The organism is Rugamonas brunnea, from assembly GCF_014042345.1.
GTDB lineage: Bacteria > Pseudomonadota > Gammaproteobacteria > Burkholderiales > Burkholderiaceae_D > Rugamonas > Rugamonas brunnea.
Genome location: NZ_JACEZT010000014.1, coordinates 112,813 through 155,834, shown reverse-complemented (window position 1 = coordinate 155,834; position 43,022 = coordinate 112,813). Strand labels below are relative to the sequence as shown.

Genomic DNA, 43,022 nt, shown 5'->3' with positions numbered 1-43,022 from the left:
CGGGCACGCCGGCGCCGTTGACGGCCGCCGCCGCCGCCCACGCGCTGGCCGCGCTCTGCCCCGGCCCCGGGCCGGCCACGGCGGCGCCCACCACCTTGCCGTTGAGCGTCAGGTCGCCCGCGTGCAGGGCCGACGCCACCTGGCCGCTCAGGTTCACTTGCTGCTCCGGCACGTCCACCTGCACCGACCCGCCGGCATCGCTGCGGTACACGGCCGGAATCGCCACGTCGATGGTGGCGCCGGCCCGGTCGCCCACCTGCAACTGGGTGCGGTAAGAGCCGTCCAGCAGGTTCAGGTGGTTGTACTGGGCGCGGCTGGCGATGTCCACGTTGGCGCGCACCAGCGCGTCGGCCTCGTGCTGGATGGCGGCGCGGTCGGCCACGCTGTTGGTGTCGTTGGCCGCCTGCACGGCCAGTTCGCGGATGCGCTGGTAGTTGGCCATGATCTCGCCCATGGCGCCATCGGCCACCTGCAGCAGCGAGATGCCCTCACTGGCGTTCTGGGCTGCCCGCTGCAGGCCGCGCACGCCGGCCGTCAGGCGCGCGCCGATGGCCATGCCGGCCGCATCGTCGCTGGCCGAATTGACGCGCTGGCCGCTGGCCAGCCGCTGCATGGTGACGCCCAGCGCCGTGCCCGCCCGCGCATAGCTGCGCTGGGCGTTCAAGGCGGACAGATTGCTGTTGATCTGCATGGATGGGCGCTGGCCGACGGCGCGCGGGCGCGCCGCGAACCGTTCAAGGATTCGTGGTTGTCGCGCTATTAACGGCAGGAAATGCGGATCGCTTGAGGGCGATTTCTATCGGGTCTGACACGGGGGTCTGCCGCCGGGCTCTGTCCCTTGGGGGCGATTGCTGGTCAGCCGGGCAACATTTCCAGCTGTTCGCGGGCCTGGGCCAGGCCGGCCGGGTCGAGCCGGGCGGCGGCCAGTTGCCGGTATTTGGCGGCGGCCGGCGCGCCGGCCCGTTCCGCCATGGTCAGCCACATCCACGCCTGGCCCGCATCGGCGGGCGCGCCCTGGCCGGCCAGCAGCATCAGGCCCAGGTTGAGCTGGGCCCGCGCATGGCCCTGGCGGGCCGCCTGCAAGTACCAGTGCTGGGCCTGGGTGTAGTCGCGCACCAGGCCGTGGCCGGTGTCGTAGCGCAGCGCCAGCGTGAACTGGGCCAGCGTGTGGCCCTGTTCGGCCGCCTTGCGGTACCAGTCGCCGGCCTGCACGCAGTCCGGTGCGGGGCCGTCGTCGCTGTCATGCAGCCGGCCCAGCATGTACTGGGCGGCAGCGTAATCCTGTTCGGCCGCGCGCCGGTACCACGACAGCGCCTTGCGCAAGTCCTGCGGCACGCCCTGCCCGTTTTCGTAGCGCAGGCCGAGGTCGAACTGGGCCCGCAAATGGCCCTGGTCGGCCGCCTTGCGGTACCAGAACACGGCTTCCTGCGCATCCTGCGGCACGCCGTGGCCGCAGTCGTACAGCATGGCCAGGTGGTACTGGGCGGCGGGGAAGCCCTGCTCGGCCGCCTTGCGGTACCAGAAATGGGCTTGTTCGTAATCCTGGGCCACGCCCTGGCCGTGGTCGTAGCGCAGACCAAGGTTGTTCTGGGCCGCCGCGTGGCCCTGCTCGGCCGCCTTGCGGTACCAGTCCATCGCCTTCTGTTCGTCGCGCGGCACGCCCTGGCCATTGTCGAAGATCAGGCCGAGGTTGAACTGGGAACTGGCATGCTCCTGTTCGGCCGCGCGGCGATACCACTGGATGGCTTTCTGGCTGTCCTGGGGCACGCCGTCGCCCTTGTCGTAGCGCAGCGCCAGGTTGAACTGGGCCGGCGCGTAACCCTGGTCGGCCGCCTTGCGGAACCACGACATGGCCTGGCCCGCGTCCTTGGGCACGCCCTGGCCGTTGTCGTAGCGCAGGCCGAGGTTGAACTGGGCCCGCGCGTAGCCCTGCTCGGCCGCCTTGCGGTACCACTGGATGGCCTGGCGGAAGTCCTGCGGCACGCCCTTGCCGGTGTCGTACATCATGCCCAGGTTGTTCTGGGCGCCGGCGTCGCCCTGCTCGGCGGCCTTGCTGAACCAGTGCATGGCCTTGGCGCTGTCCTGCTCGATGCCCTGACCCTTGGCGTACAGCCAGCCCAGGTTGTACTGGGCCGCCGCGTAACCCTGCTCGGCCGCCAGCTGGTACCAGCGCGCCGCCTCCAGGTAATCCTGCTCCACGCCCTGGCCCTTCTGGTACATCACGCCCAGGTTGTACTGCGCATGTTCGAGGCCGGCGTTGGCGGCCTGGCGATACCAGGCCACGGCCTGCTCATAGCTTTGCTCCACACCCTGGCCGTTGAAGTACATGAAGCCCAGGCTGTGCTGGGCGTTGGCCACGCCGCGCTCGGCCAGCCCGCGCACGCGCAGGTATTCGGCGGTGTAGGTGCTGCCGGCTGAAGCGTCGGCCTCGGTCGGGTGGTATTTCTGCATCGGCGATCAGGCCTGGATGGCGATCATGGACGGCGCCTGCATCACGGGCGCGGCGCTGGCCGGCGCGCTCAGGCGGTTCTGCTCCTGCAGCACGTGGATGAAGTGCGACAGCGAGATCGGCCGGTGGTACAGATAGCCCTGCATGGTGGTGCAGCCGTTCGCCTCCAGGTAGCGCGCCTGCACGTCCGTCTCCACGCCCTCTGCCACCAGATGCAGGCCCAGCCCGCGCGCGATCGAGATGATGGCCAGGATCACCGGATAGTGGCCCTGCTCGTCGTGGATCTCCTTGACGAAGGACTGGTCGATCTTGATGGTGTGGATGGGGAAGCGGTGCAGGTACGACAGCGACGAGTAGCCGGTGCCGAAATCGTCGATCGCCACCGACACGCCCAGCTGGCACAGCTTGTTCAACTGCTCGATCGCGTACTGCGGATTGCGGATGCAGATGTTCTCGGTGATCTCCACCTCGATCTGGGCCGGCGAAATGCCGTAGCGGTTGAGCGCCCCGCGCATCTTCTCGAAGAAGTCGCCGCGGTCCAGGTATTGCGGCGACAGGTTCAGCGACAGGCGGATGGCGTCGCCGCCGGCCGCGTTCCACAGCAGCAGGTCGCGGCACAACGCACCCAGCATCCAGTCCGAGATCGGCAGCATCAGGCCATTGTCCTCGGCGAACGGCAGGAACTCGCCGGCCGACAGCAGGCCGCGCTGCGGGTGGTTCCAGCGCATCAGGCCTTCGGCGCCGATGATGCGGCCCGTGGCCACGTCCACCTGCGGCTGGTAGTACATCTCCAGCTCGTTCTGTTCGAGCGCCTTGCGCAGGCTTTGTTCGAGCGCGATCTTCTGGTGCGACACGTCCAGCATCGAGTTGTGATAGAAGCTGTGGCCATTCTTGCCCAGCGCCTTGACCTGGTACATGGCGATGTCGGCATGGCGCAGCAGTTCGTCGATGGTCTCGCCGTCGCTTGGGTAGACGGCGATGCCGATCGAGGCCGAGATATGCACTTCGTGGCCATCGAGGTCGAACGGCTTGTGCAGGCATTCGAGGAACTTGTCGGCGATGGCCTTGGCGTCCTGGCGGTCGCGCAGCTCGGGCAGCACGATGGTGAATTCGTCGCCGCCCTGGCGCGCCAGCGTGTCGCCGCGGCGCAGGCAATCCTTGAGGCGCAGCGCCACCTGCTGCAGCAGTTCGTCGCCCTTGACGTGGCCCAGCGTGTCGTTGACCAGCTTGAAGCGGTCCAGGTCGACGAACATCACGGCCAGTTCCGTCAGCTTGCGCTTGGCCTGGATCACGGCCAGGCCCAGGCGGTCCTTGAACAGCATGCGGTTGGGCAGGTCGGTCAGGATGTCGTGGTAGGCCTGGTAGGAGATCACTTCCTCGGCGCGCTTGCGGTCCGTGATGTCGCGCGCCACGCCATAGGTGCCGAAGAATTCGCGCTGCCTGATGTCATGGTCGGGCACGTGCATGCCGATCGCGTTGAGCGAGATCGTCATCAAGGTGTTGTTGAAGGTGCGCTCGACGCCATTGCCCGTGTTGCACTTGAGGCGCAGCTCGACGTTGCGCGAGGCCCGCTCGTCCACGCGGCGCTCGTTGAACACGTAGCGCGCCCGCTCCTGGTCCTCGTCGTGCACCAGGATGGAATAGTGTTTGCCGATCAGTTCTTCGCGCGTGAAGCCGAGCAATTGCTGGGCGCGGTCGTTAACGAAGGTGAACTTGCCCTCGTGGTTCAGGGTGTAGATGATGTCGGGCGAGCTGTCGACCAGGTAGCGGTACATCTTCTCCGAGTTTTCCAGCTTGGAGGCGATGCGCTCATTGTCCTGCGCCAGCTTGCGCTGGGCCAGCGCGTTCTCCACCGTCTTGAGCAATTCCTCGCGGCTGTAGGGCTTGCGCAGGTAATCGTAGGCGCCGCGCTTCAGGGCGCCGATGGCGGCCTCGATGCCCACGTCGCCGCTCATCACGATCACGTCCGCCGCGATGTCCTTGGCGTTGATGAAGTCCATGATCTCGTGGCCGCTCATGTCGGGCAGGCGCAAGTCGAGCAGCACCAGGTCGAACTTGAGTTTGTTGAGCTGGGCCAGCGCCTCGCTGCCGCAGGTGGCCGTGACCAGGTGGTAGTCGCGGTCGCGCAGCAGTTCGTACAGCGACGACAGCAGACGCGGTTCGTCGTCGACCAGCAGCAGGCGCGGCCAGTTATCGCCGGCCAGGGCCACGGCCATCTGGGCGGTGGCCGGGTTGGGATCGATGGCAGCGGCGGCGCTGTCTGGGGGCAGGTTCATCATGGCCTTAAACGGAATCCATCGCCCGCGCGTTCACGCCGGCGACTTGGCTGGTGCTGCCACGGGCGGGCAGCAGAATTTCAAATGCGGTGCCCGTGTTGCCCGAGCGGCAGGTGATCTGACCCTGCATCTTCTTGACCAGGCCGTGCACGATGGACAGGCCCAGGCCATGATTGGCGCCGTCCTTGCTGCTGCGGACCACGGAGAACAGGTTGGCCAGCACTTCCTGCGACAGGCCAGGGCCGCTGTCGGACACCACCAGCTCCAGGTACAGCCGGCGTTCGCGGTTCACGTAGCCACGGTTGGCGATCTCGATCCTGCCGCCGTTGGGCAGCGCCTCGACAGCGTTCTTGACCAGGTTGACGAGGATCTGCTTGAGCATGTCGGCGTCGCCGTCGATCTCGGCCGGCTGCTCCTGCATGCGCACCAGGATCTGCACCGAGGCCGGCACGAAGTCGGTGGCGCGGAACAGGCGCAGCACGTCGTCCACCACGCGCGCCACGTCGGTCACGCGCGAGGTTTCCGTCGGCTGCAGGTCGGCCAGGCCGTTGATCAACTGGCCCACGCGGTCGATCTCCTCGTTCAGGATCGACATCTCGCCGACCACGGGTTCGCGCCGGGCCAGCTTGCTGTCCAACACGGACAGGTAGTTCTTGATGATGGACAGCGGGTTGTTCACCTCGTGCACCACGCGGCGCGACGCTTCGCGGTATTCCTCGGCCACGTGGGCGATCTGGCGCTTGGCGTGGCCACGCTCGCTCATGGCCGTCTCCAGCGCGACGGCGGCCTGGGTGCCGAACGATTGCAGGAAGCGCTCGCGCTTCTGGAAGTGCGGCATCTGCCAGCTGGGCGCGCCGCCGATGATCACGCCCAGGCAGCGCTGGTTGGCCACCAGCGGCAGGCACACCAGGCTGTCCGTGCCGAGGATGCGGAACAACTGTTCCTCGGCCAGGCTCAGGCCCGCGTCGTTGCGGCCCAGGTAGGCCAGCTTGCGCTCGTTGGCCGACTGCGCCACCAGGCCCGGCTTGCCGAGCGGGATGGAGAATTCGGCCAGCCGCTGCTGCTGCTCGCCGCCGGCCGTGCCCACCAGCGCGTGGCCGGTGGGATTCTCCAGCAGCACCACGGTGGTGTCGAAATCGAACAGGATGCGGGCCGAGCGCGTGACCGATTCCAGCAAGCCCGTCTCGCCGTGCTGGCGTGCGAAGGTCTGGCCCATCTCGGACACCAGCATGATGTTGCGCACTTCCTCGGACAGGCGTTGCTGCACCGGGTCCACCGGCGGCGGCGGCGCGTAGGCGGGCGGGGTGGCGATGTCGTCGGCGCCGGCCAGGTCGATGCCCAGGTGGGCGGCGGACTTCTCCACCTGGCGCTCGGCGGTACGGGCCACCTGCTCCAGCGCGCCGCCATCGAGGCCGCACAACTGGGCCGCGTCGTCCAGCGCCTGCGCTTCCTCCTCGCCGTGGCAGCCCAGCAAATGGGCCAGCCGCACGATGCGGATCAGGGGATGGGCCGATTCGAGCCGTGCGATCGGTTCGTGGTGGTACAGCACGCTGTCGGCCAGGAAGGAATCGAGGTGCCAGCGTTCGATCAGCCAGGCGCCCGCTTCCGAGTGGGTGATCTGCAGCGTGCGCTGCTCCACCACACACAAGTCCTCATCGTCGCGCGCCATGAAATTGTAGGCGTATTCCTTGGGCGCCGTGGCCAGCAGGGCCAGCCGGCCCACGTTGTGCAGCAGGCCGGCCAGGTAGGCTTCCTCCACGTGCGGGTAGTCCATCTGGCGGGCGATGTCGCGCGCCAGCACGGCCGTCGTCAGCGAGTTCTTCCAGAAGCTGCGCAGGTCGGTGCTGCCGGAATGGGGGAAGCTGTTAAAGGTCTGGAATACGGATTCGCTGATCACCAGCGTCTTGATCATGTCCGTGCCCAGCGACACCAGCGACTGCTCCAGGTTCACGGCGCGGGTGTTGCGGTGGTAGGCCGAGCTGTTGGCGACGGTCAGGATCTTGCTCGTCATGCCGGCATCCTTGGCGATCAGCGCGGCCAGTTCCGGCATGCCGGCGTCGTCGGCCTGCAAGTGCTCGATCAACTTGATGAGTATCTGCGGCATGGCCGGCAGACGCGCAATCAGCAAGCGATTGCGTATGTCCTGGTCTGATTGATGCATCGTATCAAGCATTGCCGCCAATGGATGTCGAATGGGGACAGCGTTCCTGGGTACCACGCCGCCACGGTTATTGTTCTGCTGTTTGCGTCACCTGCGACCACCTTCGTGGGGCGGCCATCCATATTGCCGAAAGTTATATTAGCATAAAGTCCACAAAAAATAACTTATCGGCAATTAAAATTCCTGTTCAACCGCACTGGTTTCCCAGGGTAAATATTAATCGATCCGTTTGGCGTAGTAGCATGCGCCGCTAATAGCGAGACGTCAACCATAATGCCAGAGTAGCCATACTAATTCCCCTCTGTTCGGCCGATGGCGGCGACTTGCGATGTGATACGGATGTCAGCATTTCCCTTATAACAGCAGTGTCGCCGGGCGGACAAGCGAAAAATGGACGGCGCGGGCTGGCGCATGGGGTGCGCGCGCAAGATGTAGCGAAAAAACCATGCGCGGCGGGCGTGGCGGGACGGGGTGGTGTGCTACCGCATTGCAGCATAACCAGGCGATTGTGGGGCGATTGTTGCGATCCCGGCACAGGTAAGCGGCTGGCATTGCGCCAGCCGCAGGGAATGGCGGGGCCGGGCGCCCCGCCAGGGTCTTACTCCGCCTTGGGCTTGGCTTCCTCGCGGCGGTTGTAGCCGGCCACCATGTCGAAGCGGAACAAACGGCATTCGAGCGCGCCGTTGAAGAATGGCGTCTTGCGGGCCTCTTTCAGGCGCAGCATGCGCGGCAGCTTGAGGTCGGCCGTGAACAGGAACACGGTCCAGCCGGCGAAACGCTGCTTGAGCGTGGTGCCCAGCGCCGAATAGAAGCTGACGGCCAGTTCATCCTCGGCCAGCGAGCTGTCGCCGCGCACGCCGATCCGCTCGCCATACGGCGGGTTGGTCAGCAGGATGCCCGGTTGCTCGGTGGGCGCCTTCACTTCCTGCGCCTCGATCTGCTTGAGCGGCACCTCGAACAGGATGCCGGCGCAGCGCAGGTTGTGGCGCGCCATGGCCACCATGTCGCCCGAAATGTCGCTGCCGAAGATGGTCGGCGTGGCCGGCAGCGGATTGGGCTTGATGGCCGCCTTCATGGCTTGCCACGGGCCGGCATCGAAACCGTTGAACTTCTCGAACGCGAAACGGCGCCGCGCGCCCGGCGGGATGCCCTGCACCATCTGCGCCGCTTCGCACAGGATGGTGCCGGAGCCGCACATGGGGTCGAACAGCGGCACGCCCGGCTTCCAGCCCGACACGCGCAGCAGGCCGGCGGCCAGGTTCTCGCGCAGCGGCGCGTCGCCCGTCTCCTCGCGCCAGCCGCGCTTGAACAGGGCTTCGCCCGAGGTGTCGAGGTAGATGATGAACTGGCGCGCGTCGAGGAAGCCGACGATGCGCATGTCCGGCTCACGGGTGTTGACCGAGGGGCGCTTGTTGAACTGGTCGCGGAAACGGTCGCAGACGGCGTCCTTGATCTTGAGCGTGGTGAACTCCAGGCTTTTCAGCGGCGACTTGACGGCCGTGACGTCGACCCGGATCGTGTGGTTGTAGGTGAACCAGTCTTCCCAGGGCTGGGCCAGCACCAGGTCGTAGATGTCGTTCTCGTTCTGGTAGCCGGTGACGGCCATGCGCATCAGCACGCGCGAAGCGATGCGCGAGTGCAGGTTGATGCGGTAGGCGTCGAACAGGTCGCCCGAGCAGTGCACGCCGCCGGGCACCTGGTTGTGCACCTTCAGGGTCGGGCTTTGCTGGGCGATCTCGCCCAGTTCTTCGGCCAGCGCCGCTTCCATGCCGCGCGGGCATGGGCAAAAATAGGAAGTCATCAGGTGTACCTTTTATCCGTTAAAAAACCAGCATACCGTTTATACCGTATGCGCCTTGACTGCAAAAACGTCAGAACGGCTTGACCACCACCAGCATCACGATGGCCAGCAGCATCAGCACCGGCACCTCGTTGAAATAGCGGAACCACACGTGGCTGCGCTTGTTGGCGCCGTTCTCGAACTTCTTCAACAGCGAACCGCAGGCGTGGTGGTAGCCCAGCACCAGCGCCACCAGTCCCAGCTTGGCGTGCATCCAGCCCGGAATGGTGAAGCCATCGGGGCCGTTGTACTGCATGTACAGCAAAATCATGCCGAACACGATGGCCGGCACCATCAGCATGGTCATGAAGCGATACAGCTTGCGCGCCATCATCAGCATCCGTTCCGTGGCCACCGTCTCCGATTCCTGCGCCAGATTGACGAAGATGCGCGGCAGGTAAAAGATCCCGGCGAACCAGGAGATGATGAAGAAGATGTGCAGCGCTTTAATCCAGAGCATGGGACTCCTGTCGGTCGATGTTATTTACGCACTTCGCCGTGGCCGAACACCACGTACTTGAGCGAGGTCAGGCCCTCCAGGCCGACCGGGCCGCGCGCGTGCAGCTTGTCGTTGGAGATGCCGATTTCCGCGCCCAGGCCGTATTCGAAACCGTCCGCGAAGCGGGTCGACGCGTTCACCATCACGGAGGCCGAATCGACTTCGCGCAGGAAGCGCATGGCGTCCGTGTAATCCTCGGTGATGATGGCCTCGGTGTGCTTGGACGAGTAGCGGTTGATGTGGTCCATCGCCTCGTCGATGCCGTCCACCACCTTGACCGACAGGATGGCGGCCAGGTATTCGGTGGCCCAGTCCTCCTCGTTGGCGGCCACCAGGTGCGGGTAGCCGGCCAGGATGGCCATGGCTTCGGGATCGCAGCGCAGCTCGACCTGCTTGGTGGCGTACAGCTTAGCCAGCTCCGGCAGCACGCGCGGCGCGATGGCGCGCGCCACCAGCAGCGTTTCCATGGTGTTGCAGGTGCCGTAGCGGTGGCACTTGGCGTTGAAGCCGATGTCCAGCGCCTTCTGCAGGTCGGCTTTGGCGTCGATGTAGACGTGGCAGATGCCGTCCAGGTGCTTGATCATCGGGACCGTGGCCTCCTCCATCAGGCGCGCGATCAGACCCTTGCCGCCGCGCGGCACGATCACGTCCACGTACTGCGGCATGGTGATCATGGCGCCCACGGCGGCGCGGTCGGTGGTGTCGACCACCTGCACGCCGTTCTCCGGCAGGCCCGCGCCCAGCAAGCCTTCCTTGACCAGCTTGGCCAGCGCGCGGTTGCAGTGGATGGCCTCCGAGCCGCCGCGCAGGATGGTGGCGTTGCCGCTCTTGATGCACAGGCCGGCCGCGTCCACGGTCACGTTGGGACGGGCTTCGTAGATGATGCCGATCACGCCCAGCGGCACGCGCATCTGGCCCACCTGGATACCAGACGGGCGGAACTTCATGCCCGAGATTTCACCAATCGGGTCAGGCAGCGCGACGATCTGGCGCAGGCCTTCGACCATGGTGGCGATGGCCGCTTCGGACAGGGTCAGGCGGTCCACCATGGCCGGCGCCAGGCCGGCCGCGCGGGCCGCGTCCAGGTCCAGCTGGTTGGCAGCGCGCAGGGCCGGCGCTTCGCGCTCGATCGCCTCGGCGATCAGCAGCAACGCGCGGTTGCGGGTGGCGCTGTCGGCCTTGGCCATGGCGCGCGACGCGGCGCGTGCCTGCTGGCCCACTTGTTCCATGTACTGCTTGATATCCATAATCGTTCCAGTTAATTTGGCTTCAGCCGCGCGCCACTTTCAGCGCCAGCTGCAGCATGGCATCCCAGGCGTCGCCGGAGAACGCCTTGGCCCGCAGGCCCTTGATCATTTTGTCCACCTGCGCCGCATCCTTCATGGCCGCCTCCAGCGTGGGCAGCGAAATGCGCCGCAGGGCCGGGTCCATCATGCGCTCGCGCGGACCCCAGATGCGGTATTCCTTGAGCAGTGCGCCCAGGGGACGGCCCTGCGCCATCCCTGCTTTCAATTTTAACAGCGTCCTGATTTCCTCGGACACGGCCCACAACACCAGCGGCAGCGCCTCGCCTTCACCCTTCAAACCTTCCAGCATGCGCACCAGCCGGGCCGGATCGCCGGCCAGCATGGCTTCGCTCAGCTTGAACACGTCGTAGCGGGCCACATTGAGCACGGCGTCGTGCACCTGCTCATAGGTCAATCGTCCCGGCTCGTGCAGCAGGCCCAGTTTCTGGATCTCCTGGTGCGCCGCCAGCAGATTGCCCTCCACCCGGTCGGCGATGAACTCGATGCTCTGGCGGTCGGCGCTCTGGCCTTGCGCGGCCAGCCGCTGGCCGATCCAGTTGGGCAGCTGGTTGCGCTCCACCTGCGGAATGTCGATGTAGACGGCCGCCTGCTGCAGGCTGGCCACCCAGGCCGCCTTCTGCGTCTGCCAGTCCAGCTTGGGCAGGGTGATCAGCGTCAGGTTGTCCGGGCTCAGGTCCTTCACATAGCTTTGCAGCGCCGCGCCGCCATCCTTGCCCGGCTTGCCGCTGGGGATGCGCAGCTCGATCAGCTTCTTGTCCCCGAACAGCGACAAGGCCTGGTTGGCCGCCAGCAGCTCGCCCCACTTGAAGGTGCGCTCCACCGTCAGCACGTCGCGCTCGGAATAGCCTTGCGCGCGCGCGGCGCGGCGGATCTTGTCGGCCGCCTCCAGCGCCAGCAGGTGTTCGTCGCTGGTGACGACGTACAGCGGCGCCAGTTGCCTGGCCAGGTGGCCTTCCAGCGCGTCCAGTCGCAATTGCATGACTGTCCCCGCTTACTGCCGGCTCACCGGCGGCACCGACATCTGCACCGGTTTGATGGCGGCGATGCGGCGCATCATCTGCTGCACCAGGTCGGTCTGCATGTCCTTGTACAGCAACGCTTCCTCGCGCTCCTTGGCCAGCAACTGGGTTTCGTTGAAGGTGATGGGGCGGTTCAGCGAAATGGTGGTCGCGGGCAGCAGCTCGTTGCCCTGGCGGTCCAGCACACGGAACACGATGGTGTAGGCGAGCAGGTATTCGCGCACCCGACCATTGCTGTTCAGCGACAGGATCGACTTGCTGCGCGTCTTTTCAGGATCGCTGAGCACTTCGATCACGCCGTCGGCCTCCTTGGGATTGGCCGCCACGGCGGTGCCGCCGTTGGCGCGGATGTTGCGCTTGAGGTCAATCGCCAGCGGCGACGACTCCGGCAACCCCACGTACAACGACGGGAACGGCAAGGTGTAATGGCCACCCTCCCCGCGCAGGTGGAAGCCGCAGGCGGTCAGCGACAGCGACAAGGACGCGGACAACGCCAGCAGCGCGCCCCAGCGCCGCCATGACACGGTAGTGGTGACCGCCATCGCTTACACCACGATGTTGATCAACTTGCCGGGGACGACGATGACCTTCTTCGGCGTGCCTTCGATGAATTTCTGCACCGCCTCGTTGGCCAGCGCGGCGGCCTCGATGGCCGCCTTGTCGGCCGTCTTGGCCACGGTGACGCTGCCGCGCAGCTTGCCGTTCACCTGGATCATCATCTCGATCTCGGCCTGTTCCAGCGCGGCCGGGTCCACCTGTGGCCAGGCTGCGTTCAGCAGGTCGCCGAACACCTTGCCGTAGCCCAGTTCTTCCCACAGCACATGGGTGATGTGCGGCGCCACGGGGTTGAGCAGGCGCAGGAAGATCGAGAAGCCTTCCGCGACCAGGGCGTTCGATTCGGCGCTGTCATCGAGCTTGGCCGATTCCATCGTGTTCAGCATCTTCATGCAGGCCGATACCACGGTGTTGTACTGGATGCGCTTCAGGTCGTAGTCGGCCTGCTGCAGGATCTTGTGCAGTTCGCGGCGCAGCGTCTTCTGCGGCTCGGTGGCCACCGGCGCGGCCGGCGCGGCCAGCGCGGCACCGATGCGGGCCGCCTGTGCGTAGCCGTAGGCCCACACGCGGCGCAGGAAGCGGTTGGCGCCTTCCACGCCGCTGCCCGACCATTCCAGCGTCTGTTCCGGCGGCGAGGCGAACATGGTGAACAAACGGGCCGTGTCGGCGCCGTACTGCTCGATCTGGGCTTGCGGGTCGATGCCGTTGTTCTTCGACTTGGACATCTTCTCGGTGCCGCCGATGTGCACCGGCTGGCCGTCCGTCTTCAGGGTCGCGCCTTGCGGGCGGCCCTTGTCGTCCAGCGTCAGGTCCACGTCGGCCGGGTTGAACCAGGTCTTCTTGCCTGCTTCATCCTCGCGGTAGTAGGTCTCGTTGAGTACCATGCCCTGGGTCAGCAGGTTGACGAACGGCTCGTCGAACTTGACCAGGCCGAAGTCGCGCATCACCTTGGTCCAGAAGCGCGCGTACAGCAGGTGCATCACGGCGTGCTCGATACCGCCGATGTACTGGTCCATCGGCATCCAGTAGTCGTTGCGCGCGTCGACCATGGCCTCGTTCGAGCCGGGCGAGGTATAGCGCATGTAGTACCACGACGAGTCGACGAAGGTATCCATGGTGTCCGTCTCGCGGCGGGCTGGCTTGCCGCACTTGGGGCAGTCGCACTTGAGGAAGGCTTCGTGCTTGTTGAGCGGGTTGCCGCTACCGTCCGGCACGCAGTCTTCCGGCAGCACCACCGGCAGGTCCTTCTCCGGCACGGGCACGGAGCCGCAGTCGTCGCAGTGGATCATCGGGATCGGCGTGCCCCAGTAGCGCTGGCGCGATACGCCCCAGTCGCGCAGGCGGAACGTGACCTTCTTCTCGCCCAGGCCTTTTTCGGCCATGGCGGCGGCCACCGCTTCCACGGCGTCGGCATAGTTCAGGCCATCGAACTGGGCCGAGTTGCAGACGATGGAGATGTCCTTGTCGCCATACCATTCCTGCCACGCGTCGGTCGAGAATTCCTTGCCTTCGGCGCGGATCACCTGCTTGATCGGCAGATTGTATTTTTTGGCGAACGCGAAATCGCGCTCGTCGTGGGCCGGCACGCCCATCACGGCGCCGTCGCCGTAGGTCATCAGCACGTAGTTACCGACCCACACTTCGACTTGGGCGCCCGTCAGCGGATGGGTGACGAACAGGCCGGTCGGCATGCCCTTCTTCTCCATGGTGGCCATGTCGGCCTCGATCACGGAACCGAGCTTGCATTCGGCGTTGAAGGCGGCCAGCGCGGGATTGGTCTGCGCGGCGTGCACGGCCAGCGGGTGCTCGGCGGCCACGGCGCAGAAGGTCACGCCCATCACCGTGTCGGGACGGGTGGTGAACACGTACAGCTTGCCGTCGTTGATCAGGGCGCCGGCGGCATCCTTGATCTGGTGCGGGAAGGCGAAGCGCACGCCGGTCGACTTGCCGATCCAGTTGGTCTGCATGGTGCGCACGCGCTCGGGCCAGCCGGGCAGCTTGGTGTCCACGTATTCCAGCAGCTCATCGGCGTAGTCGGTGATGCGGGCGTAGTACATCGGGATTTCGCGCTTTTCGATCAGCGCGCCCGAACGCCAGCCGCGGCCATCGACCACCTGCTCGTTGGCCAGCACGGTCTGGTCGATCGGGTCCCAGTTCACGGTGCCGGTTTTCTTGTAGATGATGCCCTTTTCCAGCATCTTGAGGAACATCCACTGGTTCCACTTGTAGTATTCGGGTTTGCAGGCCGTCATTTCGCGCGACCAGTCGATGGCCAGGCCCATCGACTCCATCTGCTCGCGCATGTGGGCGATGTTGGAATAGGTCCACTGGGCGGGCGGCACGTTGTTGGCCATCGCCGCGTTCTCGGCCGGCATGCCGAACGCGTCCCAGCCCATGGGCATGAGCACGTTGTAGCCGTTCATGCGCAGGTAACGGTACATCACATCGTTGATCGTATAGTTGCGCACGTGGCCCATGTGCAGCTTGCCCGAAGGGTAAGGCAGCATCGAGCAAGCGTAGTACTTACCCTTGGGGAAACGGGGGTCGTTTTCGACGGCTTTATAGGCGTCGATCGCCTTCCAGTGGGATTGGGCGGCTTTTTCGACGTCGGCGGGACTATATTTATCTTGCATGATGTGTGCGGCCAGAAGTGACTATGAACCGAACATTATACTGGTTCATGACGGCGCTGAGGTTGCGGGCGCGGCCGGCGCCCACTGAGCGGGCCAGCCGTGGCATGATATGGTTTTTTTAACATGAACGGCGAGACAACCATGATCAAGGGATTACGCACCGTCATCTACCCCACCCCCGACCTGGCCCAGGGCAAGGACTGGTACACGCAGGCGTCCGGCGTGGCGCCCTATTTCGACCAGCCGTTCTACGTGGGTTTCGCCGTGGGCGGCTTTGAACTGGGCCTGGTGCCCGACGGCCAGCCCGGCCAGACCGGCGCCAAGGCTTACTGGGGCGTGGACGATATCGAGGCCGAGGTGGCGCGCCTGCTCGCACTGGGCGCCACCGTGCACGCGGCCGTGCAGGACGTGGGCGACGGCATCAAGGTGGCTGAACTGAACGACCCGTTCGGCAACGTGCTGGGCCTGATCCAGAATCCCCACTTCGACCCGCAAACCGTACGCTGACAGGAGACCGCATGCCGAGCCAGACCGCCCGTCCCCTCATCATCGTCGCCAGCACCGGCACCGGCGGCGACATCCGTCCCTTCGTGCAGCTGGCGCAGGGTTTGCGCGACCAAGGGCACCGGGTGCGCATGGTCGCGCCGGCCTTGCATGAACCGGCCATGCGGGCCAGCGGGCTCGATTACCGCGTTTTCGGCCAGCCGGCGGACCTGCAGGCGGCGCTCGACAATCCGGACCTGTGGGACGAACGCAAGGGCTTCGGCGTGGTGTGGCAGGCCGGCGTGCCGCACATGCAGGTGCTGCACGACATGGTGGCGGCGCTGCCGGCGGACGAGCCGTGCGTGCTGCTGTGCCACCCCATCATGGCGCCGCAAGCGGCCATCGCCCGCGCGGCGCGCCCGGACCTGCGCGTGGTCAGCGCCTACCTGGCGCCGTCCAACCTGTGCAGCCTGCGCGACATGCTGGCGCTCGGCTCGATGGCCATTCCGTCCTGGATGCCCTTGTCGTGGCGCCGGCTGCTGTGGCGCATGGCCAACCGCCTCTCGATCGACCCGCCCACCTTGCCCAGCCTGAACGCCGGGCGCGCGCTGCGCCACTTGCCGCCCGTGGTCGGCTTCATCGACCACCTGGTGCAGGCGCCGGACGCCGCCATCTGCCTGTTCCCGTCCTGGTTCGCGTCCCGGCAGGACGACTGGCCGCCCCACGTGCTGCGCGGCGACTTCCCGCGCCCGCGCGAGCACGCCAACGTCGCGGCCACGGCGCTGTCGCCGGCGCTGGAACAGTTCCTGGCCGCCGGCCCGGCCCCCATCGCCTTCACGCCCGGCACCGGCCATCAGCATGCCACCGGCTATTTTGCGATGGCGCTGGAAGCGTTGCGCAAGCTGGGACGGCGCGGCCTGTTCATCACGCCGCACCGCGCCCAGGTGCCCGCCGCGCTGCCGTCCGACGTGATGTGGGTGGCCGAAGCGCCGTTCGAGCTGCTGCTGCCGCGCCTGGCCGCGCTGGCGCACCACGGCGGCATCGGCACCATGGCCGAAACGTTCCGCGCCGGGGTGCCGCAACTGGTGGTGCCGTCCGGGTTCGACCAGTTCGACAACGCCGCGCGCGCGCAGCGCCTGGGCGTGGCGCGCGTGGTGCTGTTCAAGCGGCTGAGCGCGCGGCGCCTGCAGCGCGGCCTGGCCGACCTGCTGGCCTCACCGGGCGTGGCGCGCGCCTGCGCCGACGTCGCCAGGCAGGCGCGCGGCGGGCCGGGGCAGCCCGGTCTGATCGCACAGGTGGAAGCGGCGCTGGGCGTCACCGCGCCGCATGCCGCGCCATCGTCGCGCACCGAGCCGCAGCCCCTGCTGGACTGAAGTCGGGCGGCAGTGCCGCCCTTGCCGAGGCGACGGCTGATACGCGCCGCGCACCGCATGCCGGCTTTGCCCCAGCTTTGCGCCGGCCTCGCGCCACCCCGGCAGCCGTACGCCAACCCTCAAGGCCGCAGGAGGATGGCGCCCGCATTGGCGCCCGCCTCCAGCCGGCGGTGGGCTTCGGCCGCCTGCGCCAGCGGCAGCACCTCAGCCACCGTGGCCCGCAAGCCGCCCTGCAACTGTGCCAGCGTGGCTTGCGCACCTTCGCGGTACAGCACCGGATCGGCCATCAAGCCGAACACGCTGGGCCGCGCGAACGCCACGTTGCGGCCGCCGCCCAGCAACGCCAGATCCAGCCCCACCGCGCCGCTGACCTGGCCCACGCTGGCCACCATGCCGAACGGGCGCACGGCCCGCACCGAGTCAGCCAGCGTCTGGCCGCCGATGCCGTCGATGGCATAGTCCACGCCGCGCCCGTCCGTCAATTCGCGCACCGCGTCCAGCACGGCGCGCTCGCGGTAGTTGATGGCGTGATCCAGCCCATGTTCGCGCGCCAGCGCCGCCTTGGCCTCGCTGCTGACGGTGCCGATCACGGTGGCGCCCAGCGCTTTGGCCCATTGCGCCAGCACCAGCCCCAGGCCGCCGGCGGCCGCCTGCACCAGCACCGTGTCGCCCGCGCGCAGCGGCCGCACGTGCTGGAACAGCATATGGGCCGTGATCCCGCGCAGCAGCAGCGCGGCCGCCGTGTCGTCCGCCACCGCATCCGGCAGCGCGATGGCCTGCGCGGCGGACAGGTTGCGCGCCGTGCTGTAGGCGCCGGTGGGCGGTCCCGCGTAGGCGATGCGCTGGCCCACGGCCAGTCCCGGCACGCCGGGTCCGAGCGCCTCCACTACGCCGGCCGCCTCCACGCCCAGCCCACCCGGCAGGGCCGGCAGCGGATACAGGCCGGTGCGGTGATAAATGTCGACGAAGTTGACGCCGATGGCCGTGTGGCGCACGCGGATTTCCCCGGCACCCGGCGGTGGCAGCACCACGCTGCCGTGTTCCAGCACGCTGGCGTCGCCGTAGGCGTGGATCAGGATCTGTTCGGCCTTGTGGTTGATTTCCTTGTCCATGAAGTTCTCCTTGAAGTTGATGGGACAAACTCAGGTTACACTGCGTATAAATCGCCAACAATTCTCAAAAATCACACAATGTCCGTGCAAAAACAATCAGCCAGCCACTTGCAGTGGGACGACGTGCGGCATTTCCTGGCGCTGGCGCAGCTGGGCAGCCTGTCGGCCGCCGCCCGCAAGCTGGACGTGGAGCATTCCACGGTGGCGCGCCGAGTGGAGGCGCTGGAGCAGACGCTGGCCGTGCGCCTGTTCGACCGCCTGCCGCGCGGCTGGGCCCTGACGCCGGAAGGGGAAACGCTGGCGCACCAGGCCCGCAAGCTGGAGGACGAGGCGCTGGCCTTCGCCCGCGTGGCGCTGGGCGTGTCGTCGTTGCAGGGCACGGTGCGGCTGTCGGCGCCGCCGGGCATGACCGCCCACTTCCTCGTGCCCCGCCTGGTCGCGCGCCGCCAGGACTGGCCCGGCATCGACCTGGAAGTGATGGGCGAGACGCGCGAAGTGAACCTGGCGCGCGGCGAAGCCGATCTGGCAGTGCGGCTCTCCCGCCCCAGCGCGCCGGGGCTGGTGGCGCGCGCGCTGGGCACCATGGGCTACGGCATGTACGCGGCGCCCCATTACGCCGAGCGGGCGCCGGAACAGTGGGAGTTCCTCGGCTACGACGACAGCCTGCGACTGGTGCCGCATCAGCAATGGCTGGAAGGGGTGGCGGCGGGACGCCGCTTCATCCTGCGCAGCAACGACATGACCGCCCTGTGGCAAGCGGCGCGCGCGGGGCTGGGCATCGCCGCCCTGCCCCACTTCATCGGCCGGCTGGACGCCGGGCTGGTGGGCTTGCCCGCGCCCACCCATCCGGCGCCGCGCCAGATCTGGCTGGTCATGCATCCGGACGTACGGCGTTCGCCGCGGGTGCGGGTGGTGGCCGACATGGTGGCGGCGTTGATCGCCAGCGAACAGGAACTGCTGTCGGGCGAAAACTGAACGACGACGGCGTCCGGGTTGTGATAATATACGTTTCGTATATAAAACGTATAAAGGCACTTCCCCCATGGGCATCGTCAAAATCTCCACCCAGATGCATGAGAATCTGCGCATCGCCAGCGGTGCGCTGAACCGCTCCATCAACGCGCAGGCCGAGCACTGGCTGCGCATCGGCCTGCTGGCCGAGACCAACCCGGACCTGCGCTACAGCGACATCTGCCTGCTGCTGCTGCGCGCCGCGCAGGAAGGCGGCGTGACGCTGCCGCGCGAGCACGACGAACTGCATGACGCCGCGCTGGCCGCCGCCATGAAAGTACTGGGAGGCGCGCATGAACAAGCGTAAATCGCTGGCCATCCTGGTCAAGACGCCGGAACAGATCGAACAGGCCCGCGTGGCAGCCCAACTGGCGGCTGACGTGCTGACCATGATAGCCCCGCACGTGCAGCCCGGCGTGAGCACGGCGGAACTGGACCGGCTGTGCAACGAGTACATCGTCAAGGTGCAGCAGGCTATTCCCGCCAATGTGGGCTACAGCGGGTTCCCCGCCACCGTCTGCACCTCGGTCAACCAGGTGGTATGCCACGGCATCCCGTCGCCGGACGAAGTGCTCAAGGACGGCGACATCATCAACATCGACGTGGCCGTGATCCGCGACGGCTGGCATGGCGACACCAGCCGCATGTACTACGTGGGTACGCCTTCGAAAAATGCCAAGCGGCTGGTGGATGTGACCTACGACGCCATGTGGGCCGGCATCCGTGCCGTGCGTCCGGGCGCCACGCTGGGCGACGTGGGCCACGCGATCCAGACCGTGGCCGAGAAGGCCGGCTTTTCCGTGGTGCGCGATTACTGCGGCCACGGCATCGGCTTGGTGTACCACGAGGAACCGGAAGTGCGCCACTACGGCAAGCCGGCCACCGGCATGGTGCTCAAGCCGGGCATGCTGTTCACCATCGAACCGATGGTGAACGCCGGCCGGGCTTCGACCGTGGAACTCGACGACGGCTGGACCGTGGAGACGCGCGACGGTTCGCTGTCGGCGCAGTGGGAACACATGGTGGTGGTGACGGCCAGCGGCTACGAGGTGCTGACGCTGGCGCCGGCGGAGCGCTAAACCAGGGTCAGACCGCAAGGGTCAGACCCTAACGGCCTGGGCCGCCGCGAGAGGTCAACGCAGCACCAGCTTGAGGGCCGGCTTCTCGCCGTAGTCCTCGTAACGCTCGTTGATGCCTGCCACGCAGAACGTGACTTCCTCCAGGATGTCGGGCACTTGCGCGCCCATCGCGGCGGCGTCCTTGATGACCAGTTCCAGCACTTCGTTCGGCTTCAGGCGGAAGCGCGTCATGCCGTCCTCGTCGCGCAAATAGCTGAGGCAATCGACCCACGCGTCCATGGTGCCCGTGTAGCTGGCGGGGAAGCCCAGCGCCTGCTGGCATTCACGGTGGAAGCTGGTGAAGTCGACGATCGCGGCGCCATTGATTTCTGCGGTGGCCATTATTTTTTCTCTTTCGGTGGTTCGGTGACGAAACCGAGCTTGCTCAAGCCGGCCGTCTGGGCGGCGGCCATCACTTGGGCCACCACTTCGTAACGCGTGTTCTTGTCGGCCCGCAGCTGCAGCTCCGGCTGCGGGTCCAGTTTGCTCGCCGCGGCCAGGCGCGCGTCCAGCGCCGTCGGCGCCACGGCTTCATCGTTCCAGTAGACCTGGCCCTTGGCGTCGATCGCCAGCGACACGCTGGCCGCCTGCTGCGGGTTGGCCTGCGCCTGCGCCTTGGGCAGGTCGAGTTTCACGGCATGCGTGAACATGGGCGCGCTGATGATGAAGATCACCAGCAGCACCAGCATCACGTCCACCATGGGCGTGACGTTGATGTCGGCCATCGGGCCTTGCTGGCGGTGGTGGTTGAATGAGCCAAAGGCCATCGCTACTCCCGGCGTGGTGGACAGAGGACGGCCAGGCCGTCCCCGGAATTACGTGCGGGCCCGCTCACCCGTCGTCAGGTAGGCGTGCAAGTCGAACGCGAACGCGTCCAGCTCGGCCAGCGTGAGGCGGTTGACCCGGTTGAAACCGTTATAGGCCAGCACGGCGGGAATGGCAACCGTGAGGCCGATGGCCGTCATGATCAGCGCCTCGCCGACAGGACCGGCCACTTTGTCGATCTGCACCGTGCCGGCCGAGGAGACGGCCGCCAGCGCATGGTAGATGCCCCACACGGTGCCCAGCAGGCCGACGAAGGGCGCGGTGGAACCGATCGAGGCCAGCAGCGTCAGCCCCGCTTCCAGCCGGGCCGTGACGCGCTGCACGCCCGCGCGCAGCACGCGCGTGACCTGCTCCGCATGCCCCATCTCGCCGCCCAGCGACGGCCGTCCCGCCACCTTGAGCTGGGCCGCGCCCAGCTGCGCCAGCGGCGCGTATACCAGTTCGGGATCGGCCTCGGTCAGCGCGGCCACGCCATCGTGCAAGGTGGGCGCATCCCAGAATGCCTGCACGGCCGGCGCGGCGCGGCGGATGCGCCAGGCCGCGTAGCCCTTGGCCAGGATGCAGAACCAGCTGGCCAGCGACATGGCCAGCAGCAGCCAGGCGACGGCGTGGCTGACGGCGTCGCCCTGCTCCCAGTAGCGCGCCAGGTTGAAGCTCGTGTCGGGGTTGGGCGTCATCGGCGCGGCGGCTCCCCGGTCAGTCCTTGAGCGACAGCACGTCGTTCATGTCGTACAGGCCGGTGGCCTTGTCGGCCAGGAAGCGGGCCGCGCGCAGCGAGCCGTGCGCGTAGGTGACGCGGCTGCTGGACTTGTGGCTGATCTCGATGCGCTCGCCGGTGCCAGCGAACAGCACGGTGTGGTCGCCCACGATGTCGCCGCCGCGGATGGTGGCGAAACCGATCGAGGACGGATCGCGCTCGCCCGTCACGCCTTCGCGCGCGTAGACGGCGCATTCCTTCAGGTCGCGGCCCAGCGCGTCGGCGATCACTTCGCCCATTTTCAGCGCGGTGCCGGACGGCGCATCGACCTTGTGGCGGTGGTGCGCCTCGATCACTTCGATGTCGTAGCCAACCGACAGCGCCTTGGCGGCCTGCTGCAGCAGCTTGAGCGTGACGTTCACGCCCACGCTCATGTTGGGCGCGAACACGATGGCCGTCTTCTTGGCCGCTTCGGCGATGGCGGCCTTGCCCGCCTCGTCGAAGCCGGTGGTGCCGATGATCATCTTGATGCCATGCTCGGCGCAGTAGGCCAGGTGGGCCAGCGTGCCTTCCGGGCGGGTGAAGTCGATCAGGAACTGGGCGCCGGCCAGGCCCTTGGCCAGGTCGGATTCGATCGCCACGCCGCTGGTCTTGCCCAGGAAGGCGGCCGCGTCGCCGCCCAGGCCGGGCGAACCGGCGCGGTCCAGCGCGCCGGCCAGGCGGGCGTCCGGCGTTTGCAGGATGGTTTCGATCAGGATGTGGCCCATGCGGCCGCCGGCGCCGGCGATGGCGATATTCAGTGGATTCATGTTCTTTGCTCTATCAGTGAAAACGGTTCAATTACTGCTTGGTGGTCGGCGGGTCTTCCTTGATGACGGGGGCCGGGCCGGCGATGCGGGCGATGTATTCCTTCTCGGTCGGCAAATGGCCACCTTCATAGTGGTCGACCTTGCCATCCTTGAAGAACACGGTCACGCGGCTGGTGGTGATTTCGCCGTCGCCCTTGGCCAGGCGGAACGGGTAGTCCCAACGGTCGGCGTGGAAGATGTCGGCCGCCAGCGAGGTGCCGAAGATAAAGCGCACCTGGTCGCGCGTCATACCGATTTTCAATTGCGCCAACATTTCTTCCGAGACAAAGTTACCTTGCTGGATGTCGGGGCGGTACGGCGAGAAGAACCACATGAACTTCTGGAACTTGGTGATGGTGGTCGTCTGCGCGCCATCGGCCGACACGGGGGCGCTCTCGTGCTTGGCGTCGCTCAGTTTTTCGCCCAGCGCGCTGCGGGTGGCGCAGCCGGACGAGGCCAGTGCGACGCAAACGGCGGCCGCCAGCAGGGGCGCGCGGCGTGAAATTCGGTGCAACAAAGACTGCGGTAAAGCCTGGGTGACGCGCATAAGTGTCCTCAATAGAATTGAGCGGAAGTGCCAAAACGCTATATCATAAAGCACATGAACCACATCCGAGTAAGAAACATGAGTAACAATCCTACCGACCTCAAGGCCAGCGGCCTGAAAGCGACCCTGCCCCGCCTTAAGATCCTGGATATTTTTCAAAGCAGCCCGGTACGCCACCTGACGGCGGAAGACGTCTACAAAATTTTACTGGCTGACAACATGGATGTGGGCCTAGCCACCGTCTACCGCGTGCTGACGCAGTTCGAGCAGGCCGGATTACTCAACCGCAACCATTTCGAGACGGGCAAGGCCATTTTCGAACTGAACGAAGGTTCGCACCACGACCACCTCGTGTGTTTAGACTGCGGCCGGGTGGAGGAGTTCTTCGACGAGGAAATCGAGCAGCGCCAGCAGAAGATCGCCGAGGAACGCGGCTTCAAGATCGCCGAGCACGCGCTGGCCATCTACGGCAACTGCGTCAAGACGGCCTGCCCGCACAAGCACTGACGGCTAGCCGGAATCCCCTCTATCGTCGTTCCCGCGCACGCGGGAACCCATAGGTCGCGTGCTCAGAGGCTGCGTATGGGTTCCCGCCTGCGCGGGAACGACATTTTAGTGGTGGCTGAGCGCGTTCGACAGCAGCTTGGCCGTGATGTCCACGATCGGAATCACGCGCTCGTAGGCCATGCGGGTGGGTCCGATCACGCCCAGGGTGCCGACGATCTTGCCATTGGCCGTGTACGGCGCCGTCACCACGCTCATCTCGTCCATCGGCACCAGGTTCGATTCGCCGCCGATGTAAATCTGCACCCCGCTGGCCTTGCTCGATACGTCCAGCAACTGCATCAACCCCGTCTTCTGCTCGAACATGTCGAACATCTGGCGCAGCGACGTCATGTTCGACGACAAATCGCTGACCGACAGCAAATTGCGCTCGCCGGCGATCACCATGTCCTCCGAACTGTCGGCCATTGCTTCGCTGCCCGCCTCCACGGCTGCCTGCATCAGGCGTCCCATGTCGTCGCGCAGCTGGCGCAGTTCGCCCTGCAGCCGCTGGTGCACTTCGTCGAACGCCAGCCCGCCGTAGTTCTGGTTGATGTAGTTGGCCGACTGGGTCAGCTGGGCCGGCGTGTAATCCACATCGGTCAGCAGCAACCGGTTCTGCACGTCGCCCGTGGGGCCGACGATCACCAGCAATATCCGCTTTTCCGACAGGCGCAGGAATTCGATCTGCTGGAACACCGATTCGCGCCGCGGGCTTAGCACCACCCCGGCAAACTGCGACAGCGACGACAGCATCTGGGCCGCGTTGGAGATCATCTTCTGCGGCTGCGGCGCCTGCAGCCGCATGCGCGCTTCCACGGCCTGCTCGTCGAGCTGCTGCACCGTCAACAGCGTATCGACGAAGATGCGGTAGCCACGCGGCGTGGGCACCCGGCCGGCCGAAGTGTGGGGGCTGGCCACGTAACCCTGTTCCTCCAGGTCGGCCATGATGTTGCGGATGGTGGCCGGCGACAGGTCGAGGCCGGAAATCTTGGACAGCGCTCGCGAACCGACCGGCTGGCCGTCGGCGATGTACCGCTCGATCAGGGCTTTGAGCAGGGTTTGGGCGCGGGTATCGAGTTGCATATTTCTCTAGGCCGGCGCGGGCCGGCAACAAACTGGGTCACCCGCTTATTATGCACGCTCGCGGCGCGCTTGCGCCATCCTTGTGCCATCCTTGTGCCATCATTCCGCGCCAAGTTGATGCAGCCATGCCTCCAATTCATCGAGCGTGGCGCAGATGGCGTCCGGCACGATGCCCAGTTCCTCGTGTGCGCGGCTGCCGCCACGGTTGAGCCAGACGGCCCGCATCCCGGCCCGCTGGGCGCCGATCACGTCCAGTTTGAGGTCGTCGCCCACGTAGACGGCCGCCTCGGGCGCCACCCCGAGCGCGGCGCAACCGGCCAGGAAGATGGACGGGTCGGGCTTGGCGCGGCCGAACTTGGGCGCGGCCAGCGTGGCCTCGAAATGGTGGGCCAGGCCGATCTTGTCCAGGTCGGCGTTGCCGTTGGTGATGGTGCCCAGCCGCCAGCGCGCGCGCAGGCGCTCCAGCGCCGGCAGCACGTCGTCGTAGGGCGTGACGGCGTTGCGGGTGGCCAGGAAGATGCGAATCGCCTCGTCGATGTGGCGCGCGTCCTCGCCGGCCAGCGCGAACGCTTCCTCCAGCCCCACGCGGCGCAGGTGCGCCAGGTCGACCACCAGTTCCGGACGCCGCGCCAGCAGGGCCAGGCGGCGCTCGCGCAGTTCGGCGATCGAAAAGCGGGCGGCCACCAGCGGCGCGTGCGCGCTCAGCCAGGCGTGCAAGTCCAGCTCGGCCTGCGCGATGACGGGCGCGATCGGCCACAGGGTATCGTCGAGATCGAACAGCAGGGCTTGCGGACGGGTGGCGGGCATGGTGGACATGGTGGAGCGGGTCGATGGCAAAGGCGCTATTGTCGCATCAATCGCGGCCGGGGCTGGCGTGGTAAATTAACGCCTCACCATTCAGGAACCACCGTGCCGCTTACCCTCCCCCGCCGCCTGGCCACGCTGGCTACGCTGGCAACTTCGTTGCTGCTGGCCGCCTGCACCACCGTGCCGCCGGGCGGCGATGGCGCGCCGTTCGCCTCCTTCGTCGTGCTGGGCGAGGATGGGGCGGCCGTGGCGCGCGTGCTCACCCAGGCCCCGGCCTGCCCCGCCATCGTGCGCGACGGCGTGGCCGGTCCCATGACGCTGCGCGCCGCGCCGGCCACCATCGCCCAACGGCCCACGGCATCGCCGCCCGAATTATCCAAGCCGTCCGTATTCGACGTGCTTGTGTGCGAAGCCGCGCTGCCGGCCGGACTGGCCAGCGCCACCGTACTGGGACGGCCGCTGCCGCTGCCGCACGCCGAGCCGCGCCGCATCGTGGTGCTGGGCGACACCGGCTGCCGCCTGCTCCAGAAGGAAGACAGCTTCCAGGCCTGCAACGACCCCGACCAATATCCGTTCGCCACCGTGGCCGCCGCTGCTGCCGCATGGCGGCCCGACCTGGTGATCCACGTGGGCGACTTCCACTACCGCGAGAACCCTTGTCCGGCAAGCGACCAGGGCTGCGCCGGCAGCCCGTGGGGTTACGGCTGGGATGCCTGGCGGGCCGACCTGTTCCAGCCCGGGGCTGTGCTGCTGCAGGCGGCGCCGTGGGTGGTGGCGCGCGGCAACCACGAAAGCTGCGCGCGCGGCGGCCAGGGCTGGTGGCGCTTCCTCGATCCCCGTCCGCTGCTGCCGGGCCGCGACTGCAACGCGGCCGACAACGACGACCGGGGCGACTACAGCGATCCCTACGCCGTGCCGCTGGGCGCGGACAGCCAGTTGCTGGTGTTCGACACGGCCGCCACCACCTGGCGCGGCTTCAAACCGGGCGACGCCGGCCTGGCGCACTACCAGGACACCTACCGCAAGCTGGCCGCGCTGGCGCCCCGCGCCCGCCACACGATAGGCGTGGAGCACCATCCGCTGCTGGGCATCGGCGCCGACCTGAAGGACGCGGGCAAGCTGCGCCTGCTGCTGGGCGACGCGGGCCTGATCCAGAGCTTTGGCGCCATCAACCCGCAGCTGCTGCCCGACAACGTGGAGCTGATGCTGTCCGGCCATGTCCACCTGTGGCAGCAGGTCAGCTTCAGCAGCGGGCACCCGAGCCAGTTCATTTCCGGCTTTTCCGGCACGGCCGAGGACATCGTGCCGATACCCGACCCGCTGCCGCCCGGCACCAGCCCGGCGCCGGGCGCCGTCATCGAGCAGTTGAGCGCATGGATAGACGGCTTCGGCTTCATGACCATGGAGCGGCGCGGCCCGGAAAGCTGGGAAGTGCAGGTTCACGACCAGCACGGCGCCGTGCGCAATACCTGCCAGGTGCGGGGCAAGCGTTCCGTGTGCGAACGCACGCGCGTGCAGTAACGCGGACGGGCCAGCGCCCGCCCGTGCCGGACACAGGCTGTTACAAGGGTTTGACCGCCGCTGTTACCAAATGCACTAAAATATGGCCCTCGCGTGTAGTATGCGCACTGGTATGCCGCCCCTGCCCTAATTCGATTTGGAGAATGTGTTTATGAAAAGTTTGTACCTGCGTGCCGGCCTGGCCGTGCTGTGCGGCGCCACCCTGGCTGGCTGCGGCGGCGGCTCCGGCAGCCTGCAACTGGGCGGCACCATCGTGGGCCTGACCAAGGCCGGCCTGGTGCTGCAGAACGGCTCGTCCACCGTGTCGCCGGCGGCCGGCGACACCACGTTCACCTTCCCCGACCTGGTGGCCAACGACGCCTCGTTCGACATCGAGATCAAACAGCAGCCCGACCCGGCGCTGGCCAAATGCGACCCTGCCATCCAGTACAACAAGGGCAAGGCCAACATCTACACCGTGCGCCAGGCCATCGTGACCTGCACCACCACCCCCTACAACCTGGGCGGCACCGTGCGCGGCCTGGTGGGCAAAGGCCTGGTGCTGGCCAACGGCAGCCAGACCGTGCCCGTGCAGGCGCCGGCCACGGCGGGCGACCCGGTCAGCTTCACCTTCCCCACGCAAGTGCCGAACGGCAGCAACTACGGCGTGACCGTGCTGGCCCAGCCGACCGATGACAATGGCAACCCCACCGTCAAGTGCGTGGTCAACAGCCCGGCCGCCGTGATGCCGGCCAGCAATGTCGCCACGCTGGACGTCAGCTGCAGCAAATAACACCGGCGGCGCCGTGCGCGGCGCCCCCCTGCCCACTATTTGGAGAACCCCATGAAAGTATCGACCCTGCGCGCCACTGCGGCGCTGGCCCTGGCCCTGGTGCTGGCTGGCTGCGGCGGCAAAGCCATGTTCGACGTGGCCGGCGTGATCAGCTCGGCCGGCCCGCTGACCAATTCCGGCCTGGTGCTGGCCAACGGCACCGACACCCTCTCGGTGCCGGCTGGCGCCACCACCTTCACCTTCGCCCGCCGCGTGGCCTATGGCGATGACTACAACGTGGTGCAGCAGACCCCGCCCGACCACATGAACTGCCAGGTGTTCAACGGCAGCGGTTCGGCCGGCCACACCAGCACCATCCTGGTGACCGTGCAGTGCACCCAGAACAGCTACCTGCTGAGCGGCAGCGTGGTGGGCCTGAAGACCACCGGCACCGGCCTGGTGCTGATCAACGGCGGCGGCGCCACGGTCGGCCCCGTCACGCCCGGCACCGATCCCACGATCAGCGTCGGCTTCCAGATGGGTAACGTCTTCGATGGCAATGCCTACGGCGTGACCGTGCTGACCCAGCCCGTCGGCCAGACCTGCACCGTGGCCAACGGCACGGGCGTCATGCACGACAAGCCCATCAGCAATGTGCTGGTGACCTGCATCTGATCGCCAGATATACGTTTTTTAAATAGTGGATATTGGAAAGATAAATTTGCTTTATATGCCGCGCCGCAGCATACTGCACCTGTCTCCTCCAACTCCCTAAGAAGAATTGGATTTAGCCCGCTCTGATGAGCGGGCTTTTTTTTATCCGCAACAAACCGGGGTCAGGTCATGAATTGCGGCAAGTTGCGCCAATTCATGACCTGACCCCGGTTTATGGTTCAGGCCGGCGCCACGGCCGGCAACGTCAGCGTGACGGCCATGCCGGCGCCCACGGCGCTGCGGATGCGGATTTCGCCCTTGAGCGTGCCATGGGTGAGGTTGTGGACGATGAACATGCCCAGCCCGGAGCCGCCCTGCCCCAGCCGCGTGGTGTAGAACGGCTCGAACACCTTGTGCTGCAGCTCGGGCGCGATGCCCACACCGTTATCGCTGTATTCAAGTTCCACCTTGTCGCCGCGCTGGCAACCGTCGATCACGATCTCGCCGCCCTTGCCGTCGAAACCGTGGACGATGGAGTTGCTGATCAGGTTGCTGAGGATCTGCTCCAGCGCGCCCGGATAGCTGTCCATCCGTAAGCCGTCGGGAATCCGCACCACGGTGCGCACCTGGGCGTGGCGCAAGCTCGTGCCCAGGCTGTTGAGGATGTCGTTGACGGTGGCGCGCACGTCGAATTCGCGCCGGCGGGCGCTGGTCTGGTCCACCGCCACGGCCTTGAAACTCTGGATCAACTCACTGGCGCGCATGGCGCTGCGCAGCAGCAGCGCGCTGGCCTCGCGGAAATCGGCGACGGCGTTGGCCAGCACCGTGCGCGTGAGCTGGCCGGCCTGCACGGTCTGGGCGAACGCACCGAAGCGCTCGTCGAGCGCGGTGGCCACCAGCATGATGTTGCCGAGCGGCGTGTTCAGTTCGTGCGCCACGCCGGCCACGATGCCGCCCAGCGAAGCCAGTTTTTCCGACTCGACGATCTGCTCCATGGCGCGCCGCAGGTCGCGCGTGCGGGCATCGATGCGCTGCTCCAGTTCATCATTCAGCTGGCGCAGGGTCTGCTCGGCGGCGCGGCGCGCGCGCACTTCCTCGCCCAACTCGCGCGCCAGCGCCGACAGCTCGGCCGTGCGCTCGGCCACCAGCGCCTCCTGGTGGCGACGGTGGCGATACAGCTCGCAGAACACGGTGACCTTGCTGCGCAACACCAGCGGCTCGATGGGTTTGATCAGGTAGTCGACGGCGCCCAGTTCATAGCCGGCGAACTGGTGCGGCGGTTCGGCCATGCCGGCCGTCACGAACACGATGGGCAGTTGCCGCGTCTTGGGGTTGGCGCGCAGCAGGGCCGCCGTTTCCAGGCCGTCCATGTCGGGCATCTGCACGTCCAGCAGCACCAGCGCGAATTCGTGGCGCAAGCTCAGACGCAGTGCCTCGTTGCCCGATTCGGCGCTCACCAGTTCCAGCGCCAGCCCGAAATCGTCGAGCAGCGCCGCCAGCGCGGCCAGATTCTCGCGCCGGTCGTCCACCAGCAGCACGGGCACGGTGATGGTGCCGCCGCCGTCGGCCAGGGCAGGGACGGCCGCGCTACACATAGCGCTTCCGGTAGATGCGCAGGCCCGGCGCCAGCGACTCGTAGCGGGGCGCGATGGCGCGTCCGTCCAGCCCTTCCTTCATGCCCAGGCACAGGAAGCCCCCCGGCTGCAGACAGCCGTCGAACAGCGCCAGGCAGCGTTCCTTGAGGGCGGCCTGGAAGTAGATCATCACGTTGCGGCAGATGACCATGTGCATCTCCCCGATATCGGTGTCCGTCACCAGGTTATGCTGGGCGAACACCAGGTTTTCCTTCAGCGCAGACATGACGATAGCATGGTCATAGCGCGCCGTGTAGTAATCGGCAAATTCGGCCGTACCGCCGCTCTGCTGGTAGTTGCGGGTGAAGGCTTGTAACTGGCGCAGCGGATAGATGCCTTCGCGCGCCTGGTGCAGCACCTGTTCACTGAGGTCGGTGGCGTACAGCCGGTAGCGGCCGCGCATGCCCGCCTCGTGCAGCAGGATGGCCAGCGCGTAGACTTCCTCGCCGCTGGCGCAGCCGGCCAGCCAGATCTTGACGAAGGGGTAGGTCTGGAGGAAAGGCAGCACCTGGCGCCGCAGGGCCAGGAAGAACGGGGGGTCGCGGAACATGTCCGTCACGTGCACCGTGATTCCCTGCAGCAGCGACGCGAACAGGGCCGGCTCGCGCAGCAGCCGTTCCTGCGCCCGCGAGAAGGTGGCGCAACCGGTGCCGGCCAGCCAGAGCCGCAGGCGGCGCTTGAGCGAGGCTGGCGCGTACTGGCGGAAGTCGTGGCCATAGACCTGGTGCACGCCGTCCAGCAGCAGGGCGATTTCGACATCCTCGATGTGGTTCGCGCGCATGGCCTCAGACCTGGGTCCAGACCCGCAGCAGCGATAGCAGCTTGGCCGTATCCAGCGGCTTGGCGATGTAGTCGCTGGCGCCGGCCGCCATGCATTTCTCGCTGTCGCCCTGCATGGCCTTGGCCGTCATCGCGATCAGCGGCAGCGTGCGGTGGCGCGGCTGGGCGCGGATGGCGCGCATGGTTTCGTAGCCATCCATTTCCGGCATCATAATGTCCATCAGCACCACGCACACGTCGGGGTGCTGTTCCAGCTGGCGCAATGCCTCCTTGCCGTTTTCCGCCTCCACCACCACGGCGCCCTTGTCCGTCAACAGGCTGGTGAGGGAGAACACGTTGCGCATGTCGTCGTCCACGATCAGCATCTTGCGCCCTTCGAACGGGGCGTCGCCCGCCAAGGCCGGGCTGGCGGAGGTGGCGGCGCCCGTCACGGCATGACGGCGCGCCGCCGCGTGCAGGCACAGCGCCACTTCATCGGCCAGCCGTTCGGCGCTGCGTTCGCCGCGCAGCACGATGCTGTCGGCGTGCTGGCGCAGGCTGCGCTGCTGTTCGGCGTCCAGCGCACGGGCCGCGTGCAGCACCACGGGCAGCGGCTGGCCCGCCAGCTGCTGCACCTGCGCCAGCAGTTCCGGCGCCGGCACGCCGGCCAGTTCCAGATCCAGGTCCAGCACCACGCAACCGACGCGCTGGCCCGCCAGCACGGCTTGCGCCTGTGCCGCATCGCGCGCGCCCATGGCGGCGATGCCGCGCGTGGCCAGCTGGCTGCACAAGCTGCTGGCCGCCGCCGGCCGGTCCTCCAGCACCAGTGCGCGCCACGGCGCGGCGGGGTCGCGCGGAGCCGCGCCACCTGTGCCACCTGTGCCACCTGTGCCACTAGTGCCATTGGCACCATTGACGCCATCGGCACCTTCCGCAGCATTCGCACTACCCGCGCCAATGGCGCCAGCCGCAACAGCCGCCCCCACCGCGCCACCCGTGCCATTCATGCGAGCCTTGCCATCCGCACCACGCATGCCGGGCAGCGGCGACGGGGCGGTCGCGGTGATGTCCGGCGCGTCCCCCTGTGCCGCCTGCAGCGGCAACAGCAGCGTGAAGGTGCTGCCCTGGCCCGCCACGCTGTGCAGGGACAGGCTGCCGCCCATGCGGTTCGCCAGTTGCAGCGAGATCGATAGTCCCAGCCCGGTGCCGCCATAGTGACGCGAGATGCCGCCATCTGCCTGGCGGAACGCTTCGAAGATCAGCTGCTGCTGGCCTTCCGGCACGCCGATGCCGGTGTCGCTGACGGCGCAGGCCAGCATCGGCGGCCGGCCCTCCTGCGCCGGCGCCACGGACACGTGCAGCGCCACTTCGCCACGGGCCGTGAATTTGATGGCGTTGCCCAGCAGGTTGCGCAGCACCTGCGCCGTGTGCTGCACATCGAGCCGCAAGCGTGGCGGCACGGCCGGGTCCAGCGCGAACGACAAGCGCAGGCCTTTCTGTTCGGCGGCCGGACGGAACAGGTTGTCGAGCGCGGCCAGCATCGCGGCCGGCGCGCCATCCTCGTAGTGGCACTCGACCTGCCCGGCCTCCACCTTGGCCAGGTCAAGGATGTCGTTGATCAGGTTGAGCAAGTCCTTGCCGGCCGCGTGGATGGTGCTGGCGTATTCGGTCTGCTCGGGCGTGAGGTTGCCGGGCCGGTTGTCGCGCAACAGGCCGGACAGGATCAGCATGCTGTTGAGCGGGGTGCGCAGCTCGTGCGACATATTGGCCAGGAACTCGCTCTTGTAGGCGCTGATGCGCTGCAGTTCCTCGGCCTTGTGCCAGATCTCGCGGCTGGCCTGCTCCACTTCCGCGTTCTTGGCGCGGATCTGCTCGCGCTGGCGTTCCAGCAGGTCGGCCCGTTCCTCCAGCTCCTCGTTGCTCTGCTGGAGTTCCTCTTGCTGCATGCGCAGCTCCTCGGCCTGGCGCTCCGTCTCGGCCAGCAGCGCGCGCGTGCGCTGGCGCGACAGGCCCACGTCGAAGCTGATGGCCACGCTTTCGCGCACCAGCTCCAGCCACGCCAGTTCCGCTTCGCTGTAGGGCCGGAACGCGCCCGCCTCCAGCGCGCCCACCACGTTGGCGCCATGCAGCAGCGGCACCACCACCACGCAGGCGGGCGTGGCCCGACCCAGCGCCGAGGCGATGGTCAGATAGCCGGACGGCACCTGGTCCAGCACGATGGTGCGCCGTTCCAGCACCGCCTGTCCCAGCACGCCTTCGCCCAGCGCCAGCGGCGCCGCATCCGCGCCCGCCGGCGGCAGGCCGTAAGCGGCCACGGGACGCAGCTGCGCGTTGGCCTCGTCGTACAGGTAGCAGGCGCCGGCGCCAGCCCCGATGCGCGGACACAGGTAGGACAGCACGCGGTCGGCCAGCACCGCCGTTTCCAGTTCGCCGCGCATGCGCATATTAAGCTCGTTCTGGCCCTGCATGATCCAGTCGCGCCGCTCGCCCTGCTGCCGGCTGTCGCGCAGCGCGTCCAGCATGGTGAGGAAGGCCTGGTCCAGCGTGCTTTGCACCTGCCCCATGCGCATGACGGAGCGCTGCAACTGGCCCACTTCATCCTGCGCCGCGGCCGCCAGCGCGATGACCGGCAGCGGCGCCACGGCCAAGCGCCGTTCCAGGTCGCCGCGCGCGATGGCGCCGGCCGCCTCGATCTTGTCGCTGGCGCCGGCCGTCAGCACGCGGGCCGCGTCCAGCGCCTGGCCCAGCGGCCGGGTTACGGAACGGATGATGACGTGGCCCAGCGCCACGGCCAGTGCGCACAGCAGCAGTACCGCGCCCACCAGCACCGCCTCGACCTGGCGCTGGCTGGCTACGCGCGCGGCCAGCACTTGCTGCAGCGCGTCCAGCCCCGCTTCGGCCAGCCGGTGCTGGGTGTCGATGGTGTCGCTGAACTGGCGGTACCAGGCGAGCGCGCTGTAGCTGAGCTGCGGCGGCTGCACCACCTGCTCGTGCGCCAGTCGCAGCACCTGATCGCCCTTGGTGCGGCTGCCGCGCGCCAGGTCGGCCAGCCGGGTGCGCAGGTCGCCATTGTGGGCCAGCGCGATGGCCAACCCGTCGTCGATGGTGCGGTAGTAATCGGCGGCCAGCCCGGCGCGCGCGGCGATCGCGATGCGCTCGTCCATGCTGGCCGCGCCGCGCACCAGCATGCCCGCGCCGGCGCCGCGCAACTGGCCCAGCGTTTCGCGCAACACGGGCGCGCGCACCAGCAGCGCATCGATCAGGAAATAGGAATCCGGTTCCGGGTCCAGCCGCAGGCCGGCATGGTCGATCACGCTGTCGTTGAAGCGGAACAGCTGGGCGATCAGGGCACTGTGGCGCGCGAAGCTGTCGGAGGCCGCCAGCGCGCCCTGGGCGTCCTGGGCCGACAGCGCGCTCCACTGTTCGAGGATGCGGAACCAGGCGGCGCTGATGTCGCGTTCAGCAAGGCGCTGGACCTGGCGCTCCATCTGCGCGAACGCCTGGTCGGCCTCGCGCAGCTTGGCCGTGGCGGGCGCGCGCGACGCCGCGTCGCCGGCCAGCGCCATGGCCGCCAGTCCGCGATGCTGCTGCACCAGTTGCACCACCGCCAGCAGCGCGCGCGCCGGCACGATGCCGTCCGCCTCCTGCTGCGCGATGGCGACGGATTTGTTGGCTTCGTTCAGGAACAGGGCCGTGGGTATGGCCACCGCGACGCAGCCCAGCAGCGCCAGCAACAGGAATTTTTGCCGCAGCATCAGGCGGCCCAGAAACGCTGTGAACAAAGTCACTCCTTTTTATGCGCCATCATTCGTCTGGCCGCCACCGGACCGGCGGGCCCGGGCCGCGCCGCCGGCCATGCCGTCCGCAACCTCCTCGCCGCGCTGCGCGCGGGCCTGGTGCAACAGCCGCGCCGTGTGCTGGTGCGCCTGCTGCATGCTGAAGCCCAGCGCGCAGGCTTCGCGCACCAGCGCCATCAATTCCTGTTCCAGCGCCGTGCAGGGACGGAACGCGCCCAGTTCCAGCACCCCGACCGCCGTGTCCCCATGCCACAACGGCCACACGGTCAGCACCGTGGGCCGGGCCGCGCCCAGCGCCGAGCCGATCGCCATGTAACCATCAGGCACCGGGTCCAGGCACAGCATGCGCCGTTCGCGCAACGCTTGCCACGGCAAGCCCTGGCCGGGCGCCAGCCGGGCCGGCGCGTCGTGCCGGCTCAAGAGCGCGTAGGTGGCCACCCGTTCCAGCGCGCCGTCGGCCGGCGACACCAGGTACAGCGCCCCCAGTCCGGCGCCCAGCCGCTGGGCCAGATAGCGCAGCACGCGATCGGCCAGTTCCGCCGTGCTGAAGTCGCCCCGCATGGCCTCGGCCAGCTCGTTCTGGCTGGTCTTGAGCCAGTCGCGCTCCGTGTCGCGCAGCCGGCCGGCCCGCAGCGACTCCAGCATGGCGGCAAACGCGCCGTCGAGCGCGCGCTGCAGTTCCAGGTTGCGTTGCACGGAGCGCAGCAAGCTGCCCAGTTCATCGTTGCCGGGCGCGGCCCCGTGCAAGACCAATTCCGGCGCCTCGGCCAGGTTGCGGTCCAGGTCACCGGCAGCGATGGCCTGGGCCGCGGCCACCTTGGCGTCGCTGGAGGCGGTGAGCGTGCCGATCGCCTCCAGTGCCTGCTCCAGCGGGCGGGCGATGGCGCGCTGGTAGAACAGGCGCAGGAACAGGCCGGCCAGCAGCAGCAAGGTCACCAGCGTGGCCAGCACGGCGTAGATGGCGCGCCGCCCCGTTTCCAGCTGCAGGCTGGAATCGACTTCCAGCACGCCGCGCACGTCGCCCAGTTTCCAGTCCGTGCGGGGGCTGGTGGGCAGGCTGTTGTGGCAGTCGACGCAGGACTGGGCGATCATCTTGTCGGCCAGCGCCACCCGCACCACGGTGGCGCGGCCGATCCGCTCGGTGCGGGTATAGGCCTGGTCGGGATGGCGCTGGAAAAAGGCCCAGGCGTCCTCGCCGAAGCTGTCGAGCACGCGGTTGGCGCGGTTGGGAAATGGATAGGGGCTGTACAGCTTGAGGTTCACGCCGGAGTCGCGCAGCAGTTCGCCCAGTTCCAGCACCATGGTGGCCGGCAACGGGACAGTGTCCGGGTGGTCGAGGTGATCGCTGCCCACGCGCAGGCCGGGATGGGCCATCACCTTGGCCACCACGTTGGCCGTGTAGTACTGGCGCAGCACGGTGAACTGGCGCGCCGTCTCGCGCGCGGCGCTGACGGCCTCCTGCTCGGCGTTGCGCTCGATGTAGCGCGGCACGACGATGGCCGCGCCCAGCGCGCACAGGCCCAGCGCGGCGCCTATGGGCAGGAACAGTTTCCAGAACAGGGAGCGGGGGGCCGCTGTCGTCATGATGGCTGGGTGCGTCGGCGTGGTGTCCGTTGCTGCCAGCATAGCTTAATTGCCGCCCGGCGTGTGCCGCCGCGGGCACGATGGGCCCCGCTGTTGCCTGCGCGCCGCAGGCGACAACGGGTTGACCGGGGGCCGGCCCCGTTTTTACGCGGCCGGCTTGAGCAGGTTGGCCAGCGCCACGTACTGGGCCAGGCCGATCGCTTCGGGACGGTCGGTGGGGTTGATGCCGGCGGCCACGATCTGCTCCTCGGTGAACATGCCGGCCAGGCAGTTGCGGATCACCTTGCGGCGCTGCGAGAACGCCTTCAGCACCACCGCCTCCAGCGTCGCCTCGTCGCACGGCAGCGGCTGGGCCACGGGGACCATGCGCACGATGGCCGAATCGACCTTGGGCGGCGGGTCGAACGCTTCGGGCGGCACCACGAACAGCAGCGCCATGTTGTAGCGCCATTGCAGCATGACCGACAGGCGGCCATAGGTCTTGCTGCCCGGTTCAGCCACCATGCGCTCGACCACTTCCTTTTGCAGCATGAAGTGCTGGTCCTGCACCAGCGGCGCGAACTGGGCCAGGTGGAACAGCAGTGGACTGGAGATGTTGTACGGCAGGTTGCCCACCACGCGCAGCTTCTGGCCGGCCGGGACGGGGATGGTGCCGAAATCGAACTTGAGGGCGTCGCCCGCGTGGATGGTGAGCTTGTCGCGGCTGTAATTCTTCTCCAGCCGCGCCACCAGGTCGCGGTCCAGCTCCACCACGTGCATATGGGTCACGGTGCGCATCAGCTGCTCCGTCATGGCGGCCAGGCCGGGGCCGATCTCCACCATGGCGTCGCCCGGGGTGGGGGCGATGGCGTCCGTGATGGCTTCCAGCACGTGCTGGTCGTGGAGGAAGTTCTGGCCGAAGCGTTTGCGGGCGACGTGTTTCATGCTGCTTGTTCTTGTTGTGGGTGATAAGGGGGATAGCCGGCCGCGCGGCTGGCCTCGGCCATGTGCAGGGCACTGGCGATGGCCGCGTCCATGCTGCCGCAGTCGGCGCGGCCCACGCCTTGCGCGGCCAGGTCCAGCGCCGTGCCATGGTCGACCGAGGTGCGGATCAGCGGCAGGCCCAGCGTGATGTTGACGCCGTGGCCGAAGGTGGCGTACTTCAGCACCGGCAAGCCCTGGTCGTGGTACATGGCCAGCACGCAGTCGGCCTGTTGCAGGTACTTGGGCTGGAACAGGGTGTCGGCCGGATAGGGGCCGGTCACGTCCAGCCCGCGCGCGCGCGCGGCGGCGATGGCCGGTTCAATGATGTCGATCTCCTCGCGCCCCAGGTAGCCGCCCTCGCCCGCGTGCGGGTTCAGGCCGGTGACCAGGATGCGCGGCGCGGCGATGCCGAACTTGACGCGCAGGTCGCGGGCAATGATGTCGATGATGCGGGCCAGTCCCTCCTGGCTCAGCGCCCCGGCCACGTCTTTCAACGGCAGGTGGGTGGTGGCCAGCGCCACCCGCAGCGGCGGCGCGTCGGCCGCGCCCTGCGGCTGACCGGCCAGCATCATCACCACCTGTTCCGTGTTGGTCCGGGCGGCGAAGTATTCCGTGTGGCCGGAGAACGGGATGCCGGCGTCGTTGATGGTGCTCTTTTGCAGCGGCGCCGTGACGATGGCCTCGAACCAGCCGGCCTGCACGCCTTCGATGGCCGCGTCCAGCGTGGCCAGCACGGCGCGGCCGTTGTTCTTGTCCAGCACCCCGGGGTGGACGTGGGCTTCCAGCGGCACGTCGATCACGCTCAGGCGCTCGGCGCCGAAATGGGGCAGGCCGCCGTTGCGCACCGCCTGCAGCGACAGCGACGAGAGCCGGATGGCGGGGTCGATCTCGCCGGCCAGCATGGCCAGGTAGGCCGCGTCGCCCAGCAGCACGCAGTTGACGTCGTGGCGGCGCGCCCAGGCGGCGCGGATGGCGAGCTCCGGGCCGATGCCGGCCGGTTCGCCCACGGTGACACCGAGCGCCGGGCGCACGCCGGGACGGCGCGCCGGCACGGGCGAAGATGGCTGCGGCATGCTCACTCCTTACTTGGCTTCGTCGCGGAATTCGACGTAGGCGCGGTCGCGCACTTCGCGCTGCCAGTCCTCCACGGCCTCGGCCAGCTTGCGCTCGCGGATGGCCTGGCGCGCCGCGTTGCGCTGGCGCTCCTTGGACATGTCGTCGCTCTTACGCTCGAGCACTTCGATCAGGTGGTAACCATAGCTGGTCTCGATCGGCTGGCTCACTTCGCCGGGCTTGAGCGCATTCATGGCGGCCTCGAACTCGGGCACGGTGTCGCCCGGGTACAGCCAACCGAGGTCGCCGCCCTTGACCGACGAGCCGTCGTTGGAGAACTGGCGCGCCAGGTCCTCGAACTTGGCGGCCTTGTTGTCGAGCCGCTCCTTCAGGTCCATCAGCTTGCGCTTGGCGTCGTAGGCGCTGACGGTGGGGGTGACCTTGATCAGGATGTGGCGCGCGTGGGTCTGCTGGACGGCGGCGGCGGCCTGGCCTTCGGCCACGCTGCGGCGGTCCACCACCTTCAGGATGTGGAACCCGCCCGCGCTCTTGATGATGGGCGTGACCTGGCCGGCCTTGAGCTTGGTGAGCGCGTCGGCGAACAGCGGCGGCAGGTGGTCGGCGTTGCGCCAGCCGATCTCGCCGCCCTTGAGGGCGTCGCTGGCGTCCGAGAACGAGGCGGCCATCTTGGCAAAGTCGGCGCCCGTGCGCAGCTGGCGCATGACCTGCTCGGCGCGCTCGCGGCGGGCCGCGATCACTTCCGGCGTGGCGTTCTCGGGGATGCGGATCATGATCTGCGACAGGTTCAGCTCCACCTGCTCGGCGGCGGCGGCCTTCTCGGCGGCCAGGTAGCTGTCCACCTCGGCCTCGGAAATCTGGATCTTGGCGTCCACCTCATGCTCGCGCAGGCGCTGCATGATGATCTCGTCGCGGATCTCCTCGCGGAAGGTGGCGAACGGCGTGCCTTCCTTCTCCATCTGGTTGCGCAGTTCCTGCACCGTCATTTTCTGCTGCTCGGCGATGCGGCCGATGGCGCGGTCGAGCATGGTGTCGTCCACGCGCACGCCGTACTCCTTGGCCATCTGCATCTGGGCCCGTTCCACGATCATGCGTTCGAGGATCTGGTGGCGCAGGTCGGCCGCGTCGGGCAGGGCCACGTTCTGCTGCTTCATGCGCTGGGTCACGGCCTGGATGCGGGCCGCCAGCTCCTGGCGCGTGATCACGTCGTCGTTGACGATGACGGCGATCGAGTCGATCGGGGTGGTGGCGCTGGCCTTGGCGGCGGCGGCCTTGGGTGCGGGGGCGGCGGTGGGCGCGGCGGCGGCCGCAGCGGCCACGGGTGCGGGCGCGGGGGCCGGCGTCTTTTTGCTCGAGAACATGCTGCAGCCCGAGGTGGCGGCGGCGCACAGCAACAGCGCTGCGATCTTCGTGTGGTGCATACTGGCTTTACGCATAATGGAGAACGCTCATGTGTCAGGGGTAAAAAAATTCAAACGGGCGGGCCGCGCCTAGTGTAACGCTTAGCGGCCGTAGCCCTCGTTCAAACGCTGGTAGCCGGGAATGGAGTTTTTCATGGCTTCCAGCGGATTGCCCACGCCCAGCTTGGACAAGCCATTGAGTTCGAGCTGGAAGAAGATCGGCGTGGAGACGTTCTTGGCCGTCGTCACGAAGCGCTGCGCGCCCATGCGGAACACCCAGCAATCGCCGTTGTATTCCAGGCCCACCAGCGATTCGAGGATCTTCTTGTCGAGCAGCGAGTAGCTGACCCGGCCCACGCCATACCAGCGCTGCGACACCGGCCATTGGCCCGACAGGTCGGCATTCTTGAAGCTGTCGCGCAGGTAGCGGTAGCCCAGGTTGAGCACCTTCTTCTGGCCCGGCTGCCACTGGATGCCGTAGTTGGAGCTGACCGTCTGGTGCTGGCTGGGGTTGTACTGCACGGCGCTGTCGAAGCCCCAGGTCTCGGAAATGCGGCCGGTGGCCGCCAGCAGCATGTCGGAGCGGCTGTCGTTGCTGGGTGTGGAGGCGTCCAGCTGTACCTTCTGGTCGCGGAAATAGAAACGCTGGCCGAACGCCAGGCGCAGGCGCTCGGCGCCCGACGACTCCAGGAAGCGCGACACCAGCGCGGCCGTCAGCTGGTTGGCGTCGCCGATGCGGTCCGAGCCGACGAAGCGGTTCTCGCTGAACAACTGGCTGAAGTTGAAGGTGGCGGCCGCCGTGTCGAACGTGGGCAGGGCCGACTGGTCGCGGTACGGCGTGTTCACGTAGAACAGGCGCGGTTCCAGCGTCTGCGTGGTGGCGCGGCCGAACAGCTTGGCGTCACGCTCGAACACCAGGCCCGAGTCCAGCGAGAACGTGGGCACGCTGCGCGACAGGTTGCGGGCCGGGTCGGTGTCATGCGCGTCGAGCTGGTAGGTGCTGGCGTTGAGCATCAGCTTGGGCGTGATGAAGTAGCTGGCCCCGATCACGGGGTAGCTCAACTGCGGGATCGCCACCAGCCGCGTGCCGCGCAACTCGGTCGGATGCCAGAAGCGCGTCAGTTCGCTGTCGAATTCCCAGTCAAAGCCGGCCACGTCGTAGCGGCCGGCGTGGAAGTTCAGCGACGGCAGCCGGTCGTACGGGCGCGTCACGAACAGCGAGGGATCGGTGATCGAATCGGGGTCCTGCAGCACCTGGTACTTCTGGATACGGGCCGTCAGGCGCCAGTAATCGCCGTGGTAGTCGCTGCGTAATTCGCGCAGCAGCTGGCGCTCGGCGCTGCCGGCCACCGTCTTGGAGAAGTCGTTCGGGTAGTTGTCGTCCGACGCGGCGCGCACGCTCCAGCCATACGACCAGTCCTTGGCCAGGTCCTGGGTGTGGGTGGACTTGATGGTCCAGCGGTCGGTCTGGGTCTGCTTGTCGTGCGGCAGAAACTCCAGGTAGGTCTCGCCACGGTACATGCCGGCGTCGGTCTCGCCGATGTAGCGGCCGTTGGCGCCCAGCTGGAAACCGCGCCGGGGGATGATCTTGGGGTACAGCGTCAGGTCGCGGTTGGGCGCGATATTGACGTAGTACGGCACCGTCAGTTCGGCCGCGCCTTTGGAGCCGAAGCCCGGCATGGGCGGCAGCCAGCCGGAGCGGCGCGCGCCCGACAGCGAGAACGACAGGGCCGGCGTGCCGAGGATGGGCACGTCCTTGAAATAGACGATGGTCTGGCCGGCCGTGCCGACGTCGCGCCCGGAATCGAGGTTGAGGCGGCTGGCCTTCAGATACCAGTCCGGGTTCGGGCCCTGGCAGGTGCTGTAGGTGCCGTCGATCACCAGCGCCTCGTCCTCGTTGAGGAAGTTGATGCGCTGCGCCTTGCCCTGGGCGTGGTTCAGTTCCATCTGGTAGGTGGGGTGCTGCATGTAGCCCACGCCCGTGTCCAGATTCAGTTTCAGTTCATCGCCGGTGAAATAGTCGCCAAAGCGCCAGATGCGCACATGGCCCTCGGCCTCCACCTCGTCCTCGACCTGGCGGTAGCAGGCCGTGTCGGCCTTGACCCGGGTCTTGCCCTTGACCAGTTCCACGTCGCGCGCCAGGTTCAGCTCCCGCTCGGGGCGGCCGCTGATGTCCTCGGCCTGGATGGTGGTGGGCGCGTTCGGGTCGTCCACGCGCGGCGGCCGCGGTTTGGCCTGGGGCTGGATCTGGGCGTGGACCGGCAACGCCGCCACGGTGACGAGGGCGGACAAGGCATAAGCCCAGCGTTGCGAGGGGTAAGGGGCCAGGAACCAGCTCATGAAAGGTAGCGACTTAACACCATGACAGGCGATTTTTTGAAATGAATCCCTTATTATATGGGAATCTTCAGCTTTCACCGCCCGCTTCATGTCTTTATTGCCAAATCCACCATCCGAATCCGCGTCCTCCTCCGCCACCGATAACGCCGACGCCCGCCTGTCCATGCTCAAGGAGTGGCTCGCCACCCTGGACCTGGTGCAGGTCGACACGGTACGCCCGGCCTCGGCCGACGCCAGCTTCCGCCGCTACTTTCGGGTCGACGTGCTGCCAGTCCACCAGGGCGCCCACGGCGCCACCCTGATCGTGATGGACGCCCCACCCGAGCGCGAGAACGTGCCGGCCTTCATCAAGGTGCAAGGCTTGCTGGCCGATGCCGGCGTGTCGGTGCCGGCAATCGTGGCGCAGGACGCGGAACGCGGCCTGCTGCTGCTGTCGGACCTCGGCAACAGCACCTATTTGAGCGAGATCGACCACGACAACGCCTCCACCCTGTACGCGGAGGCGCTGGAAGCGCTGGTCAAGATCCAGCAAAGCAGCCAGCCCGGCGTGCTGCCCGAATTCGACCGCGCCTTCATGCTGCGCGAAATGAATTTGTTCCCCGAGTGGTACATCGGCAAGCACCTGGGCGCCACGCTGACGGAAGCCCAGTCGGCCGAGCTGCAAAAGGTGTTCGACGCCATCCTGGCCCGCGCGCTGGCCCAGCAGCAGGTGTTCATGCACCGCGACTACCACTCGCGCAACCTGATGCGCCTCGACGCGGGCAACCCCGGCATCCTCGACTTCCAGGACGCCGTGTACGGTCCCATCACCTACGACGTGGCTTCGCTGCTGCGCGACGCCTACGTGCAGTGGGACGAGGAACTGGTGCTGGACTGGACCATCCGCTACTGGCAGCATGCCAAGGCCGTGGGCCTGCCCGTCAACAAGGACATCGACGCCTTCTACAAGGACTTCGAATACATGGGCCTGCAGCGCCACCTGAAGATCCTCGGCCTGTTCTGCCGCCTCAACTACCGCGACGGCAAGGCCGGCTACCTGGCCGACCTGCCCACCGTGATGGACTACGTGCGCAAGACGGCCAACCGCTACAAGGACCTCAAGCCCCTGGTGCGCCTGCTCGACACGCTGGAAAACAAGCAGCCGCAAGTCGGCTACACCTTCTAATAAGCTGAAGGCGGGCGCCGGCCCCGCGTCCGCGCCCGCCCAGCCACGAAAGCCCCCCTCATGAAAGCCATGATCTTCGCCGCCGGCCGCGGCGAGCGGATGCGCCCCCTGACCGACACCTGCCCCAAGCCGCTGCTGACCGTGCGCGGCCGGCCGCTGATCGTCTGGCACATCCTCAACCTGGTGCGCGCCGG

At 67.3% G+C, this 43,022-nt stretch carries 37 protein-coding genes (1 of these 37 running past the window's edge); 11 read left to right on the top strand and 26 right to left on the bottom strand.

What is annotated here, in order from left to right; genetic code table 11:
* The 10 genes from H3H37_RS19705 to leuS form a co-directional block, all read right to left on the bottom strand.
* On the bottom strand, window positions 1–691 hold a 691-nt coding region (locus H3H37_RS19705), incomplete at its 3' end, for a flagellin N-terminal helical domain-containing protein (protein ID WP_446033168.1).
* A gap of 164 nt (window positions 692–855) precedes the next feature.
* Window positions 856–2,451 (bottom strand): SEL1-like repeat protein, encoded by a 1,596-nt coding sequence (locus H3H37_RS19700; protein ID WP_182165691.1) that lies wholly within the window; start codon window positions 2,449–2,451, stop codon window positions 856–858.
* A 6-nt stretch (window positions 2,452–2,457) separates the two neighbouring features.
* Window positions 2,458–4,725 carry a GGDEF/EAL domain-containing response regulator gene (locus tag H3H37_RS19695; RefSeq protein ID WP_375540021.1) on the bottom strand — a complete coding sequence of 756 codons (2,268 nt, stop codon included), beginning with the start codon at window positions 4,723–4,725 and terminating at the stop codon, window positions 2,458–2,460.
* Window positions 4,726–4,732: 7 nt separating this feature from the next.
* On the bottom strand, window positions 4,733–6,886 hold the full coding sequence (locus tag H3H37_RS19690) for an HDOD domain-containing protein (RefSeq protein WP_182165689.1): 2,154 nt from the start codon (window positions 6,884–6,886) through the stop codon (window positions 4,733–4,735).
* A gap of 598 nt (window positions 6,887–7,484) precedes the next feature.
* Entirely contained in the window at window positions 7,485–8,687 is a 1,203-nt protein-coding gene (locus H3H37_RS19685) for a THUMP domain-containing class I SAM-dependent RNA methyltransferase (RefSeq protein ID WP_375540020.1), read from the bottom strand.
* Window positions 8,688–8,757: 70 nt separating this feature from the next.
* Entirely contained in the window at window positions 8,758–9,186 is a 429-nt protein-coding gene (locus tag H3H37_RS19680) for a CopD family protein (protein WP_182165687.1), read from the bottom strand.
* Window positions 9,187–9,206: 20 nt separating this feature from the next.
* Window positions 9,207–10,472, bottom strand: coding sequence for a glutamate-5-semialdehyde dehydrogenase (locus tag H3H37_RS19675; protein ID WP_182165685.1), 1,266 nt, complete (start codon window positions 10,470–10,472; stop codon window positions 9,207–9,209).
* Between the two features lie 22 nt (window positions 10,473–10,494).
* Window positions 10,495–11,511 carry a DNA polymerase III subunit delta gene (gene holA, locus H3H37_RS19670; RefSeq protein WP_182165683.1) on the bottom strand — a complete coding sequence of 339 codons (1,017 nt, stop codon included), beginning with the start codon at window positions 11,509–11,511 and terminating at the stop codon, window positions 10,495–10,497.
* A 12-nt stretch (window positions 11,512–11,523) separates the two neighbouring features.
* Window positions 11,524–12,093 carry an LPS-assembly lipoprotein LptE gene (locus tag H3H37_RS19665; protein WP_182165681.1) on the bottom strand — a complete coding sequence of 190 codons (570 nt, stop codon included), beginning with the start codon at window positions 12,091–12,093 and terminating at the stop codon, window positions 11,524–11,526.
* A 3-nt stretch (window positions 12,094–12,096) separates the two neighbouring features.
* Window positions 12,097–14,739 carry a leucine--tRNA ligase gene (gene leuS / locus H3H37_RS19660; RefSeq protein ID WP_182165679.1) on the bottom strand — a complete coding sequence of 881 codons (2,643 nt, stop codon included), beginning with the start codon at window positions 14,737–14,739 and terminating at the stop codon, window positions 12,097–12,099.
* Window positions 14,740–14,880: 141 nt separating this feature from the next.
* Here leuS and H3H37_RS19655 point away from each other — a divergent pair, with 141 nt between their 5' ends.
* Together H3H37_RS19655 and H3H37_RS19650 are read left to right on the top strand one after the other, a co-directional pair.
* Window positions 14,881–15,246: a VOC family protein gene (locus tag H3H37_RS19655; protein WP_182165677.1), complete on the top strand. Its 366-nt coding sequence runs from the start codon at window positions 14,881–14,883 to the stop codon at window positions 15,244–15,246.
* 11 nt (window positions 15,247–15,257) lie between these two features.
* The gene (locus H3H37_RS19650; RefSeq protein ID WP_182165675.1) at window positions 15,258–16,595 is read left to right on the top strand and encodes a nucleotide disphospho-sugar-binding domain-containing protein; all 1,338 of its coding nucleotides are present in this window, start codon (window positions 15,258–15,260) and stop codon (window positions 16,593–16,595) included.
* A gap of 119 nt (window positions 16,596–16,714) precedes the next feature.
* Here the strand turns inward: H3H37_RS19650 and H3H37_RS19645 are convergent, their stop codons facing one another.
* On the bottom strand, window positions 16,715–17,707 hold the full coding sequence (locus H3H37_RS19645; RefSeq protein ID WP_182165673.1) for a quinone oxidoreductase family protein: 993 nt from the start codon (window positions 17,705–17,707) through the stop codon (window positions 16,715–16,717).
* A gap of 78 nt (window positions 17,708–17,785) precedes the next feature.
* Here H3H37_RS19645 and H3H37_RS19640 point away from each other — a divergent pair, with 78 nt between their 5' ends.
* The 3 genes from H3H37_RS19640 to map all read left to right on the top strand — a co-directional run bounded on the left by H3H37_RS19640 (window position 17,786) and on the right by map (window position 19,797).
* The gene (locus tag H3H37_RS19640) at window positions 17,786–18,682 is read left to right on the top strand and encodes a LysR family transcriptional regulator (protein ID WP_182165671.1); all 897 of its coding nucleotides are present in this window, start codon (window positions 17,786–17,788) and stop codon (window positions 18,680–18,682) included.
* Window positions 18,683–18,749: 67 nt separating this feature from the next.
* The gene (locus H3H37_RS19635) at window positions 18,750–19,025 is read left to right on the top strand and encodes a ParD-like family protein (protein WP_182165669.1); all 276 of its coding nucleotides are present in this window, start codon (window positions 18,750–18,752) and stop codon (window positions 19,023–19,025) included.
* Window positions 19,012–19,797, top strand: a complete 786-nt coding sequence (gene map, locus H3H37_RS19630; protein ID WP_182165667.1) for a type I methionyl aminopeptidase — start codon at window positions 19,012–19,014, stop codon at window positions 19,795–19,797. Before H3H37_RS19635 ends, map begins: the two co-directional genes overlap by 14 nt.
* 54 nt (window positions 19,798–19,851) lie before the next feature.
* On the opposite strand, the gene H3H37_RS19625 is transcribed toward map, so the two are convergent.
* From H3H37_RS19625 to H3H37_RS19605, 5 genes are read right to left on the bottom strand one after another with little or no spacing between them, the layout of a single operon-like run.
* Window positions 19,852–20,178, bottom strand: a complete 327-nt coding sequence (locus H3H37_RS19625; protein ID WP_182165665.1) for a barstar family protein — start codon at window positions 20,176–20,178, stop codon at window positions 19,852–19,854.
* Window positions 20,178–20,603, bottom strand: coding sequence for an ExbD/TolR family protein (locus tag H3H37_RS19620; RefSeq protein ID WP_182165663.1), 426 nt, complete (start codon window positions 20,601–20,603; stop codon window positions 20,178–20,180). Before H3H37_RS19620 ends, H3H37_RS19625 begins: the two co-directional genes overlap by 1 nt.
* 48 nt (window positions 20,604–20,651) lie before the next feature.
* The gene (locus tag H3H37_RS19615; protein ID WP_182165661.1) at window positions 20,652–21,338 is read right to left on the bottom strand and encodes a MotA/TolQ/ExbB proton channel family protein; all 687 of its coding nucleotides are present in this window, start codon (window positions 21,336–21,338) and stop codon (window positions 20,652–20,654) included.
* Window positions 21,339–21,357: 19 nt separating this feature from the next.
* Window positions 21,358–22,167: a 4-hydroxy-tetrahydrodipicolinate reductase gene (dapB, locus tag H3H37_RS19610; protein ID WP_182165659.1), complete on the bottom strand. Its 810-nt coding sequence runs from the start codon at window positions 22,165–22,167 to the stop codon at window positions 21,358–21,360.
* 31 nt (window positions 22,168–22,198) lie between these two features.
* The gene (locus tag H3H37_RS19605; protein WP_182165658.1) at window positions 22,199–22,753 is read right to left on the bottom strand and encodes an outer membrane protein assembly factor BamE; all 555 of its coding nucleotides are present in this window, start codon (window positions 22,751–22,753) and stop codon (window positions 22,199–22,201) included.
* 78 nt (window positions 22,754–22,831) lie between these two features.
* Between H3H37_RS19605 and fur the strand changes: the two genes are divergently transcribed.
* Window positions 22,832–23,260, top strand: a complete 429-nt coding sequence (fur, locus tag H3H37_RS19600; RefSeq protein WP_182165656.1) for a ferric iron uptake transcriptional regulator — start codon at window positions 22,832–22,834, stop codon at window positions 23,258–23,260.
* A 105-nt stretch (window positions 23,261–23,365) separates the two neighbouring features.
* On the opposite strand, the gene hrcA is transcribed toward fur, so the two are convergent.
* Entirely contained in the window at window positions 23,366–24,382 is a 1,017-nt protein-coding gene (gene hrcA / locus H3H37_RS19595) for a heat-inducible transcriptional repressor HrcA (RefSeq protein ID WP_182165655.1), read from the bottom strand.
* Window positions 24,383–24,481: 99 nt separating this feature from the next.
* A complete protein-coding gene (locus H3H37_RS19590) occupies window positions 24,482–25,189 on the bottom strand; it encodes an HAD family hydrolase (protein WP_182165702.1) in 708 nt (235 codons plus the stop codon).
* Between the two features lie 102 nt (window positions 25,190–25,291).
* Between H3H37_RS19590 and H3H37_RS19585 the strand changes: the two genes are divergently transcribed.
* From H3H37_RS19585 to H3H37_RS19575, 3 genes are all read left to right on the top strand, one after another.
* Entirely contained in the window at window positions 25,292–26,710 is a 1,419-nt protein-coding gene (locus tag H3H37_RS19585; RefSeq protein WP_182165653.1) for a metallophosphoesterase family protein, read from the top strand.
* A gap of 151 nt (window positions 26,711–26,861) precedes the next feature.
* Window positions 26,862–27,482: a hypothetical protein gene (locus tag H3H37_RS19580; protein WP_182165651.1), complete on the top strand. Its 621-nt coding sequence runs from the start codon at window positions 26,862–26,864 to the stop codon at window positions 27,480–27,482.
* A 51-nt stretch (window positions 27,483–27,533) separates the two neighbouring features.
* Entirely contained in the window at window positions 27,534–28,136 is a 603-nt protein-coding gene (locus H3H37_RS19575; RefSeq protein WP_182165649.1) for a hypothetical protein, read from the top strand.
* A 218-nt stretch (window positions 28,137–28,354) separates the two neighbouring features.
* Here H3H37_RS19575 and H3H37_RS19570 read toward each other — a convergent pair whose 3' ends face one another.
* The 8 genes from H3H37_RS19570 to H3H37_RS19535 all read right to left on the bottom strand — a co-directional run bounded on the left by H3H37_RS19570 (window position 28,355) and on the right by H3H37_RS19535 (window position 41,663).
* Entirely contained in the window at window positions 28,355–29,710 is a 1,356-nt protein-coding gene (locus H3H37_RS19570; protein WP_182165647.1) for a hybrid sensor histidine kinase/response regulator, read from the bottom strand.
* Window positions 29,703–30,530 carry a CheR family methyltransferase gene (locus H3H37_RS19565; protein WP_182165645.1) on the bottom strand — a complete coding sequence of 276 codons (828 nt, stop codon included), beginning with the start codon at window positions 30,528–30,530 and terminating at the stop codon, window positions 29,703–29,705. The genes H3H37_RS19570 and H3H37_RS19565 overlap by 8 nt, the downstream gene beginning before the upstream one ends.
* Window positions 30,531–30,534: 4 nt before the next feature.
* Complete coding sequence (locus H3H37_RS19560) at window positions 30,535–34,290, bottom strand: response regulator (protein ID WP_182165643.1); 3,756 nt, start codon at window positions 34,288–34,290, stop codon at window positions 30,535–30,537.
* Window positions 34,291–34,302: 12 nt separating this feature from the next.
* Window positions 34,303–35,931: a c-type heme family protein gene (locus tag H3H37_RS19555; RefSeq protein ID WP_182165641.1), complete on the bottom strand. Its 1,629-nt coding sequence runs from the start codon at window positions 35,929–35,931 to the stop codon at window positions 34,303–34,305.
* A gap of 102 nt (window positions 35,932–36,033) precedes the next feature.
* On the bottom strand, window positions 36,034–36,813 hold the full coding sequence (gene rsmA / locus H3H37_RS19550; protein WP_182165639.1) for a 16S rRNA (adenine(1518)-N(6)/adenine(1519)-N(6))-dimethyltransferase RsmA: 780 nt from the start codon (window positions 36,811–36,813) through the stop codon (window positions 36,034–36,036).
* Window positions 36,810–37,925, bottom strand: a complete 1,116-nt coding sequence (pdxA, locus tag H3H37_RS19545) for a 4-hydroxythreonine-4-phosphate dehydrogenase PdxA (protein ID WP_182165637.1) — start codon at window positions 37,923–37,925, stop codon at window positions 36,810–36,812. The genes rsmA and pdxA overlap by 4 nt, the downstream gene beginning before the upstream one ends.
* A 9-nt stretch (window positions 37,926–37,934) precedes the next feature.
* Window positions 37,935–39,359 carry a peptidylprolyl isomerase gene (locus H3H37_RS19540; protein WP_182165635.1) on the bottom strand — a complete coding sequence of 475 codons (1,425 nt, stop codon included), beginning with the start codon at window positions 39,357–39,359 and terminating at the stop codon, window positions 37,935–37,937.
* A gap of 66 nt (window positions 39,360–39,425) precedes the next feature.
* The gene (locus H3H37_RS19535) at window positions 39,426–41,663 is read right to left on the bottom strand and encodes an LPS-assembly protein LptD (protein WP_182165633.1); all 2,238 of its coding nucleotides are present in this window, start codon (window positions 41,661–41,663) and stop codon (window positions 39,426–39,428) included.
* An 88-nt stretch (window positions 41,664–41,751) separates the two neighbouring features.
* On the opposite strand from H3H37_RS19535, the gene H3H37_RS19530 reads away from it, so the two are divergent.
* Window positions 41,752–42,828, top strand: a complete 1,077-nt coding sequence (locus H3H37_RS19530; protein ID WP_182165631.1) for an aminoglycoside phosphotransferase family protein — start codon at window positions 41,752–41,754, stop codon at window positions 42,826–42,828.
* A 60-nt stretch (window positions 42,829–42,888) separates the two neighbouring features.
* Window positions 42,889–43,022, top strand: partial view of an N-acetylmuramate alpha-1-phosphate uridylyltransferase MurU gene (murU, locus tag H3H37_RS19525; protein ID WP_182165629.1) — the 5' end (the start) only. Its footprint extends 598 nt past the window's final position; 134 of the gene's 732 nt are visible here — the first part of the coding sequence; the start codon lies at window positions 42,889–42,891; its stop codon lies off the right edge, out of view.

Coding starts and splice junctions, on each gene's coding strand:
- H3H37_RS19700 (WP_182165691.1), bottom strand. CDS start 2,451: ATGCAGAAATACCACCCGACCGAGGCCGACGCTTCAGCCGGCAGCACC.
- H3H37_RS19695 (WP_375540021.1), bottom strand. CDS start 4,725: ATGAACCTGCCCCCAGACAGCGCCGCCGCTGCCATCGATCCCAACCCG.
- H3H37_RS19690 (WP_182165689.1), bottom strand. CDS start 6,886: ATGCATCAATCAGACCAGGACATACGCAATCGCTTGCTGATTGCGCGT.
- H3H37_RS19685 (WP_375540020.1), bottom strand. CDS start 8,687: ATGACTTCCTATTTTTGCCCATGCCCGCGCGGCATGGAAGCGGCGCTG.
- H3H37_RS19680 (WP_182165687.1), bottom strand. CDS start 9,186: ATGCTCTGGATTAAAGCGCTGCACATCTTCTTCATCATCTCCTGGTTC.
- H3H37_RS19675 (WP_182165685.1), bottom strand. CDS start 10,472: ATGGATATCAAGCAGTACATGGAACAAGTGGGCCAGCAGGCACGCGCC.
- holA (WP_182165683.1), bottom strand. CDS start 11,511: ATGCAATTGCGACTGGACGCGCTGGAAGGCCACCTGGCCAGGCAACTG.
- H3H37_RS19665 (WP_182165681.1), bottom strand. CDS start 12,093: ATGGCGGTCACCACTACCGTGTCATGGCGGCGCTGGGGCGCGCTGCTG.
- leuS (WP_182165679.1), bottom strand. CDS start 14,739: ATGCAAGATAAATATAGTCCCGCCGACGTCGAAAAAGCCGCCCAATCC.
- H3H37_RS19655 (WP_182165677.1), top strand. CDS start 14,881: ATGATCAAGGGATTACGCACCGTCATCTACCCCACCCCCGACCTGGCC.
- H3H37_RS19650 (WP_182165675.1), top strand. CDS start 15,258: ATGCCGAGCCAGACCGCCCGTCCCCTCATCATCGTCGCCAGCACCGGC.
- H3H37_RS19645 (WP_182165673.1), bottom strand. CDS start 17,707: ATGGACAAGGAAATCAACCACAAGGCCGAACAGATCCTGATCCACGCC.
- H3H37_RS19640 (WP_182165671.1), top strand. CDS start 17,786: ATGTCCGTGCAAAAACAATCAGCCAGCCACTTGCAGTGGGACGACGTG.
- H3H37_RS19635 (WP_182165669.1), top strand. CDS start 18,750: ATGGGCATCGTCAAAATCTCCACCCAGATGCATGAGAATCTGCGCATC.
- map (WP_182165667.1), top strand. CDS start 19,012: ATGAACAAGCGTAAATCGCTGGCCATCCTGGTCAAGACGCCGGAACAG.
- H3H37_RS19625 (WP_182165665.1), bottom strand. CDS start 20,178: ATGGCCACCGCAGAAATCAATGGCGCCGCGATCGTCGACTTCACCAGC.
- H3H37_RS19620 (WP_182165663.1), bottom strand. CDS start 20,603: ATGGCCTTTGGCTCATTCAACCACCACCGCCAGCAAGGCCCGATGGCC.
- H3H37_RS19615 (WP_182165661.1), bottom strand. CDS start 21,338: ATGACGCCCAACCCCGACACGAGCTTCAACCTGGCGCGCTACTGGGAG.
- dapB (WP_182165659.1), bottom strand. CDS start 22,167: ATGAATCCACTGAATATCGCCATCGCCGGCGCCGGCGGCCGCATGGGC.
- H3H37_RS19605 (WP_182165658.1), bottom strand. CDS start 22,753: ATGCGCGTCACCCAGGCTTTACCGCAGTCTTTGTTGCACCGAATTTCA.
- fur (WP_182165656.1), top strand. CDS start 22,832: ATGAGTAACAATCCTACCGACCTCAAGGCCAGCGGCCTGAAAGCGACC.
- hrcA (WP_182165655.1), bottom strand. CDS start 24,382: ATGCAACTCGATACCCGCGCCCAAACCCTGCTCAAAGCCCTGATCGAG.
- H3H37_RS19590 (WP_182165702.1), bottom strand. CDS start 25,189: ATGCCCGCCACCCGTCCGCAAGCCCTGCTGTTCGATCTCGACGATACC.
- H3H37_RS19580 (WP_182165651.1), top strand. CDS start 26,862: ATGAAAAGTTTGTACCTGCGTGCCGGCCTGGCCGTGCTGTGCGGCGCC.
- H3H37_RS19575 (WP_182165649.1), top strand. CDS start 27,534: ATGAAAGTATCGACCCTGCGCGCCACTGCGGCGCTGGCCCTGGCCCTG.
- H3H37_RS19570 (WP_182165647.1), bottom strand. CDS start 29,710: ATGTGTAGCGCGGCCGTCCCTGCCCTGGCCGACGGCGGCGGCACCATC.
- H3H37_RS19565 (WP_182165645.1), bottom strand. CDS start 30,530: ATGCGCGCGAACCACATCGAGGATGTCGAAATCGCCCTGCTGCTGGAC.
- H3H37_RS19555 (WP_182165641.1), bottom strand. CDS start 35,931: ATGCTGGCAGCAACGGACACCACGCCGACGCACCCAGCCATCATGACG.
- rsmA (WP_182165639.1), bottom strand. CDS start 36,813: ATGAAACACGTCGCCCGCAAACGCTTCGGCCAGAACTTCCTCCACGAC.
- pdxA (WP_182165637.1), bottom strand. CDS start 37,925: ATGCCGCAGCCATCTTCGCCCGTGCCGGCGCGCCGTCCCGGCGTGCGC.
- H3H37_RS19540 (WP_182165635.1), bottom strand. CDS start 39,359: ATGCGTAAAGCCAGTATGCACCACACGAAGATCGCAGCGCTGTTGCTG.
- H3H37_RS19535 (WP_182165633.1), bottom strand. CDS start 41,663: ATGAGCTGGTTCCTGGCCCCTTACCCCTCGCAACGCTGGGCTTATGCC.
- H3H37_RS19530 (WP_182165631.1), top strand. CDS start 41,752: ATGTCTTTATTGCCAAATCCACCATCCGAATCCGCGTCCTCCTCCGCC.